Source organism: [Borrelia] turdi, from assembly GCF_008828755.2.
Classification (GTDB): Bacteria; Spirochaetota; Spirochaetia; order Borreliales; family Borreliaceae; genus Borreliella; species Borreliella turdi.
On sequence record NZ_QBLM01000001.1, the window covers coordinates 576,716 to 634,386 of the forward strand.

Annotated in this window: 55 protein-coding genes (2 of these 55 running past the window's edge); 40 read left to right on the forward strand and 15 right to left on the reverse strand. The window is 28.2% G+C overall.

The features are described from left to right. Together DB318_RS02685 and rpmB are read left to right on the forward strand one after the other, a co-directional pair. Window positions 1-1,283, forward strand: the 3' portion of a protein-coding gene (locus DB318_RS02685) for a hypothetical protein (RefSeq protein ID WP_151060014.1). The gene continues 280 nt to the left of window position 1, outside the view; the window shows 1,283 of its 1,563 coding nt (coding positions 281-1,563); the start codon falls outside the window, past its left edge; it ends in the stop codon at window positions 1,281-1,283. Between the two features lie 20 nt (window positions 1,284-1,303). Beyond that, on the forward strand, window positions 1,304-1,582 hold the full coding sequence (gene rpmB, locus DB318_RS02690; RefSeq protein ID WP_151060013.1) for a 50S ribosomal protein L28: 279 nt from the start codon (window positions 1,304-1,306) through the stop codon (window positions 1,580-1,582). Between the two features lie 20 nt (window positions 1,583-1,602). Here rpmB and amrB read toward each other — a convergent pair whose 3' ends face one another. The 3 genes from amrB to DB318_RS02705 form a co-directional block, all read right to left on the reverse strand. Continuing rightward, window positions 1,603-2,343, reverse strand: coding sequence for an AmmeMemoRadiSam system protein B (gene amrB / locus DB318_RS02695; RefSeq protein ID WP_151060012.1), 741 nt, complete (start codon window positions 2,341-2,343; stop codon window positions 1,603-1,605). A 17-nt stretch (window positions 2,344-2,360) separates the two neighbouring features. After that, window positions 2,361-3,794, reverse strand: a complete 1,434-nt coding sequence (gene pyk / locus DB318_RS02700; RefSeq protein ID WP_151073484.1) for a pyruvate kinase — start codon at window positions 3,792-3,794, stop codon at window positions 2,361-2,363. A 98-nt stretch (window positions 3,795-3,892) separates the two neighbouring features. Continuing rightward, the gene (locus DB318_RS02705; protein WP_151074257.1) at window positions 3,893-5,311 is read right to left on the reverse strand and encodes an NFACT RNA binding domain-containing protein; all 1,419 of its coding nucleotides are present in this window, start codon (window positions 5,309-5,311) and stop codon (window positions 3,893-3,895) included. A 191-nt stretch (window positions 5,312-5,502) separates the two neighbouring features. On the opposite strand from DB318_RS02705, the gene DB318_RS02710 reads away from it, so the two are divergent. Genes DB318_RS02710 through rpsI form a run of 9 tightly spaced genes read left to right on the forward strand, consistent with a single transcriptional unit; the run spans window position 5,503 to window position 14,377 of the window. After that, complete coding sequence (locus DB318_RS02710; RefSeq protein WP_151060009.1) at window positions 5,503-6,153, forward strand: LolA family protein; 651 nt, start codon at window positions 5,503-5,505, stop codon at window positions 6,151-6,153. Window positions 6,154-6,164: 11 nt separating this feature from the next. Continuing rightward, entirely contained in the window at window positions 6,165-7,364 is a 1,200-nt protein-coding gene (locus DB318_RS02715; protein WP_151060008.1) for a BB_0345 family helix-turn-helix protein, read from the forward strand. Between the two features lie 2 nt (window positions 7,365-7,366). Further along, window positions 7,367-9,463, forward strand: a complete 2,097-nt coding sequence (locus tag DB318_RS02720; RefSeq protein ID WP_151074258.1) for an ATP-dependent helicase — start codon at window positions 7,367-7,369, stop codon at window positions 9,461-9,463. Between the two features lie 9 nt (window positions 9,464-9,472). Next, window positions 9,473-9,748 (forward strand): Asp-tRNA(Asn)/Glu-tRNA(Gln) amidotransferase subunit GatC, encoded by a 276-nt coding sequence (gene gatC / locus DB318_RS02725; RefSeq protein WP_151060006.1) that lies wholly within the window; start codon window positions 9,473-9,475, stop codon window positions 9,746-9,748. Between the two features lie 10 nt (window positions 9,749-9,758). Beyond that, a complete protein-coding gene (gatA, locus tag DB318_RS02730; protein WP_151060005.1) occupies window positions 9,759-11,204 on the forward strand; it encodes an Asp-tRNA(Asn)/Glu-tRNA(Gln) amidotransferase subunit GatA in 1,446 nt (481 codons plus the stop codon). After that, window positions 11,194-12,651 carry an Asp-tRNA(Asn)/Glu-tRNA(Gln) amidotransferase subunit GatB gene (gene gatB, locus DB318_RS02735; RefSeq protein ID WP_151074259.1) on the forward strand — a complete coding sequence of 486 codons (1,458 nt, stop codon included), beginning with the start codon at window positions 11,194-11,196 and terminating at the stop codon, window positions 12,649-12,651. The genes gatA and gatB overlap by 11 nt, the downstream gene beginning before the upstream one ends. Then, a complete protein-coding gene (locus DB318_RS02740) occupies window positions 12,644-13,453 on the forward strand; it encodes a hypothetical protein (RefSeq protein ID WP_151074260.1) in 810 nt (269 codons plus the stop codon). The genes gatB and DB318_RS02740 overlap by 8 nt, the downstream gene beginning before the upstream one ends. Window positions 13,454-13,505: 52 nt before the next feature. Next, a complete protein-coding gene (gene rplM / locus DB318_RS02745; protein WP_151060002.1) occupies window positions 13,506-13,970 on the forward strand; it encodes a 50S ribosomal protein L13 in 465 nt (154 codons plus the stop codon). Further along, the gene (gene rpsI, locus DB318_RS02750; RefSeq protein WP_151060001.1) at window positions 13,967-14,377 is read left to right on the forward strand and encodes a 30S ribosomal protein S9; all 411 of its coding nucleotides are present in this window, start codon (window positions 13,967-13,969) and stop codon (window positions 14,375-14,377) included. Before rplM ends, rpsI begins: the two co-directional genes overlap by 4 nt. A gap of 51 nt (window positions 14,378-14,428) precedes the next feature. On the opposite strand, the gene eno is transcribed toward rpsI, so the two are convergent. Beyond that, window positions 14,429-15,739, reverse strand: coding sequence for a phosphopyruvate hydratase (gene eno, locus DB318_RS02755; protein ID WP_151060000.1), 1,311 nt, complete (start codon window positions 15,737-15,739; stop codon window positions 14,429-14,431). A 115-nt stretch (window positions 15,740-15,854) separates the two neighbouring features. Between eno and DB318_RS02760 the strand changes: the two genes are divergently transcribed. Then, window positions 15,855-16,610, forward strand: coding sequence for an early set domain-containing protein (locus DB318_RS02760; protein WP_151059999.1), 756 nt, complete (start codon window positions 15,855-15,857; stop codon window positions 16,608-16,610). 4 nt (window positions 16,611-16,614) lie between these two features. Here DB318_RS02760 and DB318_RS02765 read toward each other — a convergent pair whose 3' ends face one another. The 7 genes from DB318_RS02765 to DB318_RS02795 all read right to left on the reverse strand — a co-directional run bounded on the left by DB318_RS02765 (window position 16,615) and on the right by DB318_RS02795 (window position 25,790). Continuing rightward, a complete protein-coding gene (locus tag DB318_RS02765; protein ID WP_151059998.1) occupies window positions 16,615-17,595 on the reverse strand; it encodes an ATP-binding cassette domain-containing protein in 981 nt (326 codons plus the stop codon). Then, window positions 17,596-18,468 (reverse strand): ABC transporter ATP-binding protein, encoded by an 873-nt coding sequence (locus DB318_RS02770; RefSeq protein WP_151059997.1) that lies wholly within the window; start codon window positions 18,466-18,468, stop codon window positions 17,596-17,598. An 11-nt stretch (window positions 18,469-18,479) separates the two neighbouring features. Beyond that, a complete protein-coding gene (locus DB318_RS02775) occupies window positions 18,480-19,529 on the reverse strand; it encodes an ABC transporter permease (protein ID WP_151074261.1) in 1,050 nt (349 codons plus the stop codon). Window positions 19,530-19,541: 12 nt separating this feature from the next. Continuing rightward, window positions 19,542-20,462, reverse strand: a complete 921-nt coding sequence (locus tag DB318_RS02780; RefSeq protein WP_151059995.1) for an ABC transporter permease — start codon at window positions 20,460-20,462, stop codon at window positions 19,542-19,544. A 313-nt stretch (window positions 20,463-20,775) separates the two neighbouring features. Beyond that, window positions 20,776-22,401, reverse strand: coding sequence for a peptide ABC transporter substrate-binding protein (locus DB318_RS02785; protein WP_151059994.1), 1,626 nt, complete (start codon window positions 22,399-22,401; stop codon window positions 20,776-20,778). 133 nt (window positions 22,402-22,534) lie between these two features. After that, window positions 22,535-24,121 carry a peptide ABC transporter substrate-binding protein gene (locus DB318_RS02790; RefSeq protein ID WP_151059993.1) on the reverse strand — a complete coding sequence of 529 codons (1,587 nt, stop codon included), beginning with the start codon at window positions 24,119-24,121 and terminating at the stop codon, window positions 22,535-22,537. A 97-nt stretch (window positions 24,122-24,218) separates the two neighbouring features. Beyond that, complete coding sequence (locus DB318_RS02795; protein WP_151059992.1) at window positions 24,219-25,790, reverse strand: peptide ABC transporter substrate-binding protein; 1,572 nt, start codon at window positions 25,788-25,790, stop codon at window positions 24,219-24,221. Window positions 25,791-26,209: 419 nt separating this feature from the next. Here DB318_RS02795 and DB318_RS02800 point away from each other — a divergent pair, with 419 nt between their 5' ends. Genes DB318_RS02800 through DB318_RS02810 form a run of 3 tightly spaced genes read left to right on the forward strand, consistent with a single transcriptional unit; the run spans window position 26,210 to window position 31,090 of the window. Beyond that, window positions 26,210-27,103: a 1-acyl-sn-glycerol-3-phosphate acyltransferase gene (locus DB318_RS02800; RefSeq protein ID WP_151059991.1), complete on the forward strand. Its 894-nt coding sequence runs from the start codon at window positions 26,210-26,212 to the stop codon at window positions 27,101-27,103. Window positions 27,104-27,125: 22 nt separating this feature from the next. Next, window positions 27,126-29,930, forward strand: coding sequence for a periplasmic flagellar collar protein FlcA (gene flcA / locus DB318_RS02805; RefSeq protein ID WP_151074262.1), 2,805 nt, complete (start codon window positions 27,126-27,128; stop codon window positions 29,928-29,930). Between the two features lie 50 nt (window positions 29,931-29,980). After that, window positions 29,981-31,090, forward strand: coding sequence for a vWA domain-containing protein (locus DB318_RS02810; RefSeq protein ID WP_151059989.1), 1,110 nt, complete (start codon window positions 29,981-29,983; stop codon window positions 31,088-31,090). Window positions 31,091-31,104: 14 nt separating this feature from the next. On the opposite strand, the gene DB318_RS02815 is transcribed toward DB318_RS02810, so the two are convergent. Both DB318_RS02815 and DB318_RS02820 read right to left on the reverse strand, forming a co-directional pair. Next, on the reverse strand, window positions 31,105-31,461 hold the full coding sequence (locus tag DB318_RS02815) for a tetratricopeptide repeat protein (protein ID WP_151059988.1): 357 nt from the start codon (window positions 31,459-31,461) through the stop codon (window positions 31,105-31,107). Between the two features lie 94 nt (window positions 31,462-31,555). Beyond that, the gene (locus tag DB318_RS02820) at window positions 31,556-32,692 is read right to left on the reverse strand and encodes a LysM peptidoglycan-binding domain-containing protein (protein ID WP_151073476.1); all 1,137 of its coding nucleotides are present in this window, start codon (window positions 32,690-32,692) and stop codon (window positions 31,556-31,558) included. 288 nt (window positions 32,693-32,980) lie between these two features. On the opposite strand from DB318_RS02820, the gene DB318_RS02825 reads away from it, so the two are divergent. From DB318_RS02825 to DB318_RS02845, 5 genes are all read left to right on the forward strand, one after another. Beyond that, window positions 32,981-34,024, forward strand: coding sequence for a hypothetical protein (locus tag DB318_RS02825; RefSeq protein ID WP_151074263.1), 1,044 nt, complete (start codon window positions 32,981-32,983; stop codon window positions 34,022-34,024). A gap of 298 nt (window positions 34,025-34,322) precedes the next feature. Further along, on the forward strand, window positions 34,323-35,372 hold the full coding sequence (locus tag DB318_RS02830; RefSeq protein WP_151073474.1) for a BMP family ABC transporter substrate-binding protein: 1,050 nt from the start codon (window positions 34,323-34,325) through the stop codon (window positions 35,370-35,372). Next, window positions 35,372-36,832, forward strand: a complete 1,461-nt coding sequence (locus DB318_RS02835; protein WP_151074264.1) for an ATP-binding cassette domain-containing protein — start codon at window positions 35,372-35,374, stop codon at window positions 36,830-36,832. Before DB318_RS02830 ends, DB318_RS02835 begins: the two co-directional genes overlap by 1 nt. Next, window positions 36,829-37,761, forward strand: coding sequence for an ABC transporter permease (locus DB318_RS02840; protein ID WP_151074265.1), 933 nt, complete (start codon window positions 36,829-36,831; stop codon window positions 37,759-37,761). Before DB318_RS02835 ends, DB318_RS02840 begins: the two co-directional genes overlap by 4 nt. Then, window positions 37,762-38,568, forward strand: a complete 807-nt coding sequence (locus DB318_RS02845; protein ID WP_151074266.1) for an ABC transporter permease — start codon at window positions 37,762-37,764, stop codon at window positions 38,566-38,568. Between the two features lies 1 nt (window position 38,569). On the opposite strand, the gene DB318_RS02850 is transcribed toward DB318_RS02845, so the two are convergent. Continuing rightward, window positions 38,570-39,253 carry a tetratricopeptide repeat protein gene (locus DB318_RS02850; protein WP_151059979.1) on the reverse strand — a complete coding sequence of 228 codons (684 nt, stop codon included), beginning with the start codon at window positions 39,251-39,253 and terminating at the stop codon, window positions 38,570-38,572. Next, the gene (locus tag DB318_RS02855; RefSeq protein WP_151059978.1) at window positions 39,253-40,296 is read right to left on the reverse strand and encodes a polyprenyl synthetase family protein; all 1,044 of its coding nucleotides are present in this window, start codon (window positions 40,294-40,296) and stop codon (window positions 39,253-39,255) included. Before DB318_RS02855 ends, DB318_RS02850 begins: the two co-directional genes overlap by 1 nt. 50 nt (window positions 40,297-40,346) lie before the next feature. On the opposite strand from DB318_RS02855, the gene DB318_RS02860 reads away from it, so the two are divergent. The 20 genes from DB318_RS02860 to flgC form a co-directional block, all read left to right on the forward strand. After that, entirely contained in the window at window positions 40,347-40,925 is a 579-nt protein-coding gene (locus DB318_RS02860; RefSeq protein ID WP_172964364.1) for an SAM-dependent methyltransferase, read from the forward strand. 45 nt (window positions 40,926-40,970) lie between these two features. After that, the gene (locus DB318_RS02865) at window positions 40,971-41,501 is read left to right on the forward strand and encodes a chemotaxis protein CheW (RefSeq protein WP_151059977.1); all 531 of its coding nucleotides are present in this window, start codon (window positions 40,971-40,973) and stop codon (window positions 41,499-41,501) included. After that, the gene (locus tag DB318_RS02870) at window positions 41,491-42,330 is read left to right on the forward strand and encodes an NAD(+)/NADH kinase (RefSeq protein ID WP_151059976.1); all 840 of its coding nucleotides are present in this window, start codon (window positions 41,491-41,493) and stop codon (window positions 42,328-42,330) included. Before DB318_RS02865 ends, DB318_RS02870 begins: the two co-directional genes overlap by 11 nt. 318 nt (window positions 42,331-42,648) lie before the next feature. After that, complete coding sequence (locus tag DB318_RS02875) at window positions 42,649-43,407, forward strand: hypothetical protein (RefSeq protein ID WP_151059975.1); 759 nt, start codon at window positions 42,649-42,651, stop codon at window positions 43,405-43,407. A gap of 29 nt (window positions 43,408-43,436) precedes the next feature. Then, window positions 43,437-44,513 (forward strand): hypothetical protein, encoded by a 1,077-nt coding sequence (locus DB318_RS02880; RefSeq protein WP_151074267.1) that lies wholly within the window; start codon window positions 43,437-43,439, stop codon window positions 44,511-44,513. Beyond that, window positions 44,510-45,346 (forward strand): hypothetical protein, encoded by an 837-nt coding sequence (locus tag DB318_RS02885; RefSeq protein WP_151073466.1) that lies wholly within the window; start codon window positions 44,510-44,512, stop codon window positions 45,344-45,346. The genes DB318_RS02880 and DB318_RS02885 overlap by 4 nt, the downstream gene beginning before the upstream one ends. Beyond that, window positions 45,339-46,229, forward strand: a complete 891-nt coding sequence (rsmH, locus tag DB318_RS02890; RefSeq protein ID WP_151074268.1) for a 16S rRNA (cytosine(1402)-N(4))-methyltransferase RsmH — start codon at window positions 45,339-45,341, stop codon at window positions 46,227-46,229. The genes DB318_RS02885 and rsmH overlap by 8 nt, the downstream gene beginning before the upstream one ends. After that, the gene (locus tag DB318_RS02895; RefSeq protein ID WP_151059971.1) at window positions 46,226-46,507 is read left to right on the forward strand and encodes a hypothetical protein; all 282 of its coding nucleotides are present in this window, start codon (window positions 46,226-46,228) and stop codon (window positions 46,505-46,507) included. Before rsmH ends, DB318_RS02895 begins: the two co-directional genes overlap by 4 nt. A 22-nt stretch (window positions 46,508-46,529) precedes the next feature. Continuing rightward, a complete protein-coding gene (locus DB318_RS02900; RefSeq protein ID WP_151074269.1) occupies window positions 46,530-47,921 on the forward strand; it encodes a UDP-N-acetylmuramoyl-tripeptide--D-alanyl-D-alanine ligase in 1,392 nt (463 codons plus the stop codon). A gap of 17 nt (window positions 47,922-47,938) precedes the next feature. Beyond that, window positions 47,939-48,994: a phospho-N-acetylmuramoyl-pentapeptide-transferase gene (gene mraY / locus DB318_RS02905; protein WP_151074270.1), complete on the forward strand. Its 1,056-nt coding sequence runs from the start codon at window positions 47,939-47,941 to the stop codon at window positions 48,992-48,994. Between the two features lie 42 nt (window positions 48,995-49,036). Beyond that, entirely contained in the window at window positions 49,037-50,095 is a 1,059-nt protein-coding gene (ftsW, locus tag DB318_RS02910) for a putative lipid II flippase FtsW (protein ID WP_151060487.1), read from the forward strand. A gap of 35 nt (window positions 50,096-50,130) precedes the next feature. Then, window positions 50,131-50,874, forward strand: a complete 744-nt coding sequence (locus tag DB318_RS02915; protein WP_151074271.1) for a cell division protein FtsQ/DivIB — start codon at window positions 50,131-50,133, stop codon at window positions 50,872-50,874. Continuing rightward, window positions 50,874-52,115 carry a cell division protein FtsA gene (gene ftsA / locus DB318_RS02920; RefSeq protein ID WP_151059967.1) on the forward strand — a complete coding sequence of 414 codons (1,242 nt, stop codon included), beginning with the start codon at window positions 50,874-50,876 and terminating at the stop codon, window positions 52,113-52,115. Before DB318_RS02915 ends, ftsA begins: the two co-directional genes overlap by 1 nt. A 21-nt stretch (window positions 52,116-52,136) precedes the next feature. After that, window positions 52,137-53,336, forward strand: a complete 1,200-nt coding sequence (ftsZ, locus tag DB318_RS02925) for a cell division protein FtsZ (RefSeq protein WP_151074272.1) — start codon at window positions 52,137-52,139, stop codon at window positions 53,334-53,336. Next, the gene (locus tag DB318_RS02930; RefSeq protein WP_151059965.1) at window positions 53,337-54,029 is read left to right on the forward strand and encodes a tetratricopeptide repeat protein; all 693 of its coding nucleotides are present in this window, start codon (window positions 53,337-53,339) and stop codon (window positions 54,027-54,029) included. 9 nt (window positions 54,030-54,038) lie between these two features. Further along, entirely contained in the window at window positions 54,039-54,986 is a 948-nt protein-coding gene (dprA, locus tag DB318_RS02935) for a DNA-processing protein DprA (protein ID WP_151060486.1), read from the forward strand. 8 nt (window positions 54,987-54,994) lie between these two features. Beyond that, complete coding sequence (gene hslV / locus DB318_RS02940; RefSeq protein ID WP_151059964.1) at window positions 54,995-55,543, forward strand: ATP-dependent protease subunit HslV; 549 nt, start codon at window positions 54,995-54,997, stop codon at window positions 55,541-55,543. Continuing rightward, entirely contained in the window at window positions 55,536-56,882 is a 1,347-nt protein-coding gene (gene hslU, locus DB318_RS02945; protein ID WP_151059963.1) for an HslU--HslV peptidase ATPase subunit, read from the forward strand. The genes hslV and hslU overlap by 8 nt, the downstream gene beginning before the upstream one ends. Before the next feature lie 32 nt (window positions 56,883-56,914). Then, window positions 56,915-57,322, forward strand: a complete 408-nt coding sequence (gene flgB / locus DB318_RS02950) for a flagellar basal body rod protein FlgB (RefSeq protein WP_151074273.1) — start codon at window positions 56,915-56,917, stop codon at window positions 57,320-57,322. Between the two features lie 23 nt (window positions 57,323-57,345). Beyond that, window positions 57,346-57,671 carry the 5' portion of a flagellar basal body rod protein FlgC gene (flgC, locus tag DB318_RS02955; protein ID WP_151059961.1) on the forward strand. The gene runs 133 nt beyond the window's last position, so the window shows 326 of its 459 coding nt (coding positions 1-326); its start codon is at window positions 57,346-57,348; its stop codon lies beyond the right edge, outside the window.

The following is a 57,671-nucleotide window of genomic DNA, read 5'->3' on the forward strand; positions in this document are numbered from 1 at the left end:
AGAAGAAATCTTTAGATTATATTTATTCTTTTTCTGCAAGCGATAACATAAATTTTGATTCAGATCTTCCTAAAAAATTACATAATAATTTATCTTATTTGTTTAAAAACATAACTCAAGAACAAATTAAATTGATAGATGAAACTTATGAAGCTTTGCATAATTTTTTTGATTTAGTCTTATATCAATACTATTTGGTTCTTAAAAATTTTGACAGTTTGCTTCCAGAAGATGATTTTGTATATAGGCCTAGATTTAGTTCTATAGGATGTGGGGTTATCATAGATGATCTTAAAGATTTATTAGAATGTATTTCTTGCATTAAGAACATTTCTATTTGGAAAAATCTTTATGACATTATTTTAGAAATTTATGGAAATAAAGAAGATTTTCCTATTAAATCGAATGTCTGGATTAAGATTATTTCTTCTATTTTAGATATAAATAAGAGTAAAGAAATATTATATTTAATAAGATATGTTAGTGGGGATCCGGATTATTTTCCTATTTCTACTAGTCAAAAAATCAATCCAATAGCAAGAATATTTTTTAATGATCTTACCAAGCATGTTGCCACTGAAATTGAAAAGATTAAAGTTTTGCAAAAAAGTAGTAAATCCAAAATATTGGCTGAGCAACTTTTCCCAGGAATATCTTTTTTAAATTTGGATAATTATAATGAAAAAATGAATGAAAAGATTTTATCTAAAATTATGAGCACTACAGGCTATATTTATTGTGAGCTTTTAGTTTATTTGAGAACATACACTATTCATTTTGTTAAAAAAGATCTTAATGATATTATTAATTTGCTTATTATTAAAGGCCAATGGAAGCTTATAGAGCTTTCAAGAGAAATGTCTAATGATATGCATGCCTTAATTAATATTTATGCAAGTCTTATTGATTTTGATTCTAGTTTAGGAGAGCAAGGCGGATATGGTAATAGAATAAATGCATTACTACACAGAGCTTCTGTGGGGGATAAATCTTCAGAGAAATTATTGTTAAACATTATAGCAGATGTTAATAAAAAGGCGTTTGCCATATCAAGTGAATATTATTCTAAAGTTTATTCTATTGAGCAGCGCTTGCAAGATTGTCTTTCAGATTATTCAAAGGTCTCTTTGGAAAGAGAGTTGATTTATAATTGGAAAGAGCTTGATATGGAACTTGTTAAAAGCTATGGAAACAATTTAAACTTTGGAGGTATAATGAAAAATATTTTAGGCAGTTTAGCTTTATTTTTAAAGTTAATGGATTTATATTTGGAGAAAAAATGAATAAATTAAAGGAGTGTTAAATGGCTAGGAAGTGTGAAATAACAGGGAAAAAGACTATGTTTGGAAACAATGTTCCAAGAAAAGGTCTTGCCAAGAAAAAAGGTGGAGCTGGGCAACATATTGGAGTAAAAACCAAAAGAACCTTTAAGGTTAATTTAATAAATAAAAAATTTTTTATTCCAGATCTTGGAAGAAGTGTTAACATTAAGGTTTCTGCTAATGCATTAAGAAGTATTTCAAAGTTAGGACTTGATGTTTTTTTAAAGAAAAACTGCAAAAAAATAGAAGACTTTTTATAAACTTTAATTTTTTAACAATTTTATTTTATTAGAATACTACTTGATATTAAGTATTCCGGTGGATTGTGCGTTATTTTTGAGTCTGTAAATTCAAAATTTTTAAAAAGGCTTGAAATAGTCATGATCGCATTTATGTTTTCTGGAAATATTTTTTTTGATTTATAGCTTTCTAATATTAGATTGAGGCTAGGGGGCCTTTTTTCAAGAAATATGCGCTTTAAATTCTCTTCGAGCTTGAGAGCTTTTTTTATATTTGTAGATTTTGAAATAAAGTAAGATAGTAAAATAAATGAATTTTCTTCTTTATTTATAAAAGGTGTTAAAAACTCACAAAATCTTATTAAATGCTTATTGCAAGTTTTTCCAAAAATTATTGGAATTATTTTTATGTCTTTCTTTATATTGCTAATGAAATTCAATGTGATTTCAATTTTATGATCATTTTCGATTAGTTTATCGTCTATATTTATAAAATTTAAATTTTTTAATAATTTTAATATTTTTAGGTTTACTTTAATATTTTTATTAAAAATTTTCCATATATGATGATTGGATATATTGATTAAAAAATTGCTTTTTGCTTCAGAAATTATAAATACATTATTAGTTTGATTTGATATTATTTTTTTAAAAAAACATTCATTTTTTAAAAAAAACTCATAGTTTCCATAACTTGTTAGGATGGCTTTGTGAGTTTTTTTTTCTGACAACTTTAATGATAAGCTGTTTGTATTATTTGAATAAAATATGTTTTCAACCAAGGAGTTTCTAACTTGTTTTATATATTCCGCCCCTTGATTGCATCTTCTACTGTATTTATTTCCATAAATTCTGTTCCTTTGTCAATGTCTCTATTTGGGTTACCAGAAATGATTATTACAGTATCTTTGTCATTAACAATACCTTGTTCTTTTAATATTTTAAGAGAAGTTACTACAAATTCAGTAGTTCTTTTAAAATTATTGTCTACAAGATTAGAATAAACACCGTAAGACAATGTCAATTCTCTTGCCAGCCTCTCACTATTTGTTGTAATAAATAATGGAACGCTTGCTCTGTAGGTTGCCATTATTCTTGCGGTTTTGCCCTTTAGAGAATCTACAATAATTGCTTTTATATCCAGAAGCTTTGTGGCATCGATTGCACATTTTATAATATAGTTTCTTGTAATGCTTGTATCGTAAAAAAGTTCATCTTTATATAAGGTCATTTTTCTATGTTTTTCAACTTTTTTAGCAATGCTTGTCATCATTTTTACAGCTTCAATTGGATATTTTCCATAAGCGGTTTCTCCAGATAGCATAATTGCATCTGTTCCGTTTAAAATAGCGTTAGCTATGTCTGATACTTCTGCTCTAGTAGGTCTTGGGTTTTCAATCATTGTATGTAGCATTTGAGTTGCTGTAATCACAGGTATTCCATACTTTATGCAGGTTTGTGTTATTTTAAGTTGGGCAATAGGCACATCTTCTGCGGGAATTTCAACTCCCATATCTCCTCTTGCAACCATTATTCCATAAGATGCTTGTACAATTTCTTCAATATTATCAATTCCTTCTTGATTTTCGATTTTGGATATGATTTTTACATCAGGATTTCCAGCAGCATTTAAAATTTTTTTAACATCTTGAACGTCTTTTGAATTTCTTACAAACGAATGGGCAATAAAATCAATATTATATTTTGCTGCAAGCTCAATAAATCCTTTGTCTTTTTCGGTTACTGATTGCAGTTTAAGAGAAATGCCAGGAGTATTGATTGATTTTTTATTTTTAATTTGGCCATCATTTTTAATTTCGCAAATTAATCGGTCAGACAGTTTGCTAACAACAGTCATTTCAAGTTCACCATCATCAATTAGCACTTTAGATCCTTGAGGCACTTCTTGGACAAATCCACCATAATTGGTTTGAAAGCTATTGGGTTCATTAATGGGCGAGATTGAGATAATTACTTTGTCCCCAGTTTTTACAATAATAGGATTTTCAATATTTGCTGTTCTAACTTCTGGCCCTTTTGTATCGATCATTAGAGCTATTTTATTTGAAATTTTTCTAACATTGTCTATTACTTTTATTGTATCTTCGTGTGATTGATGAGCAGTATTTAGCCTTATGACATTTACTCCCGCATCGTATAAATCTTTTATATGTTCTGGTTCGCATCTAAGATCAGATATTGTTGCTACAATTTTTGTTAACTTTGAAATCATAAAGTTCTTCCTCCACTTCTATAAATTTTATGCTTTTTGTCTTTGAATAACAATATTTTATAAAAAATTCAAAACTTTGCTTTACTATATAGCGGTATTTAGTTTTGATTTTTTAATTTTTTTATTAGAGTTTCATCTAGCTTAATATGTAAATTTTTTTCTGTTTTTGGAATTACAAGACCTAGCTTTCCGTTTTTAACTCTTCTTAAATTTTTAACTTGAGTGTAGTAAAGATCCGCTTTTCCTGATTTTTTTGCTAATTTTGTATAAAATACACATAAATTACCAGCAGCTAAAAGGACGTCAAGACAAGGAGTTTTATTTTTTTGACTTTTAATAAAAACATAAGCTCCAGGATAATCTCTTGTGTGAAGCCAATAGTCATTTCCTTTAACACAGTGTCTTAAAAGTTCATCGTTTTCTTTTGCGCTTCTTCCAATAATAATTTCAAATCCACGACAGGTAACCCGCAAGCCTATTTGTGGTGTTTTTTCTTTTTTTTTAATAGCAGTTTCTTCTTGATGATATTCTTCTTTTGGAATGAAATTTTCGATCTTTAACATGGTTATTTTTGATTGGATGAGATTAAATTTGTCTAGATTATCTTTTAATTGATTTTGTATTGTTTTAAAAGAATTTTTGTTTTTTTTATATGTTTTAAAATATTGTAAAGCATTTTCTTTTGGTGATAATGCTTGGTTTAACGATATTTTTATTTTTTCTTTTTTGTAATTTAAGAGAGTTATTTCTTTAATCCCTTTTTGTATTTTGTTAATATTTAATAAAATCAACTCACCTTTTTCTTTTTCATTTTCAATGTTTTCAATTAGCCTGATTTGTTTTTTTAAAGATTCTATTCTTTTTTCTAAAACAATTAACTCTTTTTTATATTTTTTAATAAGCAGTTCTTTTATATTGGTTTCTTTAATTTGATTGCTGAGTGATTCATAGTAATTTTCAAGAAATTCAGAATAAGATGTATAACTTGCATTATTGTATTCTTCTTTTAGGCCCATGTTTTTTTTATCAGATATTTTATTGCTTTCATGTATTTCTTTAGCTTTTAAAAAGATTTCACCCGTTGTTTCTTTGATTTTTGGCCTTCTATAATATACATCTAGTATTTTAAAATTTGGGGTTGTAGCTATTATATTTGGAGAGGATGGCCACAATTTGATAAATAAGATAATTATTTCCTTTTTTAAAATCTCAAGAGAAATTATTCTTTCATTTTTCATTTGGAAAGCTTTTATAATTTTTCCATTTTGAATTTTTGATTTTAAGAAGTCAGAAAATCTTAACTTTAAAGCATTATTTTTGAAATTTTTTTTTGTTATATGGAGTCTGGTAGTGCTTGGATTTAAAGAAATTAATATTTTAATTTTTTTTTTATCAATTTTATTGTAAATTTCTAAAATCAAATTTTTGTAATCTGGTTGTATTATTTTTTTTATTAAAGAGTTTGTGAGAGGAATTTCTTTAATCAAAGTATTTATTTCAACGTAATTCAAAGACATTTTTGTCAAATCCTAATTCTTTAAAGATGTTTATACCTAAGTTTTAAATTTCTATTTTATGTATTAAACTATTACTATTAATAATAGTTTATTTCCATGATATGTAGTATTATGGAAATAAAGTTTATTGGCAATAAAATATTAAATGTGGTTTTGTTAATGGCTTAAGCTTAATAATAAGAGTTCATAGAATGGTAAAAACAATTCTTTTATTGGTTTTATATCCTGTTGTTGTGTTTGCTCAAATATCCGCAAATCAATACTTTGAAGGAATTTATGCTAAATATCAAAATATAGAGGATATGCAAGCGACAATTAATTTCACTTTAAAGGGGTTAAAGCAAACAGGTATTTTATTTTATAAGTTTCCAGACAAGTTTATTATTAATCTAGATTCAAATAATCAAGTTTTTGTAAGTGATGGTGAATTTTTGACTGTTTATGTTCCATCTCTTGGGACTTCGTTTAGTCAACAATTAATAAAAGGTAGCAGTGGGGGAGGTCTTATGAAAGTTTTAAATAGTGAGTACAGCGTGTCTTATACCAATTCTCCAAATCTAGAAGCTCTAGATTCATCTGAGCCTGGAAAATATATTAAATTAACCTTTTCTAGAAAGCTTTACAAGGGGGCCGCTACTATTAATTCTTTTATTATTGCTTTTACTTCGGATGGAATAATTAGAAGAATTACTGCTTATCCTACTAGTGGTGGACGTGAAATAGTTATTGATTTAATTGCCGTGAAGTTTAATGTTGGGATTCTTGATAGCAAATTTAAGTATGATCCTCCAAAATCTTCAAATAAGGTAGATAATTTTTTATATGATATTAAAAAAAATTAAGGTTTAAATCTATGGAAGAAAATGATTTTATTAAATTTGGGAGCTATTTGAGAAAAGTTAGAAACGGTAAAAATTTGACTCTTGAAATGGTAGCCGATGATATTAAAATTTCTATTAAGTATCTTAAAGCTCTTGAAGATTCTAATATTGAAATTTTCCCAAATGAAGTTTTGGCAGTTGGATTTTTGAGAACTTATAGCGAATATTTAGATATTGATTCTAGGTTAATATCAACACTTTTTAAGGATTATAAAAGTAAGCTTAATAATAGTTATATTGGGATTAGATCTGAAGATAAAGTTTCAAATTTAGGATTTTTAGGTGATAATAAAGTACTGGACAAAAAATTGTTTTTTTTAAATTTAGAATCTTTAAGTGTGTTTAAAATCCTGTTGGGAATTGTTGGTGTTGTTTTACTATTGTTTGTGTTTTTTGCCTTTAAAGAAGTGGAAGTTTATTTTAAAAAATTTTTTAAGCTTAGCAAGGATGAGAAGATAATTTCAAATATTCATGAAGTATCTTTTGATAAAAAGAATTTTTGGAATCTTTCTCTTAAAGAGGGAGATTTTTTATCTTTAACGCATGGTGATAACATTGCAAAATATAGAGCATCTTTTATTAGTGATGATTTAGTTATTGTTGATGAGTCTAAAAAAAATAAAGATATTTTTAATTTAGGAGAGTTTAAAGAGATAAATCTTGATGATAATTTGAGAGTCAAAATTATTTATGAGAATTATTATTATGATAAGTCAAAAATAGCCAATGTAAGTCTAGAGTCTTTTGCTTTAAATATTAAATATGTATCTGAAACTAATATTGACAATAGATTTAATATTTTAAATTGGCAGTTTGATGTTAAGGGGGCTGAAAAATTACCAAGTAGCAATTATCTTACCCTATATTCTTCTCAAAAACTTTCAAATGTTGATTTAAAAATCGATTTTTTAAATGATACATTTTTTAGATATGCTGATGAAAACAATCTTTATGGCAAGTCTTTTTTTGCATCCAAAGGGATTCCTATTAATTTAGCTTTTGAAAAATCTTTGATACTATTTTTTTCAAGACTTTCTGATGTTAATATTATTCTCAATGATAGAGACATTACGCCTTTTTTAAAAGAGCAGGGAAAAGAAATTTTTGCGGTTCAATTTTTTTGGGTAAAGACGCCTTCAGGATTTGATCTCAAGGTTTCTGAAGTTTATTAGCAATGGATAAAATAAAAAATTTTTTTTCTAGCTTAAATTTGTCTCAAGAAAAAATTGTTTTTAGCAAAAGTAAAGATCCAATTCTTGTTTTAGCGGGGCCTGGAAGTGGCAAAACTAGAGTTATAATTGCAAAAATTGTGTATTTAATAAAGCATATGAATATAAATCCTAATGAAATTTTAGCTTTAACTTTTACCAATAAAGCTGCAAGCGAAATGAATGATAGGATAAATGATCTTTTGAAATTTGACAAGAAGCTTCATATTCAAACTTTTCATTCTTTTGGGTCTTGGCTTTTGAGGGTTTACTATAAGGATTTTGATAAAAATTATGATTCAAATTTTACAATTTGGGATACTAATGATGTTGCTAGATTTGTCAAAGAAATTGATCTTGCTTCAAATCTTGAAATGGCAAAACATATTGCATCTTTGATTTTAAAAAATAAGGAAAATTTTTTCTTAGAAAAATTTATTGAATTTACAGAAAGGGAATATGAATATATCAAAATTTATGAGGAAGAGAAAGCTAAGAATAATGCTTTTGATTTTTCTGATCTTATTATTAAGCCTGTTTTAATGCTAAGGCAGTCTAAATCCATAAAAGAATCTATTCAATCTAAATTTAAAGTTATTTTTGTAGATGAGTATCAAGATACGAATTATTCACAGTTTTTATTTTTGAAAGAACTTTATTCGGATGGTATGTATTTTATGGTTGTAGGAGATGAAGATCAGTCAATATATTCTTTTAGAGGAGCTAGAATTGAAAATATTCTTGAATTTGAAAAAACTTTTAGTAATGTTATTAAATTTTATTTAGTGCAAAATTATCGTTCAAATTTAAATATAGTGAATATTGCAAATGGGGTTATCTCAAAAAATAAAAATAGGCATAAGAAACAAATAACAACTCAAAATGGTTCTAGTAAAAAAATGAAATTTTTAGTTTTTCAAAGCACATCAGATGAAGCTGAATACTTTTCTAACTTGCTTGTTGCCAATGATATTGATACAGCAATACTTTATAGATTCAATTCCCAATCTTTCCATTTTGAAACATTCTTTTTAAAGAAGAATATCCCATACAAGGTTTTAGGGTCAATTAAGTTTTATGAGAGAGAGGAAATAAAAGATATTATTTGCCTGCTTAGGCTTTTTATAAATAAGAAAGATAAAATAGCTTTTTTAAGAATGATAAATAAGCCTTCTAGAGGAATTGGAAAAACTGCTCTAGCCAAAATAATTAGTGCTTTAAACGATGATGATGTTAATTTTAATTTATTTTGTGCGAGCAAAAAGGCTTTGAGTTCGCTTAAAAATAGAGCCAAAGAGTCTCTTTTATTGTTTATAAATATTTATGATGAGCTGGGTAAGAAATTTTCTAAAGACAATTATATTAATTTATCTGCTTTTATTGAGGATGTTGTAATTAAGTTTGGTCTTTTAGATTATTATAAAAAGTTTGATAAGGATGAAAAATTAAGAAATATTGATGAGCTTATTAATAGTGGAATTGAATATTCAGGTACATTTGAAGGCCTTGCTATATTTTTAGAAAATTCTTCACTTTCCCCTTTAATTTCTGGGGATTTTAAGTCCAATATATTTTTATCTTCAATTCATGGTGTTAAGGGGCTTGAATTTGAGAGAGTTGTGATTTCTGGACTTGAAAAGGGTCTTTTGCCAGCTGAAATTGAAGAATTAACAGAAGATAGGCTTGAGGAAGAGAGAAGGCTTTTTTATGTTGCAATCACAAGAGCTAAATCAGAGCTTATTGTTACTTTAAATTTGAAGCGAGCTTTTAGAGGTTCTTTCAAAAGTACTGCACCTTCCATTTTTTTTCAAGATATTGACAAGAATTTTTATGACGTTGTTTTTATACCCGAGTATTTAAAAGAGAATTTTAATAATTTTTTTATTGATAATAAAAGGGATATTAGATTTAATATTGGGGACTATATAATTTATAATGGAGAAAAGGGAATGATTATTGATAGCTGGTACCAAGGCAATTTCCAGTTTGTTAAAATTAGTTTGATAAATGGTAAGAAGGCCATTTTGAATTCTGAATATATTAAAAAAATTATCAAAGTTTAGAGGTTTATTTTGGAAGATATACATTTAGAAAATAGTTTAAAGTTAAGCTTAGTGAGGCTTAACAGAGAGAGTGAAGATAAATTTATTTTAAAATTTGAGAAAGTTATTAGATTGGTTAATGAAATTTCAAATTTTGATGTTCAAATTAATTTTGATGCTAATAAAAAAAAGGTTTCTACATTGCGTGAGGATAAAGCAAGATTTTCTCTTTCTATTGAATCAATTAAAAAGCTTAGTAACTCGTTTTTAGATGGATATTTTTCATCTCCTAAAATATTAGAATAAGGAGAAGGTCTTGGACTTAAGTAGCTTAACTTTAACCAAAATTCAAGAATTAGTTTTAACTAAAAAATGTAAAATTTATGATATTTTACTTGCTTATAAAAATAATTATGAATTAAATAAAGGTATTAATGGATATATTGAATTTTTTGATGATTCTTTAGAGATTGCAAAAAAGTATGATGATTGTTTAAAAAATTGCGAATTAGAGGATTTGCCTTTAATTGGCATGCTTATTGCTGTTAAAGATAATATTTCAATTCAAGATAAATCTTTAACGTGTGCTTCTGAAATTTTAGAAGGATATATTTCTCCTTATGATGCGACTGTGATTAAAAGGCTTAAGGATAAAGGGGCAATTTTAATTGGTAGAACTAATATGGATGAATTTGCCATGGGCTCTACTTGTGAATTCTCTTATTATGGTGCAACCTTAAATCCTTTAAATAGAGAATATGTTATAGGGGGTAGTTCTGGAGGCTCTGCAGCTGTAGTTGCATCGTTTCAGGCGCCTTTTTCGCTTGGCAGTGATACTGGAGGCTCTGTTAGGCTTCCCGCATCTTTTTCAGGAATTTTAGGCTTCAAACCTTCTTATGGGGGTCTTTCTCGCTATGGGCTTGCATCTTATGCTTCATCTTTTGATCAAATAGGGTTTTTTTCTCATTCTATTGAAGATATTGCTTTAATATTAAAGCATACTTGTGGAGCTGATGAAATGGATTCTACTAGTGTAGACATCTTTGATGATTTTTATCCTTTAAAAATTGAGTCTTTGCAAGGTAAAAATTTAGCCGTAATTAAAGAACTTAGCGAAGATCTAATGGACAAAAATGTTGCAAGTAGTTTTGCCAAATTTAAATTTGATCTTTTGTCCAAAGGTATTAACATAAAAGAAGTTTCAATAAAAGAGATTGATTTTATTTTATCAATTTATTATACAATTTCTCCTGTTGAAGCATCCTCCAATCTTTCTCGTTATACTGGACTTTGTTACGGCAAGAGAATATCAGAGAATTTGAGTCTTAATGATTTTTATTTTAAACATAGGAGTAATTTCTTGTCAGAAGAAGTTAAAAGGCGTGTTGTTCTTGGAAATTATTTATTGTCAGAAGGCTATAATGCCAAATATTATACAAAGGCTTGTGAAATTCTTCAAAATTTAATTATTCCTAAATTTAACAAGCTTTTTGCAAGCTGTGATTTTATTATTACTCCAACAAGTTTTGTTAAGCCTTTTAGAATTGGCTTAGATTTTGATGATCCTGTTAAAATGTATTATTCAGATATTTGTACTGTAATTGCAAATCTTATTGGAGCTCCTGCTATTTCTATTCCTTATGTTAAGGATGAGGAAGGATTATCGATTGGAATGCAAATTATTGGGCGTAGTAAGAAGGATTTTGAACTTTTAAGTTTTTCAAAAAATGTGATTAGGGAATTGGGATTGAATGGAATATAAATTAGTTATTGGATTAGAAATTCATATTCAGTTAGGTTTAAGAACAAAGGCTTTTTGTGGATGTAAGAATGAGTTTGGAGGAGTGCCTAATTCTCGCATTTGTCCAATTTGTCTTGGATTGCCCGGTTCATTGCCAAGTGTGAACGTAGAGCTTATTAATAGCGCAATTTTAGCAGGACATGCTACAAATTCAAAAATTAGACATGTTGTTAAATTTGATAGAAAACATTATTATTATCCGGATTTGCCAAAAGGGTATCAAATCTCGCAAAATGATAAGCCGATTTGTGAGGGAGGAAGCTTATTAATTGAAACTCCTTCGGGATTTAAAAAGATTAACATTATTAGAATTCATATGGAAGAAGATTCGGGCAAGAGTCTCCATTTGCTTGATGGTGAGAATCAAAGTTATATTGATTTTAATCGTTCAGGGGCTCCTTTACTTGAGATTGTTTCTGCTCCAGATATTAGTAGCGGAGATGAAGCGGTTGCTTTTTTAAGTTCTTTAAGAGAAATTTTTAGGTATCTTGATTTGTCAGAATGTAATATGGAGAATGGTTCTTTTAGATGTGACGTAAATGTTAATTTAATTATTAGAGAGAATGGTGTTGAGTATAAAACTCCTATAGCTGAAATAAAGAATTTAAATTCTTTTAAATCTATTAAAGCTGCCATTGAATATGAAAAATTAAGGCAGCAAGATGAGTGGATTAAGTTTAGGAAAACTCTTGATAGTTATGGTAAGCATACTAGAGGATTTGATGATAAAAGTGGGGCAACGGTAATTCAAAGGGATAAAGAGACAGTATCTGATTATCGATATTTCCAAGAACCCGATCTGCCTTTAATAGAAATTGATGATTTTTATATTAATAATATTAAAAATTTAAAGTTAATCGAACTTCCATTTGATGCAAGAGTTAGGCTTAAAAATCAATATGGGTTAAGTGATTTTGATGTTATTACCTTAACATCGGATAAGCACTTGCTTAGATATTTTGAAGAGGCTGCTATTAATGCAAGTGATCCTAAAAAAGTAGCCAATTGGATATTGTCTGAAGTTTTAAGCGTTCTTAATGATAAAGAGATTAGTGTTCTTGAATTTAATTTGCTTCCAAGCTATATTACAGAGCTTGTTGAATTTATTGTTGCTGGTAAAATAAGTGGCAAAATGGCTAAAAAGGTGTTTTTAGAAATGATGGCTAGAGAAGTTCCTGCTTCTGTTATTATAAGTGAAAATCAACTAGAGCAAATAAGTGATGAGCTTGTTATTAAAGAGATTGTGCTTGAAGTTTTAAATGAAAATCCTAAGTCAATTGAACTTTACAAAAAGGGCAAAGATCATGCTATTAAATTTATGATGGGGCAAATAATGAAAAAATCTTCAGGGAAAATTAATCCTATACTTGCAAATGAAATTCTTTTACAAAGTTTATCAAATGTATGATTTGTCATTAATAGATAGTTTGCCAGTTATTAAAAGGGCAAGATTTTTTTATCTTTACGATATTTACGGTAAGAGGTATTTAGATTTATATCTAAATGGTGGAAAAAATTTTTTAGGCTATAGAGTTCAAGGATTAAATCGACTTTTTAAGCAGACTATGTCAAGGGGCTTGATATCTCCTTATCCTTCTGTTTTTAAAAATCAGTTTATCAATTTGGTATTTACTTTTTTTAAAGAGGCTGGATCTGTTTATATTTTTAAGCTAGAACAAGATGCAAAAGAGTTTTTATTTTCTTTAACCGGTAAGGATAAAGTTTTTATGCCTTGGGAAAAGGAAGAAGGAATATATGAGTTTAAAGTAGGATTTAGTGATATTAAATATCCTATGATTTTTAATATTCCTTTGCCTGATTTTATGTCTGTTAGTATTGTGGTTATAGATAATCTTTCTAGAAAAATAGAATTTAAAGATAATTTTGATGCTTTAACCTTGTCTTTGGCCAAACATATGTTAAGCAAGCTTATATTTTATAAAAAAAATCTCAATTTTGATTTTAATTCTTTTACTACATCTTTGTTTAAATTGACTGGTAGGTATATGTTTCCTCTTTATGATGCTTGTTATCATGCTGAAATTTTTGATAAATTTCTTAAATATGGGTATTTAATTAGTCCAAATTTTAGTATTCCATCTATTGTTCCTTTGAAGTTTTCTAAAGGAGATCTGGATAATTTTAAAAAAATTTGTCTTGCTCTTAAGAATGAGTTTATTGATGGGCTTGACAGTAATCCTTACAAATAATACAATTAATAGGATTTATGCATAAAATTTTATGTAAGGGTAATGTGTTATTATGAATAAAATAACTAGTAATGTTACAATTTGGATCAAGCCAAAGACTGTTGAGAAAAAATGGTATGTAATTGATGCGGCAGATAGAGTTTTAGGTAAAGTTGCTGTAGATGTTGTTAAAATTTTAAGAGGTAAGCATAAAGCTTATTATACTCCCCATCAAGATTTAGGTGACAATGTTATTATTATTAATGCTTCTAAGGTTAGGCTGACGGGGAAAAAATATCAACAAAAACTTTACTATAGGCACTCAAGATATCCGGGAGGTCTTTATTCTGACACCTTTAGAACATTGTTAGAGAGAAAGCCTTGTGCGCCTCTTGAGATTGCTATTAAGGGGATGTTGCCAAAAGGCCCTTTGGGGCGCAATCTTTTTAGAAATTTAAAAGTCTTTTCTGGTTCAGAGCATACTCTTAAAGCTCAAAATCCTATAAAACTGGAAGCTAATTTAAGAGAGGTAAAATGAAAAAATCAAATTTTAGCAATGTTAATTTGTCAATGGGAACTGGTAGGAGAAAATCCTCTGTTGCTAGGGTTTATATTAGAGAGGGTAGTGGCAATATCAAAGTAAATAATAGAGACTTTGACTCTTACATTCAACTTGAAAATTTAAGGACAATGGCGCTATCGCCTTTAGTTATGACAAATACACTTGGGAAATATGATCTTTATATTAATGTTTATGGGGGGGGGATTTCAGGTCAATCTGGGGCAATAAGGCATGGCATTTCAAGGGCTCTTTTTGAGCTTGATGAATCTAATAAGATGACTTTGAGATCTAATGGGTTTTTAACAAGAGATTCAAGGAAAGTTGAACGTAAAAAATTTGGGAAGAAAAAAGCGCGAAAAAGTTTTCAATTTTCCAAAAGATAATTTTATTTTTTATACATTGTATATTTTTATTTAAGCAAAAAAATCCCTCTTCTAAAGGGATTTTTTTTGCTTAATGGAATAAAATACGTTTTTACCGTGGTATTCGGCAGTTGTTTCTAATTCTTCTTCTATTCTTATGAGTTGATTATATTTTGCTATTCTGTCTGTTCTTGAGAGTGAGCCTGTTTTAATTTGGCCTGTTCCAAGAGCTACAACAAGGTCAGCTATTGTAGTATCTTCTGTTTCTCCTGATCTGTGGGAAACTATTGCTGTATATCCTGCTTTTTTAGCCATTTCCACAGCTTCAAATGTTTCTGTTAGTGTGCCAATTTGATTAACCTTGATAAGAATTGAATTAGCGACTCCCATTTCAATTCCTTTTTTAAGGAATGAGGTATTTGTTACAAATAAATCATCCCCAACAAGTTGAATTTTGTTTCCAATTTTGTCTGTAAGTTGTTTCCATCCATTCCAATCTTCTTCGGCCATGCCATCTTCAATTGAAATGATTGGATATTTATCTACCCATTTTGACCAATATTCAACCATTTGTTCAGAAGTAAGCTCTTCTTTTGTTGACCATTTAAGTACATATTTTTTTGTTTTAGGATCATAAAGCTCAGATGTTGCTGGATCAAGAGCTATCGCTATATCTTTCCCAGGTTCATATCCTGCTTTCTTTATTGCTTCTATAATCATCTCGCAGGCTTCTTCATTTGATTTTAAATTTGGAGCAAATCCGCCTTCATCCCCAACAGAAGTTGCATACCCTTTCCCATTTAGAATGCCTTTTAGTGTATGAAAAACCTCTACTGCCATTCTTATTGCTTCACTAAAAGTTTTTGCTCCTATTGGCATTATCATGAATTCTTGAAAGTCAACAGAGTTGTCAGAATGTGCACCACCATTAATAATATTGCACATAGGCGTAGGCAAAATGTTAGCTTTGTATGCTCCAAGATATTGATAAACCTTAAGTCCAAGGTAATTAGCAGCAGCTTTAGCTGTAGCCATTGAAACTGCTAAGATTGCATTAGCCCCAAGCTTTTCTTTTGTAGGGGTACCATCAAGTTCAAGCATTTTTCTGTCGATTGCAACCTGATTTAAGGCGCTCATGCCTTCAAGTTCTGGGGCAATGATGTTTTTTATATTTTCAATTGCTTTTAAGACCCCTTTTCCCATATATACAGACTTATCACCATCTCTAAGCTCAACAGCTTCGTTAATTCCTGTTGATGCACCTGATGGTACTGCAGATCTTCCGCAAGTTCCATCCTCTAAAATGACATCAGCTTCAACTGTTGGATTCCCTCTAGAATCAATAATTTGTCTGGCTTTGATTTCATAAATGTGAAAACCCATTTTTCTACTCCTCGTATTATTTACTTTAATGTATGTTTTTAGTATAATGTTAAAAAGTCTAAATGTGTAGTATCTTTCCAAAAGAATTATTTATTGTGAGCTTTGTATATAATCTATGAAAGTAAGGTGTTTGTATTTATTTGTTTTTGCGGCTTTATGTGTTAACAATCTTTTCTCAGATGGTTATTTGATGTATAATTTTGATTTAAGCTTAAATGAATTTTTAGAAGTTTCAACAAGGAAAGACAATTTTGAGCCTATGGTTGATTCTAAGCGTATATTATTGTTTTATCCCCCCAATAAGGAGATTAGAAAAATTTTTGCTGCTTTTGACTTTGATCAGTATTCTAAGAAATATTTATTTAAAAAAAATGAGTACGGAGTTTTTTTTGTCAAAGTTAATATTCCTCATGGCACAAGCGATATAAAGTATAGGCTTATTGTAGACGGTGTTTGGACTAATGATGAGTATAATAAAAATGTGGTTTATAATGAGGATTTAACCCCATTTTCTAAAATTGAGGTTACTAAAGAGAAGGCAAGTTATATTTCTTTGAGAAATCCAATACAATCGTATGATAATAATGAGGTTGAAATTTTTTATATAGGTCGCCCCGGACAAATAGTTACAATAGCTGGTAGTTTTAATAATTTTAATCCTTTTTTGAATAGGCTTGTTGAAAAAGAAGATAATAGAGGAATTTATACTATTAAGCTTAAAAATTTACCCAAGGATAGAATTTATTATTATTTTATTGATTCTGGTAACAAAGTAATAGATAAAAATAATGTTAATAGGATTAATTTATACTTTGTTGAAGGGATTGATAATAAAATAGATTTTGAAGTCTCCTATTTTGACCATAAATAAGCTTTTAAATTATTTGTTTATTCATCTCATCAAAAAGGTATTTAGATACAAAGTGATCTTTTTCTACTTCTTCAAATTTTGGGCACACTTGTGTTGATAAATGAATTTTTCTAATGTTTGCTAGGGTTTGCTCGTCTAGTTTTATATTTTTGTTTTTTCTTTTTTCAGGGTTGATTTCAGGAATTGATGCTATTAGCATTTTAGTATATGGATGAATTGGGTTTGAAAATAGCGTTTCTCTGGGCGCAAGCTCTAGAATAACCCCAAGGTACATTACAGCGATTTTGTCACTCATATATTTTACTACAGCAAGATCGTGAGAAATAAATAAATAAGACAAATTAAATTCTCTTTGCAGAGTTTTAAGTAGATTTAAAATTTGAGCTCTGATTGACACATCAAGCGCAGAAACAGCTTCGTCTAAAAGCAAAAGCTTAGGATTTAAAGCCAGTGCTCTAGCAATCCCTATTCTTTGTCTTTGTCCTCCTGAAAATTCATGAGGATATCTAGCTAGCATACTTTTATGTAGCCCAACAATATCTGTTAGTTCGTTTACCCTTTGTTCTATTTCTAGCGTTGTTTTTGGAAGGATTTTGTTTTCACTGTATATTTTTAGTGGTTCTGCTATTATTTCTTTTATTGTCATTCTTGGATCAAGTGAAGTATGAGGATCTTGGAATACCATTTGCATATCTTTTTTTGTTTTTAAGAGTTCTTTTTTTGAAAGTTTGGTTATGTTTTTTCCATTAAAGTAAATATTTCCAGAAGTTGGCGTGTAAAGCTGCATTATTGAGCGAAGAGTAGTAGACTTGCCACAACCAGATTCCCCGACAAGTCCTAAAGTTTTATTTTTTTCAACTTCAAAACTAACATTGTTTACTGCATTTACTTTTTGTTTGTTTTTCCAAAATAAAAAATCTTCTCCAGTTGTGAATGTTTGTATTAAGTTTTCTACTTTAAGAATTATTTCTTTTTTACTGCTCATTTAAAACTCCTCAATACTGGTTTTTGTGGTCTTAATAGAATTTTCTTTTATTGAATAAAGTTTTTTATTTGGATCTTGTTCTAGCGTAAGAATTGATTTTAAAAGTCCAATAGTGTAAGGGTGTTTAGGATTATTAAATATTTCTTCTACTGTTCCTTCTTCTACAATTTCCCCTTGATACATAACAGATACTGTGTCACAAATTTCAGCAACAACTGCAAGATCATGAGTTATAAATATGGTAGAAGTATTGAATTTTTTAGATAGGTTTTTGATTAATAATAATATTTGCTCTTGAATTGTAACATCAAGGGCTGTTGTAGGTTCATCTGCTATTAATAAGGATGGATGACAGCTAAGCGCCATGGCGATCATGACTCTTTGTCTCATTCCTCCTGAAAATTGATGAGGGAAATGTTTTATTCTCTCTTCTGCATTTACAACACCAACAGTTTTTAACATTTCTATTGCTTTTTCTTTGGCTTCTTTTTTCCCTAATCCTTGGTGCAAGATTATTGTTTCTTCAAGTTGAGTTGATATTCTCAAAAATGGGTTTAATGAAGTCATTGGGTCTTGAAATATCATTGATATTTTATTCCCTCTAATTTTTAAAAGTTCTTTTTCGCTAAGTTTTAGCAGATCTTGATTTTCAAATAGTATTTCTCCACTTTTATATACTGTTGTAAGTTCTGGTAATAGTTTTAAAATAGCCATGCTTGTTACGGATTTTCCACTCCCAGATTCTCCAACAATAGCTTTAATTTCTCCTTTTTTTACAGATAGGTTAATATTGTTTACGGGATGAATTGTTGTATGTTTTAATCTAAATTCAATTGCTAAATTTTTTATTTCTAGTATATTTTCTTTTTCCATTCAATTTCTCCTTAGATGCTATCTTTTGGATCAAATGCATCCCTTAGCCCGTCTCCTAAAAAGTTCATAAATAATAGAAATATTGTCATAACTATAGCTGGAATAAAAACTTTCCATGGATATTCAACAAATGTAGCAATTCCATTTTGCACTAATTCTCCCCAGCTTGTCATTGGAGCCGAAATCCCAAGTCCTAAAAAGGATAAAAATGCTTCAGCCATAATAAAGCTTGGAACTCTTATTGTTGTGAATATAACTATCATCCCAATACTATTAGGGATTAAGTGCTTTAAGATTATTCTTTGATTTGTTGCGCCAAAGGTTTTGGCTGCTTGTATGAATTCTGAACTTGATAGTGATTGTACTTGACCTCTTACAACTCTGGCTACTGTTAACCACGATACAAATGCGAGCGCTATAAATAATCCTACTATACTTCTTTCCATTATTGCCATTAGTATTATCACAATAAGTAAATAGGGTAATACATAAAGAATTTCGACTGTTTTAGTGATTATTTTGTCAACCAATCCCCCAAAAAATCCTGCTATTGAGCCTAGAATAGTTCCTATTATCATAGACAAAAAAGCTCCAATAAATCCTACAGAAAGAGAGATTTGACTGCCTTGTATTAATCTTGCAAGCAAATCTCTGCCAAGATTGTCTGTGCCAAGCAAATACACTCTTTTATGTATTTTTACTTCCCTTTTATCTATTATTTGAACTTCATTTTCTATTTTTCTTTTTATGTCTTCGAGCTTTTTTAGTTCGTCTTCATTTATTTCTCTTTTTTCTTTTTTTGCTAATTTTTCAATAAATTTTTTTTCTTTCTGATACCATAGTTCTCCAGCAGCCTGGAAAGATGGTGGTAAATCGGAATGTTCTACTATTTGAGTATGGTATTTATATATTGGCAATATTGGTTGCAGAATGGCAATTAAGATATAAAATCCAATTACAAAAAGACTGCCAAATGCTAGTTTATTTTCTTTAAATCTTGACCAAGCTCTTCTTTCGGGTTTAGAATTGTTTTTTTCATTTTGTTTTTCAAGGTTATTCATTTTGATTTCCCCTTATACTCTTGGATCTAACATTTTATATATAATGTCTGATATTAACATGGAAATAAGCAGTATTATTGAATATAATAACAATCCTCCCATTAATACTGGATAATCTCTGTTTAGTGCAGATTCTGTTATAAACATTCCCATCCCAGCAATTCTAAATATTTTTTCAATAACCACGCTTCCAGATATTATAGCAGCAAATGCTGGGCCTATATAACTTACTACGGGCAGCATTGCTCCTCTTAGCATGTGCTTTATAACTATCTTTTTGAAATTTAGCCCTTTTGCACGTGCAGTTCTTATAAAGTCACTTTGTATTATTTCTAGCATCGAGCCTCTGATTATTCTTGCAAAAATAGCTATATTAGGCATACTAAGAGTTATTATAGGTAGAATTAAATTTGAAAATCCCCCTCTTTCTGTAATCCATCCAGAGGTGTAAAGTAATCCCCATTTAATTGCAAAAAAGTATTGTAAAATTGGCCCTATTACGAATAATGGTATAGAAATCCCTAATATTGCTATTGATGTTATTATGTAATCTATATAAGTATTTTTATAAATAGCAGCTAATATTCCTATTGGTATTCCTATTGATAGCGATATGATTAGAGATATTACTCCGAGTGTAAGTGATTTTGGAAATCCTAATTTTATGTATTGATTAACCGTAAGGTCTTTCTTTTTTAAAGAAGGTCCCAGATCTCCTTTGAGAACGTTTGAAATATAATAAAAGGCTTGAATATAAAAAGGTTTGTCAAGATGATATTTTTCCATCAATCTTGCTTTTACTTGAGGATCAATAGGCTTTTCAGAATCAAATGGACTTCCAGGAGCCATTCTCATTACAAAAAAGCATAAAAAAATTATTGCTAGTAAAGTTGGTATCATTCCTATTATTTTTTTTAAAGTAAACCTTAACATTTTTGCTCCTTTGTAAATAGATATTGGCAACATTATGTATTAGTCAATTATATCATATAGTATTTATTGTTTTTCAAGCTATAATTGATAAATTTTAATTTAATAGAAGTTTGTTTGCATTGTGATTAATAATTTAATTTTAATAAAAATATACTTTATCTTTTTTATTTAAAATTTTGTTATGTTAATTAGAGGAGGATTTATTTTTAAACAGGACTCGTGTATTTTTACTTTATATATAATAATATATAAAGTAAAAATTTTATTTAAGTCTAATATAACTTGTTTAAAGCCTTTTTTAATAAAAAATTAATTAATTGCGTTTTGCATTCTTAATTGGCTTTAATTCAGATAAATAATAAACTTCTGATACATTGGGATTCCATCCAGACCATTTGTCGTTTCTGAAAAGATAATGTCCAGAATATATGTATATTGGTGCAGCGGGAAAATCTTTTTCAATAATTATTTCTTCTGCTTTTCTGAGCAATTTCTTTCTTTTTACAGGATCTTTTTCATAATCTGATTCTCTGAGGAGTTTGTCAAATTCTAAGTTTGAATATCTGTATGATGCAAGTTGTGAATTTTCGCTTGTGAATATAGTGAAGTATGTGTGTGGATCTAAATATTCTCCAATGCGTCCAATTCTTATTATTTCAAAATTGCCCGTATTTCTACTATTAGTAAGAACAGGCCAATTTTCATTAGTAAGCATAATGTTTATATTTAAAATTTTTTTCCATTGGTTTTGAATAAACGCAGCAACTTTTTTATGAGTTTCGTTTGTATTATATTTTAGCGTTAGCATTGGAAATCCTTTTCCATTAGGATATCCAGCTTCTGTTAAAAGCTTTTTAGATTTTTCAGGATCAAATAAGGCTAATTTTTTACCGTAATTATAATTTTCAAGATTAGGGGTTATTTCTCTTGTGGGAACTGTGCCGTCATTGAGTACTTTGTAAGTTAAAGTTTCTCTGTCAATAGCTAATGTTAAAGCTTCTCTAACTCTAACATCATCAAGGGGTTTTATTTTTGTATTAAACGAGTATAAATAAATTGCATTACTTTTGTGTTGATAATAGTCGTTTTGTAGTTTTATTTCATTTACAATGTCTGGTGGAATGCTGTTAAAAATAGCATCAATTTCGTTGTTTTTGTACATATTGTATACAGTTAGATCATTGTCAGATGTAATGTAGACAAGCTCTTCGAGTTCTACTTCTTTTGAATTGTAATAGTGTTCATTTTTTTCAAATATAATTTTTTCATTAGGTAATCTTTTTTTCAATTTAAAAGGACCACTGGTAACCATGTTTTCAGGGTTTGTCCAATTTTTCTTATATTTTTCAATAACATGAATAGGTACCGGCATGAATGCGTGATGTAGAAGTAATTCAAGAAAATAGGGTTTTGGAGATTTTAGTGTTATTTCTAATGTTTTGTTATCGATTGCCTTAATTCCAAGTTCAGAATCAGATACTTTTCCGTCAAAATACTCTTGTCCATTTTTTATTATTGATTTAAGCATATCAACATGTATAGATTCTGTTGTTTTATTTAAAATTCTTAAAAAAGATTTTCTTATCCCTTCAGCAGTAATTGGTACTCCATCACTCCAAACAAGGTTGTCTCTTAGGTAAAATTGATATGTTTTTTTATCTTTTGAGGCTTCCCAATTTTTAGCAAGTCCAGGCTTAAGCTTTCCTGTTTTGGTGTTTAATGTCAAGAGTCCTGAAAATACTTGTTCTAAAATTCTTGCTCCAATTGTTTCATCCACTAAGTGTGGGTCAAGTGATGAAGGTGCTCCCCCTATATATACTTTAAATGTTAATTTTTCCTTTTCCGAATTATTGTTGCATGTAATTAAAGCCATGGTAAGTATAATTAGTGCTGTTATTTTAATTTTTTTATTAATTTTTTCAGTTTTATTAAAGCTCATCTTAACCTTTTCCCAAATAAAATTGTTTTATAAGCTTTAAGCTATCTTTTTTTTAAAAGAAAGTCAATAAAAATCGTCTATAAAAAATAAATTAATAGACGATTTTTAATTAATTAATTAATTAAATAATTAATTATTTTTTTAATTTTAGTAGAGATAAATCAAATCTTTCTGAAATATTGGTATTCCAGCCCGTCCACTTGTCATTTCTGAAAAGGTAACTATTTCCATATATGTATATTGGAGCTATTGGAAAATCTTTTTCAATAATTATCTCTTCCGCTTGCCTTAGAATATCTTGTCTTTTTATTGGATCAAGTTCAAGATCGGATTTCTTAATAAGTTCGTTGTATTCTGGATTTGAGTAATTGTGAGATGAAAATTGTGTGTATCCTTGTGTAAATATATTTAAAAATGTTGAAGGATCAGCATAATCACCTATCCATCCTGCTCTTGCTATTTCGTAATTTCCATTTGCTCTAGCGTTTAAGTAGGTTGTCCACTCTTCGTTTTCAAGTTCCACGTCAATATTTAAATTTTTTTTCCATTGGTTTTGAATAAATTCACAAATTTTTTTATTTGATTCATTTGTATTGTATTTTAATTTTAAAATAGGAAATCCATTGCCATTAGGGTATCCAGCTTCAGCTAGAAGGGTTTTTGCAATTTCAGGATTAAATAATTCTAAATTTTTAGCATAAGAATATGAGCTAAAGTTAGGAGTTGCTCTTCTTGTAGGAGTAGTTCCGTTATCAAGAACTTTATACGTAAGTGTTTCTCTGTCAATAGCAAGAGTTAAGGCTTTTCTAATTTTAACATTGTCAAGCGGTTTAATGTGTGTGTTGAATGCGTAAAAGTATACGGCATTAATAGCTGATGAGTAATAATCGTTTCTTAATTTTAGATCTTTAATTAAATCGGGCGGTATAGCTGTAAAGATTGCATCTAATTCTTCATTTTCATACATTTTATATGCTGTTGAGTTGTCATTTGTTGTATAAAATATAATCTCTTGTACTTCTACTTCGTTTGAGTTGTAGTATTTATCATTTTTTTCGACCACATATTTTTCGTTAGGAATTCTTTCTTTTAATTTAAAAGGACCGCTGGTAACTATGTTCTCAGGACTTGTCCAGCTTTGTCCGTACTTTTCAGTAACATGAATTGGTACTGGAACAAATGATTGGTGTACTAACATATCAATAAAATAGGGTTTTGGAGATTCTAGTGTTATTTCTAATGTTTTTTCGTCAATCGCCTTAATTCCAAGTTCGGAGTCAGACACTTGTCCATCAAAATATTTTTGACCATTCTTAATCACTGATTTAACCATTTCAACATACTTTGAGCCAGTTTCTTTATTTAAAATTCTAAGATAAGATTTTCTGATTCCCTCTGCAGTGATTGCAACCCCATCACTCCAGGTTATGCTTTCTTTTAGAGTAAATGTGTAAACTGTTCCATCAGGAGAAATATCCCAACTTTTTGCAAGTCCTGGTTTGTTCCCCCCTGTGTTAGGATCGCCTGTAATAAGACCTCTAAACATTGTGTCTATCATTTTTGATCCCACATTATCTTCTGCTAGTTGAGGATCAAGGCTGCTTGGTTCTGATCCCAAGCTTATTTTAAATGATACTACTTCTTTTTTTGCCTCATTAGTGGTACAGCAAAGAAAAGTTAGAAAAAATATTATTAAAAATAATGACTTTTGTAATTTCATAATTTTTTATACCTCCGTTTTAAAGCTAACTTTGATTTTATAATTGCTCTTCTATAGATATTAATTTTAAATCTTAATTTTTAAATTACTTATTTTATTATTTTTTAGTTTTAATATCTTCATATAAATAGCTTTCTGCAATATTTGGCATCCATCCCGTCCATTTATCATTTCTGAAAAGGTAATGGGATTTGGGTATAAATAAGGGCGCCACGGGAAAATCTTTTTCTACTATTATTGCCTCAGCTTCTCTTAGGATGTCTTGTCTTTTTATTGGATCTAATTCTAAATTAGATTTTGCTATTAAAGCATCATACTCTTTATTAGAATATTTGTATGCTCCAAAAAAATGATTTTCTGTTGTAAATAAACTTTCTAAGAATGTCAAAGGGTCAAAATAGTCTCCTATCCATCCCACGCTTGAAATTTGGTAATTTCCAGTTCTTCTGCTTCCTAAAAATGTTGTCCATTCTTCATTCTCTATTTCTAAGTTGATGTTTAGTATTTTTTTGAATTGTTCTTGGAAGAATTCTGCTGTTGTTTTGTTTCCTCCTGAGATTTTATATTTTAATGTAGGAAATCCTTTTCCATCTGGATATCCAGCTTCAGCTAAAAGTTTTTTTGCATTCTCAGGATCGAATAATATTAAATTTTTTCCATAAGAATAATTGTCAAATTTTGGAGTTAAATTTCTTGTTGGATCTGAACTTCCTTTTAAAACTACTTTAGATAAAGTTTCTCTATCAATAGCAAGTGAGAGGGCTTGTCGAACTTTTGAATTGTTTAGTGGCTTTAAGGTTGTGTTAAATGTTACGTATGCCATTGCATTTTTTAATCCTGAGTAATAATCATCTCTTGTTTTAATTTTCTCTAAATTGTTCTGTTCTACTGATTGCAGAAAATCAATTTCACCGTTTATGTACATATTGTAAGCCACGTTGCCTTCTATTGGGTAGAATATCACCGCGTCAATTTCTACATTTTTTAGATTATAATATTTTTCATTTTTTTCTATTACGATTTTATCGTTAATTAATCTATCTTTGAGTTTGTATGCGCCGCTAACAACTATATTTTCAGGATTTGTCCAATTCTCTCCATACTTTTCAACAATATGCATTGGAACTGGTATGTATGCTGGGTGTGTTAGCATATCAGGAAAATAAGGCTTTGGAGATATTAATGTTATTTCTAAGGTTTTGCTGTCAATAGCTTTTATGCCAAGCTCAGATTCAGGTATTCTCTCATCAAAATATTCTTGTGCGTTTTTTATTGTAGATTTTATTAAATTAGCATACAATGCAGCTGTTTTTTTATTTAAAATTCTTAGATATGATTTTTTTATATCTTCAGCGGTAATTGCAACTCCATCGCTCCAAACTATATCTTCTCTTAGGTGAAATGTATAAACAGTTCCATCATCAGAAATATTCCAACTTTTTGCAAGTCCTGGTTTATATTTTCCAGTTTGTGAATCTTTTACTGTTAATCCTAAGAATAGGTTTATAATGATACTGCTACCGTAATGATCTGTTGAGAGCTGGGGGTCAAGTGATGTTGGTTCGCTTATGTTTGACACCCTGAAAACTATTTTTTCTTTTTTGGTATTATTAATACAGGCTATTAAAGAGAAAATAGTTAGTATTAAAGCTGTTTTTATGTATTTCATGGGATTCTCCTTTTTCAATAGTTTACATATTTGTTGTATTGATTTTTATTAGCTTTTTTAAATAAAGAATATTTATTTTGTTTTGCTTTTAAATATTAGCGTTCCTAGTGCTTTTATTCGTCTTATGTTTAAATTTTACTTTAATTTTTACAATAAAAAAAGTTTTGCAATAAAAAAAGTCTAATAAATTAAATAGTTTTTAGTGCTGTTTTGTCTATTGTTGTAAGTTAAAATTTTACTTTAACTTGTGTAATAAATAAGGTATAATGGGTATTAAATGTTTTTAAAAATGTATGCCTTTTTAATATTAGTTTTAGTTATTTATTGTTAGCTTTGTAAAATTGTTTATTTTTAATAAATAAAATGAGGTAACTAATAATTAAGTGGCAATATAAAATGCTTTAAAAGGTGCTAGTTTTATGTTTGTACAAAATGAAAGTTTTGATAAATATTTTAAAGACATGGAGAGCGACTTTGTAAGTCAATTTAAGTCTGCTGAAAATGTTAATTATTTAGATAAATCTTATCGTAATGCAGATTCTAATAGTAGAAAATTGGCAGATAGAATGATAGAGAGGCTTCTTGAGAGGGGATCTACCATTATTGGCATACAAAATATTTTAGAGCTTTACCAAAAGGCCAAATCTGGCAAGTCTTCAATTATATTAATGGAGCATTATAGTAATTTTGATTTTCCTTGTTTCCAATTTTTACTTTATAAAATGGGTTATCATGATATTGCAGATCATATTATTCCAATAGCCGGAGTTAAGCTTTTCAGAGATAATTTATTTGTTAAAACTATTTCTTTGGGATATAATGCAATATTAGTGTATCCGCCGCATGCATTTGTTGGGGTTGGTATAGAGCATGCTAGGCAAAGACGAGTTTTTAATTCCAATTCTATGAAATATATTTATGAAAAGAAAAATAGTGGGTACATTATACTTATTTTTCCTACGGCTACTAGATATAGAAAAGGAAGGCCTGAAACAAAAAAAATAATTTTAGAAATTGGTAATTATTTTAAAATTTTTGATTATTATTTGATGATTGGAGTCAATGGAAATGTTTTAGAAGTGTCTGAAGATGGAGATATGTCTCATGATGTTTTTAAAAGAGATCGTCTTATATATAATGCTGATAAGGTTATAAGCATTGTTGAGTATAAGGAGAATCTTTTAAATACTTTAAAAGATTGTCAGACAGAAGTTACAAAGGAAGCTTTGGGATTAAAAATTGCTGAGGATTTGGAAAATCGCTTTAATGCGCTGCATGCAGAAGGGTTTGAAGTTTATAAAAAGAGTTTTTGATGAGCTAGGAACTTAAACAAATATGCCTGATATAGATAAGATAAAACAGTTTAAAAGAGACATATTAGATGATCTTTCTAATGAAAGATCATCTAAAGAAGCTTTTGGTGTTAGTATGGATGTTAAGCCTCCTGGTCCTGGAGAGAATATTGTTCCTTGGGTAAGTGAAGATCTTACTTTAGAGGAAGATGATGATGAGCTTGATTTAAATTTTATGCTTGATGCTCTTGAGAGCGAGGATAGATTGCCTTACTCTGACATTCTTAATGACAATTTGCCTTTAAGCAGTTCTGATTTGAGAGTTGATATTGATTCAGAGCTTTCAACTTTGGATAACGATTTTGATGTTTCTTCTAGTAATTCTTTTGAAAATAATATTGACAAAGTTCTTGATGATAATTCTATTGATTTAGAAATCGCTTCTAAACTTGATTTTGATAAGTTAATCAATTCTTCAGAATTAAATTCTGAAGAATTGATTAACAATCAAGGCAATAATAATTTTTTTAAATCTAGTAATGATTCTTTTGTTTCGGGGGAAAATGATTTTTTAGAATCTAATAAATCTAACGAAGTTAATATTGATAATACAGTAAGCGACAAAAACCATAAAGATGAACAATCAGAGATGTTCGCCGGAGACAATTTAAATTTAAGTACTGATTATAATGATTTTGAAAATGTTGTAGATGATTTTAAGTTTTTAGAGTATGAGCAAAATGCAAATTCCAAACGCTTTGAATTTAAGGTTAATTATCCATTATTTTTAAAACATTTGAATTCCTATCCTAGAAATTTAAGAATTGCAATTGCTGAGGCTTTAACTAAGGAGAATATTTCAAGATATAAACTTGAAGCATTAATTGATCTTGTCGAAAAAAATAAAAAAGGGTTAAAATTTATTGCTAAATTTGCAGGGGATATTGTTGGTCGATCTATTAAATTGCCTTTAATTTATTTTAAGGCGGAAGAATTTAGTAAGCTTCAGCAGAAATTGAGCTACAGAGTCGCAAGGGCTTTACTGCCGTTAATAAAAATAGCTTCTCTTTTTGTTGTTTTAGTCTTAGTTTCTTTGTATTTTATAGTAGATGTAGTATTTTTTTATGTTGCTTCTGAGAGCAAGTATAAAGAGGGTATAGAATCTATATATGCAAATAAAAGAGAGCTTGCAAAAGCTATCTTTAGAGACGCTTATTATATTAGGCCTGATGATAAATGGTTTATAAATTATGCTAAAGCGTTTGAAGAAGTCAGAGATTTTGATAGTGCTGAAGAGAAGTATGAGGAATTGTTCACAATTGAGCCTTTTTCTAAAGATTCTACGAGTAGAAGGCGAAAAAAGTTTAATAAGGAAGGATATATTGCGTATGCTTCTATGAAGATTGATCTTGGAGAATATTCTCAGGCCAATTCAATACTTGATGAGGTTATATCTTACAATCTTTACGATTATGATGCTTTGGTATTAAAGGGAGATAATTATTTTAAATGGGCTAAGACAAATTCTAACTACTATAAAGATAGTATTAATAGCTATACGGTTGTTCTTTCTAAGTATGGTCAGAAAAAGAATATTTTATTTAAACTTTTCAATGCTTATATTGAGGCCGATTTAGATACTGAGTCTAATAACGTTAATAATTTTATCAAGTCAAACGAAATTCTAGATGTTGATGAAGTTGTTTACACAAAATATGCTAAAAGGCTGATAGACAAGTATATTTCTTTTGTAGCTTATAATCAGAGGGCAAATAATCTTGCTATAAACCTAAATTACCTTAATGGGCAAACAAATTTATTGAATAAGGAATTCTCTGGTTTAAAAAGAAATGATGGTAGAACTATTTTTAAGCTTGACACGAATGTTAATATGAATTCTGAGATTGAATACATTCTCAAAAAAATATTGAATAAAAATCCCAATTACGATAAGGCACTTTTTGAAAGTGGAAGATATTCGTATTACATAGGAGATTTTAAGAAAGCTGAAATATATTTGCTTAAAGCATTAAATAGTTTTAGGCGGAAAAATTCAATTGAAGATGCTGGGGATAAGATATTAGCTTACAAAATTTTAGCAGGCATTTATGAAAAATCTAGAGACTCTCTTAGAGCCAGCAATATTATTGGTTTAGCCTTAAATGATTATTCTTTTTATAAAAAACATAATCTTATAAAAGGATCTAAGGAGATTTCTTCAATTTATGAAAAACAGGGCGATATTCTTAGATCTTTAAACGACTTTAAGTCTGCGATATCTTCTTACAAATTGGCAATAAATGAGGGGGTTGATTGTCCAGACGTTTACTATAAAGTTGGGTTACTTAGTTACAAAGAAAATAATTATGATGATGCATTAAAATATTTATTTAAAGTAGAGAGTATGGCGGGATTCTCAAGTAGTAACGAAGTTTTGAATTCTATTGCTTTAACTCTTTATAAGATAGGTGATTTTTTAGCTTCCAGGAGTTATTATTTAAGGGTTATGCGGAATTTAGAGCTGGAGAAGGCTAATGTTTTGAATTTTAATCCTAAAGAAAATGATTACCATAGAATTCTTTTGCTAAAAGAAATTGAGACTTATAATAATCTTGGAGTTGTAGAAGTAATGGCTTCTTTTTCATCCATAAGAGATACTAAACTTTTTAATTCTGGGGTTAGTAATTTAAGCGAATCAGCTAAGATTTTTGATATATTAAATAGGGATGAAGATATGGTAAAAAGTGTTAAAAAAGATCTTGCTAGTTTAAATCTTAGGAATATTTTTAAGAATAGTTTTTCTAAATCGAATGTTTTGTTTTATGAAAATTTATCCGAAAAACTTTAATTATAGGTCTTATTGTTTCGTTTTTAGTGATTTATGAAGGCGGTTTTCTTATGAAGAAAATTTATTTATTTCTTTTTATTAGCTTTTGTTTGTTTGGATTTGAAGATAGTTCTTTGAAAATTAGCATTGATGATGTTTATGTTGAGGCTCATGAAGAGGGATTTCATCTTTTTATTAGGAAAAAACCTTCAATCAAATCAGTAATATTGACAGAGTCTTTTGAAATTCCTGATAAGAAAAAAGATGTAGCTACTTATTCATTTCGTACATTAAGTTACAATAAGGTTAATGGAGATGAAATTCGAATTTTAAATGGGAGGGTTATTAAGAATAAAGAACTTTTGTCATTGACGTCTTCCACGCCTGTTCCTAATAAGAAGTTCGGAGAAGCTTTTCATATATTGATTCCAAAAAAGTTAAAATATGGATTTCCAAATTTTTCAACAAGAAGCGGGGAGATTGATTTGGAAATATTGAAAAACAAAAAAGAGCCCTTTTGGTTTTCTATAAGATCTTTTGAGAAAAAATATAATGATTATTTAGGTAGATATCAAGACAATGCTTATGAATTGTTTTTTAAAGATACTCAAAATCAAGGAAAAATTGAATTTAATGAATTAAGGGATACTTTTACAAAGTTTTCGGATGAGGTTGTTATTGCTAATAATGGCATTGATATTGTTGATAAGATAAAAAAAATTTTAAAAGACTCAGAAGATTCAATCTATGATTTAGATCTAGTGCTTGTTATTGATGTTACTGATAGCATGAAAGGTAATATCGAGATTCTAAAAGAGCATTTATTTCCAATAATAGAGCCACAACTGCAAAAGTTTAAATCCTATAGAATAGGACTTGTTTTTTATAAAGACTATCTTGAAGATTTTTTAACCAAAGCTTTTGATTTTAATACTATTCCTTATTTAAATAATATTCTTAAATATGTTAATGTTGGTGGTGGTGGGGATTATCCAGAAGCTGTATTTGAGGGAATTGATGCTGCTGTGGCTCAGTTTGATTGGAGAGCAGAAAGAAGATTTGTTATTGTTATAGGGGACGCGCCCCCTCATGAGTATCCAAGAGGGCCTATTGTTTATAAAGATGTTATCAATTCTGCAAAGGAAAAAGATATTACAATTTATGGAATAATATTCCAGTAAAAATTTTTATTTTTTTAATTTTTTTTTTCTATTTTGTTTAATATTTTTTTAGCCAAAGGCTTAATCCATTTAGGCATTTCTGCCTTATTTTCTATTAGTTCTTCAAATATTTTTTTTGCTTTTTCTGTCTTATTTATTGTGTAGTATATAAATGCAATTTCATATCTACCAGTAGCAACTATATTTGGATTGTGAGCGAAATTTTGAATCATTTTTTCATATGCTTTTAATGCAGAGTTGTAATCATTAACATTGATAGCCTTTTGAGCCTCTCTGAGATAAACCCCATAAGGAGTTTCTTTTGTTAACTTTTCTAAGTTAATTGTATAGCATGAAATAAGTATTAAGTTTAATAATGCTAGTTTCTTCATTTTCTATCTCTTTTAGAATGTTTTTATTATTTAATTTTATTAGATATAAAATAAGAAAGCAAGGCTTAAAGCCTTGCTATGTGATTGTTTTTGCTTATTTGGCAGGAATTATTATTTTCCAGTTAGAACGAATCAGGTCTGGATTTTGTATTTTTTGTCTGTTAGCAAACCAAATTTTTGGCCATAAGTAAGGATCGCTGTATAATTTTTTAGAAATGCCCCACAATGTATTGCCTATTTTTATTATATAAAGCTCACTGCTTGCATTGCTTTGATAGGCTTCTAGGTATCTTGCAGATTCTAAAAATAATTCATTGGCAAGTCTAAAGTTTTTGACATGTTTAGCCTCAACTCCTTTTTCCCATAACTTTCTAGATCTCTCAATAAGTTCTAGTGTTTTAAATTGTTCTTGAGATTTATAGTTTTTTGCTATTTCTACCTTTTCTTCATATGCTAGTACTATTGGAATTGGAGTTTTTGTTTTTCCAAGAAGATAGGTGTTTTCATTAATATTTAAAAAGTTTAAGTGGCTGTTTCTTTCTTTAATAAATGCTCTACCATTCCATGGTGATGGCTTGATAAGCTTATTATTGCTATAAATTGGCAAGTTAGAAGCTGCTTCGAGTGCTTTTAATTGTTTATACATTCTCTCATCAGTTTCTTTTAAAGCTTTAGCTTCTTTAGCATTTTTTGCTGCTTGTTGTGCTCTGTTGAATGCTTTGCTATACATATCAAGGGCATCGTCAAGATCATAATTTTTATATTTCCTTGTTGCTTCAAAATACAAGTTGTTTACTTCATCTATTTCCAGTGGAATCCATACGTATGCCTCATTCGCTTCTGCATCGTTTAGATACTTTTCGATATTTTCTTTAAGGTAATTTGTTTTTTCTTTTTTTTCTTTTGTTTCTTTTATTATTGTTTTGTACCTTTCAAGTACCTTTAGCGCAAGTTCATTCCCTTCTTTTAAATTTTTTTTAGAAAAATTTTGTCTCATTGCTTCTTCTAATTTTTCAGCTTCATTAAACTCTTTAGAATAAAAAAGATGACCCCTTTCTTTTATTAGTTCATTTTTAATGTCTTTTATATCTCTTAATTGAAAATTTTTATTATCTGCCTGTGCAATTTTAGCATTTTTATTCTCTCTTGCTTCTGGAGGCGTTTTGCATGCGATAAAAGAGATTACTGCTACAATGCACAGCATCAATATTAATTTATTCTTTATATTCATAAATACACCCTTCTAATAACTTAGCTTCTATTATCTCTTAGTAAGAACTTATAAATATTAACATTCTTTTTTACTATTTTATTATTATAGCATGTCAGTAAAAACTTAATATTTTTAATTCTTAAGTTAAATTATAGTTCTTTTTCATCATTGTTCAAGTGTAATAATTTTATGTAAAACAAGGTATAATTAAGTTTATAAGTTTTTTAAATATTAGGATATTAGGAGAGCTATATTTTTAGAATATATCATTTTGTCCTTTTAATATTATTGTTACTTTCAAGTAATATGTTATTTTCTCAAGTGGCAGTTGTAAAAGAAATAGAGGGTAAAGTTGATGTTTTTAGAAATACATTTCCTGTTAAGTTGGATTTAGATGACGAAATTTTTGAGTACGATTTTATAGAGGTTGGAGAAAATTCAAAGCTCAAAATAAATTTATATGACATAAATGGTATTTCTGCAGAGTTAATTTTTTATTCCAATACAAATAGTTTTGTGTTTTATTCTTCTTTTAAAGATTCTCAAGATGCAAAAATATATTTATTTAAAGGAAGTGTTGATGCTGTGATTCATAAAATTGTTAAAGGATCTTCATTTTCTGTTATAGTAGATAATAACTTGTTTAAAGCTGAAAATATTGCAAAATTTTATGCCAATAGTGATTATTTTAATAATTGTTTTATTAATGTTTACAAAGGTAGTGTAAGGTACATTAATAAAACTGAATATTTAATTTTTCCCAATACTAGTCTTTTGCTTTTTAATGGAAATTCTTTTTTACATAAAGTTAATGAAGGCACTCTAAAGGGTGTTAATCAAAATTTTATAAGGATGGCTAAAGATAATTTCATGTCTCTAAATAAAGGGTTTTTATATTTTTTTATTTTAAAATATATTGAAGATAATTTTAGATTTAACTTTATGTATAATTATTTAATGAAAGATTTTAAATTTAACTCTATATATTCAAAATGGAGCTTGGAAGATAAAAATTATAAACTTGGGAACAGGGTTGATATGATTAAAAATATTAATTATCTAAAGGGTAGAATTGGTATCCTTTTTAATAATTTTGTTGATTTGGCCAATAGGTTTTATTTTGTGGATGATGTTTTTAAATATTTTCCTACTTTTTTCGACAAGTCAATGACTGTTAAAAGCCCTATTGAAAAATTTTTAAAAGATTACAAAGCTAATAAAGATGTTTTAAAAAATAAGTTTTTTAAAACAATACATTCTCTAAAGATGTATTTAAGACGCTCAAATGATGATATTACTAGTAATTTAAATGTTAATGAATTGTATTTATTGCGTCCTAGAGAGTTTTGATTTTTCATATATTTAGCTTTTTATGTTAAAGTTATTTGTTAGATAAAATGATATATTCCTTGAAAATTCACATTCAGAATTTGTTTAATATTTTGTTAAATTTGGATTCTGAATTTTTTTGTCAAAGTCTTATACCAAAATCTTATAATAAGGGGGAAAAATGTGTTCTTAGAATGTTTGGACAATTTTTTAATTAGTTTTGATAGCTTTATTTTTATAGGTTATTATCGATTTTTTTATTTGACTTTCGTGGCATTAAGGTGAATTTAATAATATAGCAAAAGGATGTTTTATTGTTATGAGTAAAAATGTGTTTTTTAAAGGGTTTTGGATTTTATTTACTATATTCCATTTATATTTATTTGTTTATTTGATTTTTTTAAAGAAGCGGAAGGTTGATATTTCTAATAAAACGAATATTGCTTTATTTGTTCCAGGAGTTATTTCAGGATCTCCATCTTATAAAGAAATGTATGATTCTTTGTTTGAATTTAAAAAAAAGCATGAAAATCTTGAAATTAAAGTTTTGGAAGCCGGATTTAATCAAAGCGAGTGGATAGAAATGCTTGAAAAATTATTAACTTCAAAAAAATATGATTTTTTAATAACTACCAATAATGCTATGCAAGATATTGTTGATAGTGTTTCGAGCAATTATCCTTATACTAAGTTTCTCATTTTTGATTCTTTAGTTAAAAACACTAATAATCAAGTTTATTCAGTGTCTTATAATGTTGCAGAAGAGGCATATATTTTAGGGTATTATGTAGGCCTTTTTTTAAAGGAATATAAATCCGGCCTTGGTAATGTTGCTCTTATTGCAGGTCAAGACTATCCTGTTATGAGAGATTATATTTATTCTTATTTCAAAAAAGGCATTTTTGACGTGGGCACACATTCTGAAGTTTATTATCGAACTTTGGGCAATTGGCATGATAGCAATTTAGCTAAATTGTTGTCAGACTCTTTGATTAAGGATTCGGGAACCTTGGTAATACTTCCTATTGTAGGGCCTGCTGTTGAAGGAGTACTTTCCTCTGTTAGAGAGAACAATATTTCTGCTGTTCTTTTCGATAGTGAAGATTATTTGGATAATAAAGAAAATATTATTGGTTCAGGAATTACAAATCAAAAATATTATGTTTCATATATTTTAGATAAGGCTCTTAAGTCAGAGATTAACTATGGAAAATCTGATATTGTTGGCATAAAGCACAAAGGGGTTTTGTTTAATTTTTCAAATGTTTTTTACTTAGAACAAACCAGTCAAAAGTTAAAAGAAGATCTTTTAAAGAAAATAGAAGAGGTTAGTGCAAATGGTATAAAAATTAATTTGGAACAAAATTAATGGTAGAGTTTAAAAATATAGTTAAGTATTTTCCAGACATTGATAAACCTATTTTAAACAGTATTAATTTAAAAATTGGAGAAGTTAAAATTTTTACAGTAGTTGGTAAAAATGGAGAAGGGAAAAGTACTCTAGCTAAAATTATTGCTGGACTTGTTGAATTTGATAGTGGTGAGATATTGGTAAATGGCATTAAGCAGAAAAATTGGAATGTAGATAAAGCTAAAAATAATGGTATTTATCTTGTTTCTCAAGTTCCTAATTTGAAAATGAACTTAAGAGTATGGGAATACCTGAGTATCTATTGGTTTGGTTATGCATTTTTTATGCCAATGAATAAGTCTAAGACTTATAAATATTATAAATGGCTTATGCAATTTTATAATATTTCTTTTGATCTAGATAAGAAAATTAAAGATTTAAATATTAAAGAGATTTATTTTTTACTTATTATTGCTTCTCTTAAAGAGAATGCAAAAATAATTATTTTTGATGAGAGTGCTGCTTATTTTTCTCAAAAAGAAGCGCAAGCTTTTATAAAATTGCTTGTATTGCTTAAGAAATCAGGAATTGCTTCTCTTTTTATTACCCACAGTGAGATAGCAGATGCTGTAAAATTTAGTGATGAGTTTATTATTTTAAAAGATGGTAAGTGTTTTAGAACAATAAACAAAGAATCAATTTTGAGCAAACTTGATTCTTCTAGCGATAAAACATTTTTTGCAAATATTAATTTTAATAAATTTGAAAAAGATTCTATTAAATTCAATTTGTTTTTTGAAGATTTTTGGAAGTACGATGTTAGTTTTTCTTTAAATAAAAGGGGTGTTTTAGGAATAATTGGCGAAGAAGCTACAATTAAAACTTGGGAAAAATTATTCTTAGGAGAGCTTATTTTTGTCGGGTGTATAAAAATTGATGGCATAAGATATGAGCGAATAAATATTTTTGAGTGCAAAGCGGGATTTTTACCTCTAGGCATTGGTAATTTATTCCCCGATAATAGCAGTATATTAGATAATTTTTTAGCTAAATTTATGAATTTTGAAAATAAAATTTTTATTAGGCAATCTTATATTAATAAGATTAAAGATTTTTTTAAAAAAAAAATGGAATTTTATAGTGAAGAGAGGATATATAGAATTCTTTATTCTAAATCTTTGGCATTTTCTGGAGGAACTTTAAAGAAGTTCGCTCTTTACAGAGAGATGTATATTGCAAAAAGTTTTTTAATTTGTTTTTCTCCTTTGAGTAATTTAGATCACAAAGTTTACAATGAAATGTCTGTTGCTATTCGTAATTATTCAAAAGAAAAGCCAGTTCTTTTGATTACCTCCAATTTAGATGAATTGTTTTTACTCTCTGATAACATTTTGGCAATGAAAATGGGAGAAGTTTTGTTAAACGTATCTAGAGAAAAGATTAATAAAGAAAAATTAAAGGAATTGCTATTTTTATGACCATGTTTAAAAATGGCTTAATGGCATTAATTTTTTCTTTTTTGATATTAAGTATCAGCTATTTTTTTGGTGATTTTTTTCAATTTTCTTATATTAAGATGATATCTTGGCGCTTTATTTTATTTTTAATCATGGCTACTGGTATTGTTACCTGCGCCAAGAGTAATTCATTAAATCTTGGGAATGAAGGTCAGGTTTATTTTGGAGCATTTTTTGTTTATATATTTTCAAGTTTTTTTGGATTGACTTATTTTAATTTTATATATTTGATATTTTTTAGTTCTTTTTTTGTAGGGCTTTTAGGACTTATTCCTTTTTTTATTACGTTTTTCTTTGGATTAAATAGAGCTTTAACAGGGCTTTTAATATCTTATGGAAATCAAAGGTTGGTAGATGGATTTATTTTAAATATGTTAAAAACAGGTAGTTTTTCTAATCAGACAAAAAGAATTAATGGTTTATTTTCTTTAGATTCATCGCTTATTTACTTATTTTTGTTTGGTATGTTAATTTGGCTTTTTTATGTTTTTATGCATAAAAAAACTATTTATGGGCTTCAGCTTGAAATATTAAGCAATAAAAAAAAGATAGATATTTTTTTCAATATAAATGAATTTAAATATAAGCTTTTTGCTGTATTTGGCAGTGCTTTTTTAAATGGTCTTGTAGGTTCTATGTTTGTAGTATTTTTTAAACCATATTTGGTTTTAGGATTGACCTCAGGGCTTGGTTGGAGTAGTTTAATTGTTGCTGTAATTTCAGGATTTAATTATGTTTATGTATTATTTTTTAGCCTATTGTTTTCAATATTAATTGAATTTAATAATTTCCTTAATATAAACTATGACTTTAAGTATGAATTTATTGGTCTTTGTCAGTCAATTGCCATTTTTATCTCTTTATTTTTAATTAAAGCTAGGAAAAAGTAGATGTTTGGTATTTTTGAGCAGGCTATTGTATTTTCGTATTTAGCGCTTGGAGTTCTTTATACAGAAAGAATAGGGCTTTTAAATGTATCTATCGAGGGTATTTCGTATCTTTCAATATTTTTAACATCTTTTTTTGTTTATTTTGGATATGGAATTTTTATGTCTACCATTTTTACTCTTTTTATCAGTTTTTTGTTTGGATTTTTTTTATCTTTTATAGTAAAGAAAAATTATGATATTTTTATAGCAGGAATAGGCATTAATATTTTTTGTTATTTTTTTGTTGATTATTTGATGAAGAGTAATTTTAATTTCATTCCTGGTTTTACTTTAAATTTATCTGGAAATTTTGAGATTATTGTTTTTATTGCTATTTTTTTCATTTTTTTATTTATTACTGTTTATATTATAAGGTATTCAAGAATTAGGGCGGTTTTTGAATTTATTTCTTCAGAGAATTATGAAGACATTTTGGGTGAAAAAATAAGCAATCGTTTCAAATCTTTTGCAATTTTTGTATCAATTTTCACAGCAAGTCTTGCTGGTTCATTTGTTGCGGTAAATCTTAATGCTTATTCTTATAATTTGGGATTAAATAATGGTTGGCTTGCTATTTGCATTCTTTATATTGCATTTTCAAATCCTTTATTAATTTTTCCGATTTCTTTTTTGATAGTTTTTTTTGAATATCAATTTTTTCATACTCAAGAGTATATAAATTCTTACTTTTCTCTTTCTTTTTCATTTTATATGGCAATAATAATAAATATATTGGTTTCGTTTATTAAGAAAAAAGATAAATTTTAGTTTAAGCTTTGCACATTGTGTTTTGAATTGTTTTTAGGGTACTAATTTGTAGATATAATTCTTTTATTTTTCCCCTATTAAAATAATAGAAGGGTATTTGTTTTATTATTTCCAAATTATTTAAAAAAATTATAAATAAGGTGTCGTCATTGAGTGCTAATTGAAAAGTTGAGGTTAATATTGTATTAAATGCTGCATCTTCATTGTTTATAAAATGATAAATACTTTTTTTAAAAAGAGCATCAATTGCTATAAATATATTTTCTTTGAACAATTCTTTACCGCTTTGGAAAAATTTAATTATGTAGTCCATTGAATTTTCAATTTCTCCTATTAAAAAGTATGCCCAAGAGATATCTAAAAAGTTTTTTTTATCTTTAAAGTCTATTATTTTTAAGTAATCTTGAGATTTAATAATCGCTTTCTTCCAGTTTTTATTTAAATATTCTAATTCTGAGAGCAAAAGATGAGCATCAACTTGATTTTGATCCATGTTAACTATTTTTTTTAAATTTGCTATAGCTTTGTTATATTTTTTTGAGTTTTTTAGTATCATTGCTTTTTGATAAAGTTTTTCTATTGTATGCTTGTTTGCTTGCTCATCGAGTTTTAGTTTTGATGTTATTGCAGCGCAAATATTTGTGATCAATCCACAAAAAAGCGCTATTAGTATTGTTTTTCTCATTATATTCCTTCTTTTATTTGATCAACAATATCTATTAGTAGATTTTTATATTTATTTGTTAATGGGTATAAATCAAGCTCAGTTTTAAATTCGTTTAAATATTTTAAGGCAATAATAGTTGAGTTTTTTATTGATTTTGATGAATTTATCATCTCTTTTAGTTTAAATATTTCTTTTCTTGCTGTAGTAAGTTTGGCGTGTTTTATTTTATTAAATTTTGAAATAATTTTTGGTTCAAGTTTTTTTTCTTGTAAAAAATAAATTATTGGCAAGCTTTTTTTTCCTTCAAGTAAATCGTCTCCGAATTCTTTACCATTAATTTTATTTTTGATATTTTTAATATCGTCTATTATTTGGAAATAAACACCAAGTTTTAAGAATGTACTGTAAATGTTTTTAGCTTTGTCCTCATTATTTGTGAGTATTGCAGCTATAAAGCTGGCCATTCCGAAAAGCGAAGCTGTTTTTAATTCTACTAAAGTAATGTATTCTTTAATGCTTGGAATGTATGATTCATTGTGAAATTTAATGTCAATTCCTTGTCCTAAATGAAGATTTGAAAGAGTTGTGAAGAAATTTTCATAAATCCGTAATTTTTGATGTTCTTTTAAATTTGATCTTTCTATTAATTTTACGGGTAAAAAATAAATTAAATTACCAGCATTTATACTATTATCTATTCCATAAATTAAATGTATTGCTGGCTTGCCTCGTCTTTTTATTGAATTGTCTTCAATGTCATCAATAATCAAACTTCCAGAATGAGGAAGTTCAAGCAATAAACTTAATTTATATATCAATTTGGCATTTTTTTCTTTTAAACCCAATGCGTATGCCAAAAGAATCATTATCATTGGTCTTATTCGTTTTCCACCTCTATTAATAATTTCAATTGCTGGCGCTTTAATATAATCAAGGGTTTCCTTTTTTATTTTAAAAGTAAATTTTAAATCTTTATCTTTGAATAAATTTAGAAAATTAGTTGTTGAAAAGATATTATCAATATTTTTTTCAATATTATTTAAAAATAGTTTATTTTGCATAATAAGAATTATAATGAAAAAGTATAATAAAGTGTATTAAAAGGATTAATGTGTATCGCTTGGGTGATGAGTATTCTCAAAAAGCTAAAAGAGAAGGGTATTTGGCAAGATCTGTGTACAAGTTGATAGAAATTGATGAAAAATTTTCTTTATTTTCTTCTGGAAACATTTTGGATGTCGGCGCATCACCTGGCAGTTTTTCTCAATATGCTTATAAAAAGCTTAAAAGAGGCGTTCTTGTATCTGTTGATATTAATGACATTGGCCTTAAGTATGTTGATAATTTTTATTTTGTAAAGGGAGATATATTCTCAGATGATACAGTTTTTAAAATTAATACTTTTGGACCTTATAGTCTTGTAATTAGCGATGTGGCCCCTAAAACTACCGGAAATAGACTTGTAGATACCAGTAATTCTTTTAATTTGGGTATGAGAATAATAGATTTATCGCTTGATGTTTTACTTAAAAAAGGAAATTTACTTATTAAAGTTTTTCAGGGGGGAGATGAGATGCAAATTTTTAAAAAGTTTGAAAAATATTTTAAATTTGTAAAAAAAATTAGGCCTAAAGCTGTAAGGAAAAATTCTTTTGAAATTTATTTTTTAGGTAAAGGTTTTGGCAAATAGTAATTTAATCAAATTGTTATAAGTATTAATTTAAAGGTATAAAATATGTTGAGAAAAGAAATATCTAAAGACAGAAAGTCACAGCTTCAAGTTGCAGGTTTTAAAATAGGCAAAGAAAGTTATGGAGTGTCAATAGAGCATATTAGAGAAATTATTAAAGTTCCATCAGAAGGAGTTTATGCTATTCCAAATGTTCCTGAATATATTATAGGCATTTATAATCTTAGAGGTAGTATTATTCCTTTAGTTAATTTAAATATTAAATTTGGGGTTCCTTCTATTTCAATAACAGAAGAAGATATGCTTTTGACAGGATATTTAATAGTTAAGATTAAAAATAAACTTTTGGGTATTTTTGTTGACAGGGTTCTTAAAGTTATTAGCTTTGATGATTCTAGAATTCAAAACCCCCCTGCTACCTTGCAAACTTTAGATAGAAAATATATATCTGGAGTTGTAAAGCTTGATGATGCTGATAATCTTGAGAGCGAATATTTAGTATTAATTGATATTGCAAAAATTTTTGATAAAGGAGAATTTGAGAATATTCCTTATAAAGATCAACATGAAGAATAAGGTTCTTTTTTGCATTAATACTTTAAAGTCGGGAGCTAATATTTTAGGCAATGATATTAAGGTTTATTTAGAAACTAAGCATTTTGTTGAGGTGGTGTTAATAGATGTTAGCAAGCCTTTATTTGCTTTTCCAAAAGAAAATTTTCTTTTTTTGATAACTTTAGGAGGAGATGGTACAGTTCTTTTGGCTGTTAATTTGCTTCTTGAAAATCAAAATATTGATATTCCAATTATTTCAATTAATATGGGGAAGGTGGGGTTTTTAGCAGATATTAAGATTGAAGATTTTAAAAAAGTCATAGATAGATTTTTTAACAATTCTTTAGTTATTAATAAAAAATTTTTACTTCATGTAACAATTGATCAGCGCGGTAAAGATTTAATTTCTAAATATGTTTTAAACGATATTATTATTCGTTCAAGCGTTCTTAATAAAATGATTTATGTAGACCTTAGGGTTAATTCTGAGAGTTTTTTATCGTATAAAAGTGATGGGATAATTGTGGCTACTCCAACAGGTTCAACAGGATATTCTTTCTCAGCAGGGGGTCCTATTTTAGAAGCAGATCTTGAGGGATTTTTACTTACGCCTATTTCTCCCCATTCTGTTTATAACCGTTCTTTTGTGTTTTCTAAATTAAGCAAACTTTCTCTTTCTTTTTCAAAGGAATATTTTATAGCAGCAGCATCAATTTTTTTAGATGGAATTAATTTTGGTTCTTTTGGAGTTGATGTTGTTTTTGAATTTGAAATTTCTTCTAAAAGCTTGAATTTTGTTTCATTTTGCACGGATACTTTTGTTAAGAGATTGAAAAACAAATTATTGTAAATTTAATGCTTTTTCTAAGCAGTGTTCTTTTTGATAAATATTATTATTGCTTGTTATTCAAATGTCTTATTTAATCTAATTTTTAATAAGACTAAAATATTTTTTATGTTTTAAGACTTGGGGTACTTTTAAAAATTAGTTAAAATTTTACATACTTTATTATAGGTATGTAAATATTTTGTTTATTTGTAGGTTAATGTTCCAGAGGTGTTTTTTATAAATTTATAACTTGTTAAAATATTTAATATATTTGTTGCTAAAATCAATATATTGGGGAGTTGATAAATCACCTTTTTTATAAGTTTTAGGCAGGTGTTTATGGATTTAATCGATAATGAAAATTATAAAAAAATACTATATATTAATAACCTTGTTTTAAGGACTTTAGATGATATAGCAACTATAAAAGAGACTAGTGAATTTACATCAAATTCTAAACTTTCATTTGATCTTATTGATTTCAATTTGAATGTTTTAAGCTATATCTCGTCTTTGAATTATTTTTATACTAGGCCTAGATTGAAAATAAATTATTCTATAAAAAAAATTTTGTCTGGATTGATTTCTGATTTTAGTTTAGTTATTAGTCCTGTTCTTAGTATTACTCCAAGAGAGTTAATTGAAATGCCTCAGTCTCTTGATTTAAATCCCGAAGAGAGATTTTTGATTGTTAAAAAATTGGGTTATTTAATTGATTTGGCTAAAAATTTTAGTAAAAAAGATTCTAAAACGCTTGTTTTTCTTGAGGATATGTATCTTAAGTTTATTGTTTTTTCTAAAAATATTATTGATTTTAGAGATTTTTCTAAAAATTTAAAACCCGAGAGTCCTTATTATAAATTTCAAGTTGAGCATCTAATGAAAGTGTTGGAGCTTTTAGAAGAAGGAGCCTTCATTTTAAGGAGCAAATATGAACTTAGTGGATCTCATGAATTTGGAGTGCATTCTCTTGGATATCTTGAGGCTGGAAGAGCTTTAGCTACTATAGCTTCTCAAAAAGAAGCTGCTGAAAAATTTTCAAGGTTTCATGGAGTTTGGTCTTCAAAGTTTAGTTCAGATTTAATTAAAGTAAAATAGATGGATTAAAGCTAGGGAAGGTAGTTATATTGAGTTTTAATGTAGAAAAAGGCACAATTAAATTCAGAAAATTAAAAATTTTTTTGATCTTGAGCTTGTTTTTATTATTTATAATTTTAATTGATTTTTTTATAAGATCTACTATGAATGTATCTAATTTTTATGATTTTAAGAATTTTGAAAAAAAATCTGATTATAAAAATATAAATTTAAGCAAGAATGTTTTTGTATCAAATAAGGTTTTAAATCTTAATTTTAGAGAATCTTGTTATTCTATTTTAAGTGATAACTTAATAAGTTATTCAGACTATTATTATGTACTTTTTAAGTATGGCGAGGATTATTCCGTTTTTTCTGCTAAAGACAATAAATTTTTGTTTAAACTCAGGTTTAAAGATTTTGTTTTTGTAATAAACAATTTAATTTTTACTTTGAATAACTTGTATAAAACCTTAGAGGTTTATGATTCTAATGGAAACAATATACTATTGCTCAATTTTTTGTCCTCAATTTTAAGTGTGGATTATAATAATGAATTTTTAGTTTTGGGGCTTTCTAATGGTGAGATTTATATATATAAACAAGGCAAGATAATTTATATGGAAAATTTTTTAGAAAAAAAATTTCCAACATGCTTTGTTAAATTAAGTTCTGATAATAAATATTTAGTTTCACTAAAAGGTAATTCCGAGTATTTTTTAGAAATAATTGATTTAGAGAATAATTATAAAAAAATTTTAGAATTAAACAATTTAACTATTAATAGTTTTGAGACTTTTATAAAAATAGATAATTATCATAATTTGTTTATTGAAGGCAAAAATTCATTTATGGTGATAAATATTAAAAGTGGTAGAATATTTAAAGTTGAAAATAAAAATTCTATTTTAAGAGCATCATATGATTATTTTCAAAATATCTACAGAGTATATCTTTATTTTGAGAGTGAAAAAATTATTAATATAAAAACTTATTCTGCAAGTTCTTTTAGGTTGTTTGATAATATTTTTATTAAAGATGAAATAAGCTCTTTTGTTGAATTTGGGAAGGGACTTTTGTATTTTAATAGTAATAATGATTTAAAATATTTGGGATTGGGGCAGTGATTTTAATTATTTTTATATTTTTCTTTAATATTTTAGATTTATATCCATTTTTGGAATTCAGGAATGATGAAAAGTTTGCTTTAGTTAAAGATTTTGGTGTATTAGATAATAATAAATTGAATATTGGAGTAAGGCTAAGGCCCTTAGGAAAGATTGTATCTGTTTTTTCAAATAATTATAAAATCTTGTATTCAAAAAACAGGTTAGATAGGGATGGTAGCATTTTAATAATTTTTGACAACGATTTAAATTTGAATTTAGAGGTTTTAGGAGGGTTTTTATATAAATTTGGAAAGATTTTTTTAAAGGATGAAAAGAGTGTTATTGATTTAGTAGTTAATGATCCTAGTGCTAAAAAAATTATCAACCCTTTGTTTGTTATCAAGAATAGGAACAATATAGTTGCTGATACAGTTTATACCTTAGATAGAATTTTTTTAAAAGGAAAGGGTGATGATGAAAGATTAGAATTATCAAAAAATATGAATTTAAATGTCGATTCTGGTCAATATAGCCTTTTATTATATTTTCATGCTCAAAAAGTAGAAGCTTTTGAAAATTCTCTTAAAGGAATTTATTATTTTGAAGTTATTTTGAATAATAAAAGTATTCTCCGTTCAGATTTTCAAAATATTTTTTTGATTAATAATACATATGCTTTAGCTCAAGAGAAAAATTATGGATTAGATATTTTGAATATTAAAAAAGATGGCGGATGTCTTAAAATAAATGATCTTAATTTTATTAAGGGCAAGAATGAGCTTAAAATAAAATATGGCGATGTTTATGGGAATGAAAAAAAAATAATTTATAGGTTTAAATTAAATGAATAATAATGCTTTTCATTTTCCAGTACTTCTTGATGCGATTTGTAAGCTTATAGAAGATTTGCCTACAAAAAGTGATCTAATATACATTGATTCTACTCTTGGAGAAGGTGTTCATGCAAAAGCGATTCTTGAAAAATATGACTTTTTAAGTTTGATTGGAATTGAAAGAGATACTCAAGTTTTAAAAAGAGCAAAACAGTTTCTTTTTGTTTTTGAAGAGAGAATTACATATTTTAATGATTGGTTTGACAATTTTTTTGCCAATTACCCTTTAAATGTCAAAGCTAATTTTATCTTAGTTGATCTTGGTATTTCTATGTTTCATTACAAGGGTAGTAAAAAAGGATTTTCTTTTCTTGAAGATGAACCTTTAGATATGAGGCTTTGTTCTTCTTCTTGTAGTATTAGTGCGGCTGAGATTGTAAACACTTTTAGTAAATATGATCTTGAAAGTTTAATCTATGATTTAAGCAATGAGCATTATTCTAGAAAAATTTCTAAGGCCATTGTAGAATATCGAAAAATTAAAAAAATACAAACCACAAAAGAGTTGCAATCTATAATAAGTAAAGTTTATCCTTTTCCAAAAGCTAAAATAAATCCAGCTACAAAAACTTTTCAAGCGTTAAGAATTTATGTAAATGATGAGCTTGCTAGGCTTAAAAGGAGTTTGCCTTTGTGGGTAGAAAATTTAGCCAAAGATGGAATTTTAGCTATTATTACGTTTCATTCAATAGAGGATCGTATTGTAAAAGATTTTTTTAGAAGTTTAAGTTGTGATTTGTATGCTAAGATTTCAAAAAAGCCGATTATTCCAAGTTTTGATGAGATTAAAAAAAACAAACCTTCAAGGAGTGCCAAGCTTAGAGCTTTAAAAAAAATATGAATAGTATAAGTAAGATTGAGTTTGAAGTTTATTGTATTTTAATTTTAATACTAACAGTTATAGTGTGTTTTAATATTTACTTAAATTTTAGATATGTTGTAAAGCTTAGAGAATTTAATCATTTAAACAATGAACAGGAAAATATTATTGATGATAATTTAAGATTGCTGACAGTAATATATGAACTTGAAAATATTAATAGGATAGAGAGTTTTTGTTTTGGAGAATTAAATTTGGAAAAAAAAGCTAATGAAGATATAAATATTTTTGTTGACTAAAAGATTTTAGAATGAGGTTTGAATGCGTATAAAGATTAAGGATATTTTAATCTCTTCTAAAGATGTGAAGTTTGTAGGAAATATAAAAAATATTGAAAAGGTAGTATCGTTTTACTCTTTAGATAGTCGTGAAATAAAGGATAATAATATCAATGCTAGTCTTTATTTTGCATATAAGGGGAATAAAGTAGATGGATTTTCTTTTGTTAAATATTTAATTGATTTAGGTGTTGAATGTTTCATATGCTCAAGAGAGCACGAATCTGAGTGTATTGAATACTTAAATGATAATGAAGGGTTAGTTTTTTTGCTTACAAGCAATGTAATAAAACTTCTTCAAACTTTAGCATCGTATTTAATTAAAAAGACAAGTTTTAAAAGAATTGCTATTACAGGTAGTAATGGTAAAACTACAACCAAAGAAATGCTTTATAGTATTCTTTCAAAAAAATATAAAACTTACAAAACTTGGGGCAATTTAAATTCTGACATTGGCCTTCCTCTTAGCATTTTAAGGGTAGAAGGTAATGAAGAATATGCTGTTTTTGAAGTTGGAGTTAGTTATGTTGGAGAAATGGATCTTTTATCCCAAATTTTAAAACCAGAAATTGTTATTATTACAAATATAAGTTATGCACATATTCAAGCTTTCAATGAGCTACAAGTTATTGCTTTTGAAAAGAGTAAAATAATTGGCGAAAACATTGAAATCTTTGTTGTAAATGAAATGAATGATTATTGTGTTTATCTTGAAAAAAGAGCAAAAATTGCAAATCCAAATGTTAAAATCGTTTATTTTGATTTTGAAAATCTTAATATTAAATCGTTTTCTTTTCTTGAAGGGAAATTTTCTTATAATTTTGTTTACAAGGGGTTTGAATACTCTATTTTATTGCCGGGCCGGCACAATGTTTTTAATGCAATAGGGTGTATTAATTTGGCCTTATTTTTAGGAATGAGAGAAAAAGAAATAAAAGAAGGCCTTATTGAAACTGATTTTCAAAAAGGTAGGGCAGAAATTTTGACAAAAAATGGATATTTAATTTTGAATGATTCTTATAATGGCAATATGGGTTCTTTTATGGCCTTAAAAAATATGATTTTAGATATTAATATTCAAGGCAAAAAATTTATAGTTCTGGGGTCTTTTAAAGAGCTTGGGAAATTTTCATGCAAAACCCACAAAGATTTAATTCAAGAGGCTGTTTCAATGAATTTTGATAAAATTTTTCTAATTGGTGAAGAATTTTTAGATGTTAGAGATTCTGAGAATTTAATTGAAAAGTGTTTGTATTATTTTAGCGAGTTTGATAAATTTATTGATTTTTTTTTAAAAAGCTTGGAGCCTTCAGTTTTTATTGTCATTAAAGGTTCAAGGTTTAATAGGTTAGAGAGAATTTTAAATTACATTTAAATGATAATGAGGTTATTATGTTTTGTTTTTTAGGTTTGCGTTTGCTCAAATATATTACCTTTAGAATGGCTTATGCTACAATTTTTGCATTTTTGCTTTCTTTGATTGTAGGGCCTCATATTATTTTAAAGCTAAAAAAATTAAGGGTCGATCAAATTTTAAGAGAAGATGGCCCTAAAAGACATTTGAGTGAAAAAACAGGAATCCCTACTATGGGGGGTATTCTTATTTTTTTTTGTGTTTTTATCTCTTTAGTGTTTTGGAGCAACATTTTAAATGTTTATTTTTTGATTATGGTTTTTGTTATGCTTGGATTTGCTTTCTTGGGATTTGTAGATGATTTTTTGAAAATTAAAAAGAAAACCCCAGATGGGCTTAAAGCACGATTTAAGGTTTATGGGCAAATAATATTTTCTTTTATCTCTGTTAGTATTTTGTATTATTTTGGAAGTGAGCATGTTAGTATGATCTATTTTCCCTTTATTAAGTCTTTTAAAATAGATTTGGGGTTGTTTTATATTCCTTTTGGTATGCTTGTTTTAATTTCTGCTTCTAATTCTTTTAATTTAACAGATGGACTTGATGGACTTGCAATTGGATTGAGCATAGTTATAACAGGGGCTTTAATAATAATCGCCTATCTTACAAGCAGGGTTGATTTTGCAGCTTATTTATATATTCCAAATATTAAAGGTTCTGAAGAGCTTGCAATATTTCTTGGAGCCTTGCTTGGAGGTAGTTTTGGATTTTTATGGTTTAATGCCTATCCTGCTAAAATTATGATGGGAGATACAGGAAGTCTGGCCTTGGGCGCTATTCTTGGAATGGCCGCTTTGATTTTAAAAAGTGAAATACTTTTTTTAATTCTTGCAGGTGTTTTTATTATTGAAACCATGTCTGTAATTATTCAAGTCATAGTTTACAAAAAGACTAAAAAAAGAGTATTTAAAATGGCGCCACTTCATCATCATTTTGAAGAACTTGGGTGGTCTGAGATGCAAGTTGTTATTAGATTTTGGATAATAGGGTTAATATTTGCTATAATTGCTTTAAGTACTATAAAAATCAGATAATTTATTATGTTTGTAGAGATAAATTCACTTAGAATGTGTTATTTGCTTGTTTTGCTACTATTAGTGGCTTACGGTCTTGTAGTTTTTTATACTTCTTCCTTTTTTCTAAGCCTAGAACTTACAGGTAATCCAAATTTTTTATTTTTTACAAGACTTAATTATCTTTTTTTGAGCTTTATAGCTTTTCTTGTTTTTGAAAGAATTTCTTTAAATTTTTTAAAAAAAACAATATTTCCTGTATTGAGCATAACTCTTTTTTTAATTATAGCAACTTTTTTATCCCCAAGTATTTCTGGAGCAAAGAGATGGATATTTTTTCAAGGTATTAGTATTCAGCCTTCTGAGATTTTTAAAATATCTTTTACTATTTATCTTTCAGTTTATTTAAGTAAGTTCGATTTAAGAAAAAATAATAGTATTTCGTACTGGTTAAAGCCAATGTTTATTTTTGCAATTTTTTGGGTGTTGATAATTTTGCAAAACGATTATTCAACAGCTATTTATTTTGCTATTCTTTTTTTTATTGTTTTATTTGTTTCTAATATGGCATTTAGTTATGTTTTTGCCATTGTGATTACTTTTTTGCCAGTTTCTGCTATATTTTTGATGCTTGAGCCTTATAGGGTTTCTAGAATTTTTGCCTTTCTCAATCCTTACGACGATCCTTCTGGTAAAGGGTACCAAATAATAGCATCTCTTAATGCTTTAAAAAGTGGGGGAATTTTAGGTAAAGGTCTTGGAATGGGTGAGGTAAAACTTGGAAAATTGCCAGAGGCTAATTCTGATTTTATTTTTTCAGTTCTTGGAGAGGAATTGGGATTTTTAGGTGTCTTGTTTGCCATAATTTTATTTTTTTTGCTTTTTTACTTTGGCTATTTTATAGCTATTAATTCTAATAGTAGGTTTAAATTTTATATTGCATTTATTTCAAGTCTTGCAATTTTTCTTCAAAGCATAATGAATATTTTAATTGCAATTGGTCTTTTACCCCCTACTGGAATAAATTTGCCGTTTTTTTCATCTGGAGGATCTTCTATTATTGTTAGCATGGCACTTTCTGGTCTTATTTCAAATGTTGCAAAAAACTTAAGTAATAATTGATTGGATTTTTATAGTACGGTAAATTGGTTTATTTTATGATTTTTGGGAGAAAATTTTTAATTAGGTATATATATTTTTCGACGTCTTTAATTTTTTTTGAAATAATAATTATTATTTTTTTATCTCCTTATTTTTTAATTAGGTATATTAGTATCAATAATGATATTTCTCTTTCTAAAGAAGATATAATCAAGATTTCGGGAATTAAGCCTGATACATATTATCATAATGCTAATGTTAGAATGTATGAGGAGAATCTTAAAAGAGATTTAAGGATAAAAAATGTTAAAGTTGATCTTAAGTTTCCCAATAAAATTAATATTAGAATAGAAAAAAGAATACCTGTTGCTGTTGCTTTAGAAAACGTAAATGATAATATTACTTATTATTTTATTGCATCAGATGGTGTAATTTTGGAAAAAAGTAAGTATTTACTTTATGATTTACCCGTAATTAGTGGATTAGTTTTAAATGATAATAATGTAGGAGATTTTTTAGAAGATAGAATGCTTAATGTTATAAGGGGCCTTGATTATCTTAAAATAAATCAAAAATATTTGTATAATTTAATATCAGAGGTGAATTTTTTAAAATTGAATTTCTATGATTATAATGTAATTTTGTATATTAAAAGTATATATAATAAAATATTGATAACAGTTGATATGGATTTAATAGATGTGATGCATAAAGTGTTTCTTGCAGTTGATTTGCTTAAAGGAAAGCCTGGTGTTATAGATTTAAGAAGTGGTAATATCATTTTGTTAGGAGAAGACTAGTGTCTAGAAATTTGATAGTAGGTTTAGATGTTGGAACTTCAAAAATTTGTACTGTTGTTGCTGAGGTAAATTTAAATGATCAATTAGAGATAGTCGGAATAGGCACTAGTATATCAAGAGGAGTTAGAAAGGGAGTTTTAATAAATATTGAAGCGGCTCTTGATTCAATATCTAATTCTATTGAGGCTGCAGAGCTCATCTCAGGATGTGACATTACATCGCTTTCGGTTTCCATGTCTGGAAGTAGTGTTGAGGGAACTAATTCGCGTGGCGTTGTTGCAATAAATTCAAGAACAAGAGAGATTAATGAAGAAGATGTTGATAGGGTAATTGAAGCAGCAAAGGCAATTGTCATTCCAATGGATAGAGAAATTCTTCATGTTATTCCTCAAGAATTTATTGTAGATGGAATACCTCATATAAAAAACCCAATAGACATGATGGGGATTCGTCTTGAAGGAGAAGTGCACATTATTACAGGGTCTAGCTCTTCTAGTCAGAATTTAGTCAGATGTGTAAATCGAGCTGGATTTGCCGTTGATGAGGTCGTTCTTGGAAGCTTAGCTTCATCTTATGCAACTCTTTCTAAAGAAGAGCGTGAGATGGGTGTTTTGTTTATTGATATGGGTAAAGGAACAACGGATATTATTCTTTATATTGATGGTTCTCCTTATTATACAGGCGTGATTCCTATTGGTGTTAATAGAGTAACTCTTGATATTGCGCAAGTTTGGAAGGTTCCTGAGGATGTTGCTGAGAATATTAAAATAACAGCCGGAATTGCTCATCCGTCTATTTTAGAGAGTCAAATGGAAACTGTAATTATCCCAAATCTTGGAACTCGTCCTCCTCAGGAGAAAAGCAGGAAAGAGTTATCTGTAATAATTAATTCAAGATTGAGAGAAATTTTTGAAATGATGAGGGCAGAAGTATTTAAACGGGGACTTTATAATAAAATTAATGGTGGGATAGTTTTAACAGGTGGAGGAGCTTTATTCCCAGGTATTTCTAACTTGATAGAAGAGGTATTTAATTATCCTGCAAGAATAGGTTTGCCAATGAGTATTAATGGGATTGGTGAAGAGCATATAGATCCTAAGTTTTCTTCAGCTCTTGGTCTTGTTCTTTATAAGCATGAGCAACAAAAATTCAATAAATTAAAGAAGGTAAGCAGTAAAGTTAAAAGAAAAAATAAAATATCTTCAAAGTTGAAAGGTTGGTTTTTGAAAGAATGGTTTTGACCAATCATGGAGGAAGCGTTAATGAAAGATTATAATATGATTGATAGCCATACAAGAAGATTCGATTCTACCACAAATCCTACAATTCTTAAGGTGATTGGTGCGGGAGGCGGAGGTAGCAATGCCGTTAATCGTATGATTGAATATGGAGTAAGAGATGTTGAATTTATTGTGGCTAATACTGATCTTCAGGCTCTCCAAACTTCTATTGCTCCTATAAAAATTGCTCTTGGAGCAAAAGTTACAGCAGGGCTTGGTGCTGGAGGAAAGCCCGAGATTGGACAAGCTGCAGCAGAGGAAGATATAGACGTTATACGAAATCATCTTTCCGGTGCTGATATGGTGTTTATTACTGCTGGTATGGGGGGTGGGACAGGAACCGGAGCAGCTCCTGTTATTGCGCAAGTTGCAAAAGAGCTTGGCATTTTAACAGTTGGAGTTGTAACAAAGCCTTTTAAGTTTGAAGGGCCTAAAAAGTTGAGACTTGCCGAGCAAGGAATAAATAATTTAAGGAAATCTGTAGATACATTGATTATTATCCCAAATCAAAAGCTTTTAACTGTTGTTGACAAAAGGACTACCATTAAAGATGCTTTTAAGCGCGCAGATGATGTTTTGAGAATGGGCGTTCAAGGTATTGCAGGGCTTATTATTGAACACGGAGAGGTTAATATTGATTTTGCTGATGTTAAAAGCATTATGCAAGGGCAAGGCGATGCTTTAATGGGAATCGGTTATGGCAAGGGAGAAAACAGAGCTGTTGATGCTGCAACTTCTGCTATTAGCAATCCATTACTTGAAGAGGTTCGTATTGAAGGGTCTAAAGGGCTTCTTGTTAATGTTACTGGAGGGGATGATTTCTCATTGCTTGAGCTTGAAGAGATTATGGGAATAATTACTGTTAGTGTTGATGATGAGGCTACTGTTATATATGGTCATGCCATTAATTCAAATCTTGATGATGAGATTTATGTTACAGTTGTTGCTACAGGTTTTGCATCTAAAAAACAAAAAGAAATATCAAATGCACCAGAAAATAATACTTTAAGTTCCAAAGAATTTGATACTTTAATGTCAGGCAGTCAAAATATTCCTTCTGGATCTTATGAACATCAAGATTCTTCTTTTGCAGCAAAGTCTAAAAATGTTAATTATTTTGATGATGATATTGATGTTCCAACATTTCTTAGAAATTTAAATAAAAAAAGTAGCGATGATTAGATGAAAATTTTGTCGTTAATAATACTTATTAATTTATTTTTGTCTTGTGGTAGTGAATCTAAAGAAAAATTGAATCTTGGGCTTAGATTAAGAGAATTGGAAATTGCAGGCGGTGGATCTGAATCCAAGATTGAACTTTATAAGGAATTTATCGAAAAAGAAGATAAAAACATTTTAAAAATAGTTAATTCTATTGATAAGAAGGCCAGATTTTTCAATTTAATTGGCCTTGAATTTTTTAAGCTTGGTCAGTATGGGCCTGCTATTGAGTATTTTGCTAAAAATTTAGAAATCAATTCTAATAATTATTTATCTCATTTTTATATAGGTGTTGCTTCTTATAATTTAGCTAAAAATTTAAGAGTAAAAGATGAAGTTGAAAAATACATAGTTCTTGCTGAAAATTCTTTTTTAAAATCACTGGCAATTAGGGATGATTTTAAAGAATCTCTTTTTGCTATTTCTAATATGTATGTATATGATCTTGACAAACAACTTGAAGCTAAAAATTATTTAAATAAACTTGATGATATGGGTGAGAATTATTTTGAGTTTTTCATGTTAAGAGGTGCAAATTATTATTCACTAGGTGATCTTGGTAATGCTATATTATTTTATGATAAAGCTAGTAAAAGCGCTTCAACTCAAGAACAAAAAGAAGGTGTTTCTAGGATTATGAGTAATTTGAAGTAATTATTTATGATGAAATTGCTTTATATTGATAATTTGAAATTTTTAAAAAGCAAGGAAAAATTAAAACTTTTTAATAATTTTGATTTTAATGATATTATTAAATTGACCCAAAAGGATATTGAGTCTTATATTTTAAGATCATTTAGAAGACCATTTAGGTTGCCCGGTTTAAAATTAGTAGAATTACAAGAAAAAGTTATTCGAAGGACAAAGGCTAAAATTGCTATTCTAGGGTCTAAGCTTTATCCTAATAAGCTTAAAAGAATTTATGAGCCTCCTTTTGCTATCTACTATAAAGGCAATTTACCAAATTTTTCTTCATTGTCTTGGGCTGTTGTTGGTTCTAGAAAAATTAGCAAAATTCTTGCTGAGAGAACAAGAGAATTTTCCTCACATCTTGCAAAAAATGGCATAGAGATTATTTCTGGATTTGCAATTGGAGCTGATATTGAAGCTCATATAGCAGCAATAAATGAGAATAGTAGAACATTTGCTGTTATTCCAACAGATATTGATAATATTTACCCTAAGCAAAATCGAAAATATGTTTTCAAGCTTTTAGAACAAGGTGGAGGAATAATTACTGAGACTTTGCCATTTGATAAAATTCAAAATTATTTTTTTGCCAAAAGAAATAGATTGATCTCAGGTTTATCAGATGCTATTTTTATAACTTATGCTCCCTTAAAATCGGGGGCTTTGATTACAGCTGAACTTGGTCTTGACTTGGGACTTGACATTTATGTTTATGATTTAAATTTTTGTGGTGATGGAGGCGTAAAATTATATAGTTTTGGCGCTCAAGAGATAAAAACTGTTAAGGATCTTTATACTTTATTGAATATTAAATATGTGGATTCTACTAATATTGAAGATGATGATCCTAAAGAGTTTTGTGATTGTAAAAAAGTATCTGATGTTCTTATTGGAGAGCTTTTAAAAGAGATATATAAATAGGGGGTAATATGGGATTTAAAGGAACTACAGTTATCGCAATAAAAAAAAATGGTAAGACTGTGGTAGCAGCAGATGGACAAGTAACTTTTGGGCATACTGTTTTAAAGCGTAATGCTATTAAAATACGGAAATTGCTTAATGGGAAAATTTTGGCAGGATTTGCAGGTTCAACGTCTGATGCAATCACTCTTTTTGAAAAATTTGAAGAAAAAATCAAGGCAAAAGGTGATGGTTTGATTGACATTAAAAGAGCAGCTGTTGACCTTGCAAAAGATTGGCGTTCTGATAAAATACTTCATAAGCTTGAAGCCATGATGCTTGTTGCTGATTCTAAGAATATTCTTTTGATTTCTGGTACTGGTGATGTTGTTGAACCTGAAGAGGATGTTATTTCGATTGGTAGTGGTGGCAATTATGCATATTCAGCAGCTCTTGCTTACATGGATAACAAAAAATTAAGTGCTTTTGAGGTTGCGCTTAGATCTTTGAAAATAGCAGCAAGAGTGTGCATATATACTAATTCTAATATTGTGCTTGAGGAGATTGAAAATGAATAAATTAGAAGAGCATTATATAGTTCCCAAAGATGTGGTTTCAGAACTTGATAAGTATATAATAGGGCAAGATGAAGCTAAAAAATTAGTATCAATTGCTCTTGTTAATAGATATATAAGGTCCAGACTTCCAAAAGAAATAAAAGACGAGGTAATGCCTAAAAACATTATTATGATTGGGTCAACTGGCATTGGAAAGACCGAGATCGCAAGACGACTTTCTAAGTTAATTAAGGCCCCTTTTATTAAAGTTGAAGCTACAAAATATACCGAGGTTGGTTATGTTGGTCGTGATGTTGAATCTATGGTTAGAGATTTAATGGGCATTGCAGTTAATATGGTAAAAGAAGAGATGTATAGCACCGTAAGAGATGATGCTTTAGTAAAAACAGAGGAGAGAATAGTTGAGAGCCTTTTTAAAGGATCTGGCAATTCTGAGAATATAGATCCAAATGAAATAAAAGCCGAAGAAAAGGTAAAAGAGAAACTTAGAAAAAAGCTTAGAGCGGGCGAGCTTGATGATACTACTATTGAAATACAAATTTCTAGTAAAATGCCATTTTCTACAATAGAAATATTTACAGGTGGTAATTTTGAAGAGATTGACATGGGAATTGGTGGTTTATTAGGTAATATATTTGATAGAAAAAAGAAAAGAGAATTAAAGATTAAAAAGGCAAAGGAAATAATTTTAGCAGAAGAGCTTGAGAAATTGGTCGATCACGAAAACATCTCAGATATTGCAAAATCTAAAGTCGAAAATATGGGAATTATTTTTATTGATGAGATCGATAAAATAGCTGCTAAGAATAGGAGTGGCAATGATGTATCTAGAGAGGGTGTTCAAAGAGATATTTTGCCAATTATTGAAGGCTCTAAAGTTAATACAAAATATGGAATAGTTGATACTTCTCATATTTTATTTATTGCAGCAGGGGCATTTAATTTGGCTAAACCTTCTGATTTAATACCTGAGCTTCAAGGGAGATTTCCAATTAAGGTTGAGCTCAAGAGTTTAAGCATAGACGATTTGAAGAAAATTTTAAAACAAACAAAAAATTCTTTAATAAAGCAATATGTTGCAATGTTTAAGGTTTATAATTTAGATTTAAAGTTTAGCGAGGAGGCTATAGATAGAATTGCAGAGCTTACTTTTAATATGAATCTTGAGAGTGAAAATCTTGGCGCCAGAAGACTTCACGGTGTTATGGAAAAAGTGCTTGCAGATCTTTTTTTTGAGGTACCTGGTAGTAAGTTGAAAAAATTTGAAATAAACTTGGACTATGTTAATAAAAAAATACAAATTAACGAACAAAAAGATTTAAATTATTATATAATTTAGTTGAAAACAATTTTAACAGAGGGGGTTTTAATTTGAATGATTTTGAAAGATCTGTGGATTTTTCACATAGGTATTTAGATGTTCTAAGTTTAAGACAAAGTGTTATTTCTGATAATATATCAAATGTAGATACTCCAAATTTTAAAAGAAGTAAAATTTCTTTTGAGTCGGAGCTTGAAAAGGCTTTTTTAAATAAAGATAAAAATAATTTAAGCTTGATTAATTCTAGTGATAAGCATTTGTCTGGGTTTAAAAATATGGAGTATTCAGATGTTAAGCCCCATAGGGTTCTTGACCATTTTTCAACTATGAACAATAATGGCAATAATGTTGATATTGATTCTGAGATTAAGGCACTTGTGCAAAATCAAATGATGTATCATCTTATGACTAATGTGCAGGCGAATTATTTTAAAAGTATAAATATTGTATTAAAATAAATTAATATCTTAAGGAATGTAAAATGGGATTATTTTCAAGCATTAATATAGCTTCAACGGGATTAACAGCACAAAGGTTGAGGATTGATGTTATTTCTAATAACATTGCAAATGTTTCTACTTCTAGAATTCCTGATGGTGGGCCTTATAGAAGGCAAAGGATTGTTTTTGCTCCAAGGGTTAATAATCCTTATTGGAAAGGGCCTTTTATTCCAGATTATCTTGATAATGGCATTGGGCAAGGAGTTAGGGTTGCTAGTATTGAAAAAGATAAGTCCCCATTAAAATTAAAATATGATCCAACTCATCCTGATTCAATAAGTTTTGGAGAGAAAAAAGGGTATGTGGA

Bases quoted from the DNA above. Each gene is read 5' to 3' on its own strand.
- hslV (WP_151059964.1), top strand. From the start codon at position 54,995: ATGGGATTTAAAGGAACTACAGTTATCGCAATAAAAAAAAATGGTAAG.
- eno (WP_151060000.1), bottom strand. From the start codon at position 15,739: ATGGGTTTTCACATTTATGAAATCAAAGCCAGACAAATTATTGATTCT.
- DB318_RS02785 (WP_151059994.1), bottom strand. From the start codon at position 22,401: ATGAGCTTTAATAAAACTGAAAAAATTAATAAAAAAATTAAAATAACA.
- DB318_RS02710 (WP_151060009.1), top strand. From the start codon at position 5,503: ATGGTAAAAACAATTCTTTTATTGGTTTTATATCCTGTTGTTGTGTTT.
- DB318_RS02790 (WP_151059993.1), bottom strand. From the start codon at position 24,121: ATGAAATTACAAAAGTCATTATTTTTAATAATATTTTTTCTAACTTTT.
- DB318_RS02875 (WP_151059975.1), top strand. From the start codon at position 42,649: ATGGATTTAATCGATAATGAAAATTATAAAAAAATACTATATATTAAT.
- DB318_RS02770 (WP_151059997.1), bottom strand. From the start codon at position 18,468: ATGGAAAAAGAAAATATACTAGAAATAAAAAATTTAGCAATTGAATTT.
- mraY (WP_151074270.1), top strand. From the start codon at position 47,939: ATGTTTTGTTTTTTAGGTTTGCGTTTGCTCAAATATATTACCTTTAGA.
- DB318_RS02780 (WP_151059995.1), bottom strand. From the start codon at position 20,462: ATGTTAAGGTTTACTTTAAAAAAAATAATAGGAATGATACCAACTTTA.
- pyk (WP_151073484.1), bottom strand. From the start codon at position 3,794: ATGATTTCAAAGTTAACAAAAATTGTAGCAACAATATCTGATCTTAGA.
- DB318_RS02810 (WP_151059989.1), top strand. From the start codon at position 29,981: ATGAAGAAAATTTATTTATTTCTTTTTATTAGCTTTTGTTTGTTTGGA.
- DB318_RS02740 (WP_151074260.1), top strand. From the start codon at position 12,644: ATGTATGATTTGTCATTAATAGATAGTTTGCCAGTTATTAAAAGGGCA.
- ftsZ (WP_151074272.1), top strand. From the start codon at position 52,137: ATGAAAGATTATAATATGATTGATAGCCATACAAGAAGATTCGATTCT.
- DB318_RS02800 (WP_151059991.1), top strand. From the start codon at position 26,210: ATGTTTGTACAAAATGAAAGTTTTGATAAATATTTTAAAGACATGGAG.
- DB318_RS02715 (WP_151060008.1), top strand. From the start codon at position 6,165: ATGGAAGAAAATGATTTTATTAAATTTGGGAGCTATTTGAGAAAAGTT.
- rsmH (WP_151074268.1), top strand. From the start codon at position 45,339: ATGAATAATAATGCTTTTCATTTTCCAGTACTTCTTGATGCGATTTGT.
- DB318_RS02815 (WP_151059988.1), bottom strand. From the start codon at position 31,461: ATGAAGAAACTAGCATTATTAAACTTAATACTTATTTCATGCTATACA.
- hslU (WP_151059963.1), top strand. From the start codon at position 55,536: ATGAATAAATTAGAAGAGCATTATATAGTTCCCAAAGATGTGGTTTCA.
- DB318_RS02900 (WP_151074269.1), top strand. From the start codon at position 46,530: ATGCGTATAAAGATTAAGGATATTTTAATCTCTTCTAAAGATGTGAAG.
- DB318_RS02850 (WP_151059979.1), bottom strand. From the start codon at position 39,253: ATGAGAAAAACAATACTAATAGCGCTTTTTTGTGGATTGATCACAAAT.
- DB318_RS02895 (WP_151059971.1), top strand. From the start codon at position 46,226: ATGAATAGTATAAGTAAGATTGAGTTTGAAGTTTATTGTATTTTAATT.
- rpmB (WP_151060013.1), top strand. From the start codon at position 1,304: ATGGCTAGGAAGTGTGAAATAACAGGGAAAAAGACTATGTTTGGAAAC.
- DB318_RS02760 (WP_151059999.1), top strand. From the start codon at position 15,855: ATGAAAGTAAGGTGTTTGTATTTATTTGTTTTTGCGGCTTTATGTGTT.
- DB318_RS02820 (WP_151073476.1), bottom strand. From the start codon at position 32,692: ATGAATATAAAGAATAAATTAATATTGATGCTGTGCATTGTAGCAGTA.
- DB318_RS02705 (WP_151074257.1), bottom strand. From the start codon at position 5,311: ATGTCTTTGAATTACGTTGAAATAAATACTTTGATTAAAGAAATTCCT.
- DB318_RS02865 (WP_151059977.1), top strand. From the start codon at position 40,971: ATGTTGAGAAAAGAAATATCTAAAGACAGAAAGTCACAGCTTCAAGTT.
- gatB (WP_151074259.1), top strand. From the start codon at position 11,194: ATGGAATATAAATTAGTTATTGGATTAGAAATTCATATTCAGTTAGGT.
- DB318_RS02855 (WP_151059978.1), bottom strand. From the start codon at position 40,296: ATGCAAAATAAACTATTTTTAAATAATATTGAAAAAAATATTGATAAT.
- DB318_RS02870 (WP_151059976.1), top strand. From the start codon at position 41,491: ATGAAGAATAAGGTTCTTTTTTGCATTAATACTTTAAAGTCGGGAGCT.
- DB318_RS02830 (WP_151073474.1), top strand. From the start codon at position 34,323: ATGAGTAAAAATGTGTTTTTTAAAGGGTTTTGGATTTTATTTACTATA.
- DB318_RS02835 (WP_151074264.1), top strand. From the start codon at position 35,372: ATGGTAGAGTTTAAAAATATAGTTAAGTATTTTCCAGACATTGATAAA.
- DB318_RS02930 (WP_151059965.1), top strand. From the start codon at position 53,337: ATGAAAATTTTGTCGTTAATAATACTTATTAATTTATTTTTGTCTTGT.
- DB318_RS02720 (WP_151074258.1), top strand. From the start codon at position 7,367: ATGGATAAAATAAAAAATTTTTTTTCTAGCTTAAATTTGTCTCAAGAA.
- DB318_RS02795 (WP_151059992.1), bottom strand. From the start codon at position 25,790: ATGAAATACATAAAAACAGCTTTAATACTAACTATTTTCTCTTTAATA.
- DB318_RS02775 (WP_151074261.1), bottom strand. From the start codon at position 19,529: ATGAATAACCTTGAAAAACAAAATGAAAAAAACAATTCTAAACCCGAA.
- DB318_RS02765 (WP_151059998.1), bottom strand. From the start codon at position 17,595: ATGAGCAGTAAAAAAGAAATAATTCTTAAAGTAGAAAACTTAATACAA.
- DB318_RS02840 (WP_151074265.1), top strand. From the start codon at position 36,829: ATGACCATGTTTAAAAATGGCTTAATGGCATTAATTTTTTCTTTTTTG.
- rplM (WP_151060002.1), top strand. From the start codon at position 13,506: ATGAATAAAATAACTAGTAATGTTACAATTTGGATCAAGCCAAAGACT.
- DB318_RS02915 (WP_151074271.1), top strand. From the start codon at position 50,131: ATGATTTTTGGGAGAAAATTTTTAATTAGGTATATATATTTTTCGACG.
- rpsI (WP_151060001.1), top strand. From the start codon at position 13,967: ATGAAAAAATCAAATTTTAGCAATGTTAATTTGTCAATGGGAACTGGT.
- flcA (WP_151074262.1), top strand. From the start codon at position 27,126: ATGCCTGATATAGATAAGATAAAACAGTTTAAAAGAGACATATTAGAT.
- DB318_RS02825 (WP_151074263.1), top strand. From the start codon at position 32,981: ATGTTATTTTCTCAAGTGGCAGTTGTAAAAGAAATAGAGGGTAAAGTT.
- dprA (WP_151060486.1), top strand. From the start codon at position 54,039: ATGAAATTGCTTTATATTGATAATTTGAAATTTTTAAAAAGCAAGGAA.
- DB318_RS02845 (WP_151074266.1), top strand. From the start codon at position 37,762: ATGTTTGGTATTTTTGAGCAGGCTATTGTATTTTCGTATTTAGCGCTT.